This window comes from Actinomadura sp. 6K520 (assembly GCF_004349245.1).
Classification (GTDB): Bacteria; Actinomycetota; Actinomycetes; order Streptosporangiales; family Streptosporangiaceae; genus Spirillospora.
In genome coordinates, this window is sequence record NZ_SMLC01000035.1 from 1 (window position 1) to 55,722 (window position 55,722).

A 55,722-nucleotide genomic window follows, 5' to 3' on the forward strand; every position below is an offset into this window, starting at 1 on the left:
GGTGGGGAGGGCCTCGTTGAACTTGAGGCCGCGCAGGGCGCGTTCGTCAATGTCGGGGAGGCAGAGCCGGTCGGCGGCGTCGGCGGTTCCGGCCCTCCACATGTCGCGGGTGAGGTCGGGACGTAGGCGTACCCACTCGTCCTCGAACCGCTGCTTCTCGTCGGTCAGGCCGGAGAGGGTTGCGGTGAGGACGGCGTTGGCCTTGTAGCCGGCCCAGTTCCACCAGCGGACGTCGTCGCCGTCGCGGGCTATGACGGTGCCGCCGGGATGCACGGTGGAGGTGGCGGCATCCCGGGTCTTCGCGATGTAGCGGACGGCCCGTTCGGTCATGGCGACGGGCGGGTCGGCGCCGAGGAGGACGTCCCGGCAGGCGCGGGTGAGGGCGAAGCTGGAGCCGGTGAACGCAGTGCCGTACCAGCGGGCCTTGCCGGGGCGGTCGGACGGTTCGACGTAGCAGCGGCGGCGTTTCCAGTCGACCCAGGTGACCTGCCAGCTGCGCCCCGCCAGGAGCAGGACGCGGGGGCCTTCGACGCGTTCGGTCAGGAGCATCGGGTCGGTCCGGCCGATCTCCTGGCGGCCGGACAGGACGGTGAACTCCGGTGGCGCGGTGAAAACTGCGGTCATGTCCATGAAGTGGCGGCGGCCGAACTTCTCCTCGGCGGCGGGTCCGATGAACAGGTACTCGCCGTCCTGCTCGACGTATCCGTGTTGGACGAGGTGGCGGACGATCGGCTCGGCGCTGCGGTCGAACGGCGCCAGGCCGTTCCAGTGTTCGGCCCACAGGCGGTTCCCGACCTTGTGCTCTTGCAGGCAGAGGGCGAGGAACTGCTGGGCGACGATGTGACGCGGTTCCGGGGGCGCCTGCACCGGTTCGACGTATCCGCGGCTCCACAGCAGCGTCAGGGCGGCCGCTGAGAGTAGGGAGTCCTGGTTGAGGGCCAGGAAGAGGCAGTTGCGCGTGGTGCCCGGTCGTCGTCCGGTGCGGCCGAGGCGTTGCAGGAACGCGGCGACCGTGGGCGGGGCGTTGATCTGGATGACGCGGTCGAGGTCGCCGACGTCGATGCCGAGTTCGAGGGTGCTGGTCGAGACGATGACGCAGTCGCGGGCGTCGGCGAACGCCTCCTCGGCGCGGCGCCGCTCGTCGAGTGAGAGGGAGGCGTGCGACAGGAAGGTGGTGACGCCGCGGGCGTGCAGTGCGGCGCCGAGTTCCTCGACGAGCTGGCGGGAGTCGCAGAAGACGAGGCGTTTCTCGCCTCGGTGGAGGGCGGCGATGACGGTGGCGGCGTTGGGGACGGAGCCGACGTAGTCAAGTTCGACGACGTTGTCCTGGACGCTCGCGGTTTCTGGGGCGACTACTCGTGCCGGTCCGCGGTTGGTGCCCTGGAGCCATGCCAGGAGTTCGGCCGGGTTGCCGACCGTGGCGGACAGCCCGATGCGCTGGATGGGACGCCCCGCCAGGCGCGTCAGGCGTTCGAGGACGGCGAGGAGGTGCCATCCGCGGTCGTCTCCGGCGAAGGCGTGGACCTCGTCGACGACGATCGCGCGAAGGTCGGCGAAGAGCCGGTGCTGGTCGACCTTCACGCTGAGCAGCATCGCCTCCAGCGATTCGGGGGTGGTGAGCAGGATGTCCGGGGGGTCGGTGAGAATGCGGCGGCGGGCCGTCGCGGGGACGTCTCCGTGCCAGAGGGCGGCGCGGCGGCCGACCCAGCCCGCGTAGGTCTCCAAGCGCGGCAGCAGGTTGTTGAGCAGGGCCTTCAACGGGCACACGTACAGCACCGAAAGGCCGGTCCAGCCGCCTCCGTCCATCGCCGACAGCAGCGGGAACGCCGCGGCCTCGGTCTTGCCGCCCGCGGTGGGGGCGAGCAGGACGGCGTCGTCGCCGTCGAGAACCGGCCCGATGGCGTGTTCCTGCAGGGGACGCAGCGACCGCCAGCCGAGGGTGTTGACGATGTGGTGCGTCAGCACCGGTGAGAGCCGGTCGGCGGGCGCGGTCACGGCAGGTCCAGGGGCACGTCCCCGGCGGCATTGCGTTCGGTCTCGGTCAGCTCCGCCGCCGAGACGGTGAGGGCGTAGTCGCGGCGCGGGTCGAAGTCAGGGAACTCCGCGACGCGGTCGAGGACGTCGGCGACGAGCTTGCGCAGGAAGACGCGGGGCGCCACGCCGACCTTGCCGCCGAGCCCGCCGGTGACGGCGGTTGCGAGGTCGGCGATGTAGGCGTCGTCGACGCGGGCGGTGATCTCGGTGCTCCCGGCGGCGTACAGGTCGCGGACGCCCCGTCCCAGTTCCTCCAGCTTGGGCAGGTCGAAGCCGGTAAGGCGGAGCTGCACGGCGCGCGGCGAGTCGAACCGGGCGTCGGTGGTGAAGTCGGTCGCGAGACGCTGCGCAAGCGGCGCGAGCCGCTGGACGCCCTGGCGGCCGTCGAAGAACGCCGGGGTGCCGGTAATGACAAGGAACAGTCCGGGGAACCGGCCGCCGTCGATCTCGTCCAGCAGTTGCCGCAGCGCGTTCAGCCCTTTCTCGCGGACGTCGCTCCGCACACGCTGCAACGTCTCGATTTCGTCGAGGACGACCAGGAGCCCGGGGTGGCCGCAGTCGCGCAGCACGGTGAGCAGCCCTTGGAGGAAGCCGAGCGCGCCGTAGTGGTCGAGGTCGCCGCGGACGCCGGCGACGTGCCGCACCGCCGCGGCGGCCACCGACTTCTGCCCGCCGAGCCAGGCGATCAGCGCCTCGGCGGTGGCGGTGTCGCCGCTTTCGGACGCCTTGCGGTAGCCGCGCAGCGCGGCGGCGAACGCGGGTGTGGTGCGGGCGACGGCGGCGAGGCGCTGCTCCATCAGGGCGTCGACGGCGCGGGCGAGCCCTTCGGCGTCGTCCTCGGCGGCCTGACCGGCGTCGAGAACTTCCTCTTCAAGGGTGTAGAACCACAGGTCGATGACCGGACGCAGCGCCCCGGCGGGGTGGCTGGCGGTAGTGAGCCGCTCGGTGAGGCGCCGGTAGACGGTTTCGAGCCGGTGCAGCGGCGTCTCGGTCTCGGAGATCTGGATCTCGGCGACGGCCAGCCCCGCGCGTTTGGCGCGCTCGCCCAGCCAGCGGGCGAAGAACGTCTTACCGGAGCCGTACTCGCCGCGGATGGCGCGGAACGCCGAGCCGCCCTTGCCGACGGCGGCGATGTCCTCGTCCAGCGCGCCCGCGAACCGGTCCAGGCCGACGGCGAACAGGTCGAGCCCGGCGCGCGGGACGGTGCCGCGCCGCAGCGCGTCGATGACCTCCCGGCGGCGGACGGCGCTGACCTGTGCCCGGGTTCCAGGGGCCCGTGCGTCCTCTGCCCGTGCATCCGTTGCCCGTGCGTCCGTCACTCGTCGTCCACCCCGAACTGTTCGCGCAGCAGTGCCGTCTCCAGTGTGACGGTGGCGCCGGAGTCGATCAGCCCGAGGACGGGGTAGCCCTCGACGTTGAGCAGGCGTTGCAGGGCGGTGATGAACAGGTCGGCGTTGCGCGGGGCCCGTCCCCCGGCCGCGGCCGCGGCGGCCCCGACGGCGGCGGACGACAGGCGGCCCCCGGCGTCGGCGAGGGCGTCGAGCACACCGCGACGGTCACCGACCGGGCCCGCACCCAGATCAGACCGCCTAACCTGCTGCGATACCTGGACGAGCAGGCGCACGCGCTCGTATCGGCCATGCTGGAGGACGGGTGAACTGGCGGGACCTGTACGAGCGCGCACGGGCGCACGGCGACTCCGCGGCCGGGTACTACAACGACAACATCCGGGTCGACACCCCCGAGGGGCCGGTCATCGTCCGGATACCGATCCACGGCGCCGACACGATGGACCTGCGGCCATGGCGCGAAGACCGCGTCCTCGCCGCCATCGCCCCGCACGTGCGGGCCGCCCCGCGGCTGCTCCACACCTCCGCCGACCCGCCTTTCCAGGTCCACGAGTTCATCGCGGGTGACGTCCTCAACGACATGGCGCCGCGCGGCATCCCCGTCCCACCCCACGTCCTGGACGACGTCGCGGGGCTGTTCACCCAGCTCACTCGCGTTCCCCGGCTCCCGGACATGCCCGCCTCCTGGCCGACCGACCAGTACACCACCGCCTTCGCGCGGCGCCTGTCTGACCTGACGCAGCGCGTCTACGACACCTTCAGCACCCACTACGCCGACCTGTTCACCGCCCTTGCGATCCCCACCGACCCGCTCGCACAGGTGGACGACCTGTGGCGCGGCCTCACCCCGCGCCCTTCACCTGCGTCCACGCCGACGTCCACCGCCGCAACATGATCGTCGGCGACGGCACGACCACGTTCCTCGACTGGGAACTCGCCCTCTGGGGCGACCCCGTCTACGACCTGGCCGTCCACATCCACAAGATGGGCTACCTGCCGGAGGAGACGGACGCACTCATCACCCGCTGGCAGAGGGCCATGCCGTCCGACCACACCACCGGGCGGCGGCGGGACCTGGCCGCCTACCTGACCCACGAACGCATCAAGTCGGCGATCGTCGACTCCGTTCGCTACCGCCAGCTCTTCGCCCGCAACGGCCCCTACCCCTACCCCGAGCACCAGCTCGTCGAGTCGCTGGCCGCCAAACTGAACGCGGCCCGCCCCTACTGGCACATCCCCGAACCCAATCGACGACCGCACCGTCGAAACGGCCCTGCACCCCCGATGAACGTTGGTCGGGGCTACCGGAAGGAATAGCGCACCGGTCAGTGTCTCCGTCCCCGGCCGCTGACGGTGAGGGGACCGCTCCGCACGGGCTCCGGTTTGTCATGGGCGGACGGTGACTCGCCCAGGGGTACCCGTCCTTCGACGTCTCGGGACACCGAGGCTTCCCGGCAGGCCATGATGAACCATGTCGGCAGCGCGCCCGGCCATCAACATGGACGGCCGAGGACTCTCGATTGGTTCGGTCTCAACTCAAGTCGAGTTGCCCGCCCTTGACGCGGCCCGCGAACGCCTGCCACGCGCCGGGCCCGAAGACCAGCTTCGGCCCGTCCGGGTCCTTCGAATCCCGCACCGCCACCGCCGCCACCAAGTCCGCCACCTCGACGCAGGCACCGCCGGTATCGGTGCTGTAGCTGCTCTTCTGCCACTCAACCGGAACCGATGCGACCTGGACGCACTCCGCACCCGATGAGTCGCTGCGACTGCTCTTGCGCCAGATGCAGGACGACAGGTTAACCACGCTCATAGCCCCTCCATGACCGCACGAACGAACCGCACGGAGTCGCCAGTTGGTAGTGCAGCAGATCGCACTTGATCGAAGGCTACGGCACGCTCGTTCACGTCGCGAGGGCTCTCCAGTAGAGGGCCGTAACCACCACCGCTATCCATGTAACACATTTGGGAGCGTTCCTCGAACTCCAGGAGCACAAATCCGCTCGCTTGATAGACGGGAGCATCGTCTCGGACGATCTGGAGTGTGATGTGCGGTTCGCTTGCCATGGTCAAGAGGTGTTCGAGTTGCCCGCACATCACCTCGCGACTTCCTACAAGCCGCCGGACGACGTACTCACCCAGGACGAAGAGGAACAGCGGGGAATCGACCCGCGTCAACAACACCTGCCTCTCCAGCCGTACTGTGAGCAACTCCTCGAGTTTCTCGGCCCGCTGACCTACCTCCAGCACTGCCCGTGCATACTCAGGTGTCTGCAGTAGCCCAGGCACGAGCAACGGCGCGAACGCCTTGACGTAGGACGCGTCGCCTTCTGCCTCGGCATAGGGACGGAACCCAGGAGGGAGAACCTGAAGTTTGCCGAGTTCTTGGATCCACCCCCATAGGCGGTAGAACGTCCCGTTGGTCGCGAAGCACGTATCACAGTCTATGGCAAATTTGTCAGATGGTCCGTTTTGACCCGCCTCGACCTGACCGATCCACTGGGGCGTGTATCCGAGCTTTTGGGCAAGTTGTGGACGGGACATACCGGCCGCCTCGCGATAGGCACGCAACTCGACACCGAAGTACTCGACGGGAGAGGACGGGGTGCCGGGGTCACGAGGACGGCGAGGCATAAGGACCTCCAAGATCCGAAAGTGGGGCGACTTTCCAACCGCCCATCCAAGGCTTCTTTTGTTGGGCTTCTTTCCCTTCCAGACCATAACCCGATCACACAAAGATGGGGAGTCATTACGGAGAGAAATCCAGCAGGAAAGTTAAACGATCATGAACACGCCCGTCAACCCCGCTGACCAGGCGCTGGCCCAGCTCCGCCAAGACTTCCAGGGACATCGGATCTGGCGTGCGACGCGCTACGACGGAAAGCTCGGCGACTGGGTCGCCACTCTGCACGACCCCAAGGCCGGCATAGAGCCGACCGTTGTACGCGACAGCGCAGCAGAGCTACGTAAGGCACTGACCATCGAACTCAGTCGCGTAACCAAGCGCACTACGGGGCAGCGCAGTAGGTGGGACCGATGGTAAAGCGATGGAACGTATCGCAGGATCGCGCTGGGTCGTCCCCCACTTCCTCTATAACGACCCATCTCGACAGGCTCTCAACGGAAGTCATCCGCGAGGGCTGGCAAACCCTCCGCCGCTACGACGGGCCGCACCCGCTTCTCCGGGTATTCGATCCCGCTGTACCCCATTTCGGGGAAAGCGTCAGCCTCGTCCACGAATCGACGTCTCGTACGTGGTGGTACCAGTCGAGCACGGGCGAGAACCTCGCGCCATACAACCGGCCCGGCCTCGCCGCCGCGAGGATCACCCGCATCCTCATCCCATTCGTCACCGCCGTGCTCGCCGCCCGGACACACCGGGAGACAGCGATCGACGTGACGTGCCCTGACATCCCGAGCGCACCGGACCCAGCTCAAGCGGTGACCGTCGCCAAGCTGCAAGAGCGTTTCGCTGGCGTCATCTGCTGGTGGGGGCTCTCCACAAAGGAGTGGTGGGCACTGATCCCCGGCGGGACGCAATGGCAGATCGTCAACGCAGCCGACCCTGACGACCTCGTCCAGGCCGTCCTCAAGGCCCGCCCGGAGAGGTGACCGCAAGCCGCCGCGCGGCCGGGAGACGCCCCCGGCTCCCAGCCGCGCGGCTTCCACACGTCAGGGACTCGTCACGCCTTCTTACGTCCTCGCGTCTTAGCGGCCGGACGCCACTTGTTGAGATCCTGCTCCGACAGCTCGTATCGAGCGAGCTGCTCGTTGAGGAACGCCTCGAACTCCACGGCCGGGACGCCACCCCATTCGGGGTCTTCCTCGCCGTGCCACTGCTTCACCCACGGCAGCACCTCAAGCAGCCCGGCCAGCAACGGCGTGAGCTTCTCCGAACCCCAGGCCCCGACTTCGGCCCGGTCGTTGACGAGGTTGGCGAGGGCCTGCGCCTGGTCCTTGTGATCCCAGCCTGCCCACCCGAGGAGCAAGGTGTCATCCGCGTCCGGGCTCGCCCCGGGATACGAGATGAACCGCTCCTTCGGCACGTCCAGCTTCCCGCGCTGCGACCAATACGAGGTCTTCTGGAAGTCCTTCGGCGCGTACTTCGGCGGAACCGCGATGTCGAGCCGCTTCCCCGTCCGGCCCTCCTCGCGCTGGAGTTCCCAGACCTGCTCCCACTCCTCGCGCTTCCGCAGACCGGTGTCCTTGTACCGCAGCGCAGCGAGGTATGGCACGTGCTCGTCCGCGATGACCTCGGCCAGCACCTTCGCCAACGGCAGGTCGCGCTTCTTCATGTGGTCCGACGCATACAGGGCGGCCACGCTCTGCATGTCCGCGTCGTCCTTGAACTGGTCCGCAAGCTGGTTAACCGTCAGCGTGCGCGGCTGCTTAAGCCCGTCACGCAGCCGAAACCAGAGACTCTCACGCTCACACCGATCGAGAATCCAGTTGCGGAGCGCGGCCTTCTCCTCTCTCAAGGCTCGGTCGCCCACCGCCGCTTGTACTCCGGCCGCTCGATCAGCCCAACCCCCTTGGGCAGCTTCTCGATCAGATCAATGCGAGCCTGCACCACTCGCCGATACTCCTTCGGCCAGCTTTCAAAGTCTCCTATTTCCGGCGTCACCCCAGACCACAGGAACCGTCAGCCCACCTTGCAAATCAACCTCGAAAAACGACATCTGCATGCCATTCGAGAAATTTAGCGTTGGGACGATCTGCCCGGCGATCCGGAAGGCGAATCTGCTTACCAGCTTGACGGTAATACTGTTCGCCATTGCCGAACTCGTCACGGAGGCGTGAACTAACAAGAAGTCGGTGCTTACTATCCAAGCCGAGATAACCTCGATCAAACAAGGTATGTACATCGGACCGTAGCAGGATGCCGTTGTCGAGCCGGTGTTCCCCACCCGCGGGGAGAGGCTTCACATGAGCTGCCTGAAGGACCGGACGAATCTTACTTCCGGTGATGGCGCAATGCCCCTCATACGCCGTGAGCACTACTGCCTTAAAGGCCGTCTGCCCCAGCCTCTGAGGAGTTAGCCGCCTGTCACCGTATACCGCCCCCGGACGGTGCCATGTCCGAGAATCGTCTACATTGACCTCTTGCCCGAGCAACTGTGAAATCAAACCTTGAAAATAATAGATATCTGCAACCGAACCGAGATCATAGGACTTGCCTTGCACAATATTGGAAGCAAAATCGACCGGCGGGCGCATCCGCTGGTGCACCGAAAAAAAGCGCACGTCGCGAAGCAGCACACAGCCAATAACCGGATCTTCCCTCGGCGATATTCCTTCTCGTCGATAGTGATTTATACGAGCCCGCATTAGCTCCAGACTTGAGGCCCCATTCCCCTCTCCGTACAGCGCCCAAGCCTCAGAGGCACGAAGGCGAGCAAATCCACTGTAGACACCTCCTCCCACAATGCGATTTTCGGGATAATGCGACTTGAAAAAGAAAGGCTCTCCAGGTGAGAGTACACGAAAAGCATTGGCGCTAGAAGGGCGCCAGAAGTTCACTTCATTTATTTCCGGACGCTCAGCAAGAAAACGAGACCACTCGCCGTCAGTGACACCCACATAGACCTTCACGCACCTATCATGGCGCAGACGTCAACGGTGATGGAAGGCCTACGCGAGAACAACGGGCCATACGTGCCACGAAGCCTCGAAAGCAGCCCCCCTGTCAACAACTTGCTGTATCCGAACTGCAACTGAGAGTAGTCGTATGAGTCGGTGCTTACACTGAAATACCGATACCGGTGGAATCGCGAAAAGAACGCGGACGCCTCCGCCCGAGGCCACCACACCCATCTGACAGGCGCCGTTCGGCCACTGGTACACCCACCTCCATGTGCCAAACGCCGGTCCCAGCGTCTGGGATCGAATGGCATGGCGCCATGAACCGCAGGGTAGGCACGGAGGTGCCAATGACGACGCGAGAGCAGGTCCCATCTCGTGGAACCGGATGATGTTCTTACGGAACTCGTACTTCACGAACGAGTTGGCGGTGGTGTGGCTGGTGCCCTGCGGCGGCCCGGACGGCGCAACCATCCGAGTGCCCAACTCAAACGGGCGCTACGCGAAGACAATGAAACGCTCGTCCGCGCGGAGCACCTGACCCCAGTCGGCGCCGTGCTCCTCGGCCAGCGCGCGGAACTCGGCGAGGAACACGTCCGCGAAGTTCACCGGCACCACCGGGTACGCGTCCGCGACGCCCGCGGCCCGCTTCAGGTGGACCGTCAGCGCGAGGAACCCGCCCTGGCGGGCGGCCTCGGCGAGCCTGGCGTCCGCGATGTCGGCCGGGCCCTCGCCGGGGGCGCCGAGCCCGGCGCCAAGGCGGGTCGCGGTGGTGCTGCTGGACGGTGTCCGGAGCCTGACCGGCGCCGGAGGGAAGAACCGCTCGGCGGTCTGGTCGTACACCAGCGGGAACCCCGCCTCCGCCAGCGCGTCCTCAACGTCCACATACGTGGGCGGGGGCGTGTAGGCGTCCAGGTCGGGGAACCGGGCGCTGACCTTCGTCATCAGATCGCGCAGCGCGACGCCCTGCGGGTGGCGGACGCCCGCGCCGGCCTGCGACAGCCGCAGCGCCCGCGCCAGGTCCAGGCCGCGCGGGTAGAGCTGGAGCGTCGGGGAGGCCAGCGCGTCCTCGGCGACACCGGAGGCGAGGCGGACCAGGCGGGTGTCCGACAGCGGCGCCATGCCGTCCGGCGGCTCGACGTCGCGCAGGGCCCGGATCACCTCGGCGCCGCCGGGCAGCGGGTCCTGCCGCGCCAGCTCGTCCGCGCGGGCGCCGAGCGCGGCGGCGTAGTCGGACAGCTCGGCGGGCGTCGGGTCCTCGGTGCCCGGCAGCGACTCCAGCGCGACCAGGACGTGCCGCTCCCGCCGGACCCGGTCCAGGCGGGGTTCGCGGCCGTCGTCGCCGTCCCCGCCGGTGAACGCCTCAGCCTCCACGGCGGCGCGGACGACGGCCAGCGACCGGGCCGCGGTCACCTCCGGCGGCGCGTCGGCCGCACCGTGCCGGACGCGCAGCAGGTCCGCCAGCTCGGCGGCGGTCGCGACGCCGCCGAGGTTGCGCACCAGGTTCACCACCTCGTCGCGGACGGGCGCCAGCCGCTCGGCCGCCACCCACCGCTCGATGGCTTCCTTGTGGTGCCGCGACACCGTCGCCTGCGTGATGCCAGCCGCCTTGGCGACGGTGCTCTGCGTCGGCCACGGCTCGTCCGGGACTGAACCGTCCGCGCCGGGGAGGCCGAGCAGCAGGCGCAGCGTCTCCCCCTTGCGGGAGCCGCGGCGCTCGTCGGCGGGGACGAGCATCGCCGCGAGGTCGTCCACGCGCGTCCCGGCGCGCTGCTCCCCCGCCGGTGCCGCGGCCGACGGGCCGGCGACCGCCTCGTCCCCCGGTTCCCGCCCCGGGCGGGAGTGCGGGCGCAGCGCCGCGGTCCACTGCCGGTGCCGCCGGTTCAGCTCCTTCTTCGCGATCGCGCCCGCACCGCGCGCCTTGGCGATCTGGTACTGCGGGACGTCCAGGAGCTGCCCGACCGTCGTGGCGTTGAAGCCCGCCGCGACCGCCACCGCGCGCGGCGACAGCCCAGCCGCGATCAGCGGGGTCTCGGTGGTCGCCGCGTCCGCCGCGATGTCCCGGGCGGCCTTCAGCTCCTCCGGCCCGAGCCCCGGCTCGACGTCGCCGCCGGCGAGGGTCTCCTGCGTCGTCGCCGGGGCCGTCGCGTCCGCCCTGCGGAAGACGTCCTGCCAGGCGGCCTCCATCTGCGCGAACGTGTCGAAGCGCTCCGACACGTCCCGGTGCAGGGCGCGCCGGAAGAACGCGGTGAGCCCGTCGCGCAGCGCCGGCTCGAACAGCTCCGCCGACAGGTACGGGTACGGGTCGTCGCCCGTGCGGGGGTCGGAGCGCTCGTCGCCCCACCTCGGCCGCTCCCCCGACGCCATCTCGTGCAGCGTCACCGCCGCCGCGTACCGCTCGGCGTGGTCGTCGAAGTCGGGGCGGCTCGGCGTGCCGAGGAACGGGTCGAGGTAGCCGCGGGTGCCGGCCGTCGGGTCGCGGTCAGACACGTCGGTGAGGGAGAAGTCGAGCAGCTTCAGCTCCCACGTGCGGTCCGCGCGCCGCAGCACCCCGAAGTTCTCCGGCTTCAGGTCGCGGTGCCGCACCCCCTTGGCGACGAGCTGGTCCAGCGCGCGGAACAGGTCCCGGCCGAAGCGTTCGAGCTGGTGGTAGGTGAGCTTGCCGTCGTCGTGCAGGACGGCGGCGAGGGTGCGGTCACCGGCGAACTCCAGGTCCAGGACGGTGCGTCCGGCGAGCTGCCGGGGGCCGCCCAGCAGCCGCACGATCGCGCCGCCGCCGACCTTGGCGAGGGCCTCCGCCTCCGCGGCCAGCCGGCCCGCCTTCGCCTCGTCCAGGGCCACCTTGAGGACCCGCTCCGGGGCCTGGCCGTGACCGTTCTGGGCGCCGTCCTCGTCGTCGGTGTCGCGGCGCACCAGCAGCGCCCGTGACGTCGCGCCGGAGCCGAGGACCCGCTCGGCGCGCCACAGCCCCTCGGGGTCACCGTCCACGATCTGGCCCGGCATCGCGGTCAGCGGGTCGGTGCTCTCCCAGCCGCCGGTGAGGGCGTCCTCGGGGACCGCGGCGTCCTGCTCGGCGGCGTCCAGCTCCGCCAGGAAGCGGTCCGCCGACTCCAGCCGGTTCGCCGGGACGCCCTGCGTGGCCTCGAAGACGAGGCGGTCGAGCCGGTCGCCGAGACCGTCCGCGACCGCGTACGGATGCAGCCCGCCCGCGTCACGGAGCGAATCGATCAGGGTGGCGCGGTCGGGGGCGGGCGGCCGCCCGGTGAGGATCAAGTATGCGATGGCGCCGACGCCGAATACGTCCAGGTCCACCGGGTCGGGGTAGGGCTGGTCGAACTCGGGCGCCAGGTAGACCAGTGCCGCCTCGTCGACCAGCTCGGCGTCCAGGGTGGACTGGCCGATCGTCATCGGGGTGGCGGTGTCGAAGTCGCGCGCCGCCGTCTGCCAGTCGATGATGCGCAGCACCGGGCGGGACCCGTCGTCCCGCGCCGACACGTACACCGACCGCGCCGACAGCGCCCGATGGTACAGCGACCGGTTGTGCGCGTACCGGACCGCCTCGGCGAGCTGCCGCACCAGCGCCAGCCGCGTCTCCGGCGTCAGCGACGCCCCGTGCACGTCCAGGTAGGAGTCCAGGCGCAGGTCGCGGTGGTCGTGGCGGAACAGGATCGCCGAGCCGCCCTGGTGCTCGCGGATCTGCACGGCCTGCGCGATGCCCGGATGGTTGATGCCCTGCAGCACCTGGTACTCGCGGCGCGCCGCCCGGTCGACCGTCCGGCGCGCCTCGTCGGTCGCCTGCCGGTTCACCAGGTAGATCCGGACGCGGCCCTCCTCGTGCACCATGTCGTGCCGCTCGGCCAACCGGTCCTCCCACCTCGGCCCGGCCTCCAGCACGCTCGGCTGCATGCGCCACTCGTCCCCGAACCGCAGATGCGCCGTGGAGTGGGTGATGCCGATCCGGTCCAGCATCTGCGGCAGCCGCTTGGAGAAGTCCTCGGCGACCCTCCGGTGCTCCCGTTCCGGCGGGCGACCCAGCAGGGCGGCCCAGATGCGGGCGAGGCCCGTCTCCCGGTCGTCGCGGCCGTACACCCGCGTGCGCTGGACCTCGTCCAGCTCCGACACGAGGTCGGGGGCGGACAGGAACACCGCGGGCTCGATCCGCGGGACCCGGACGCTGAAGAACCCGAGGTCCTTGGCGGCCCAGATCAGCCGCTCCTTCAGTTCCTTGGACTTCCAGTCGGTCAGCGGGAGCGGGTTGCGGAGCGTCCTCGGCCGGTCGGGGCCCTGGAACCTCCACGTCGCCCCGTTGTTGGCGACACGTCCCGGATGGCCCTTCAGCTCGACGAGGTACAGCCCGCCGGGCGCCGCCACGAACAGGTCGCACTCGTGCACCCGGCCCGACGGGGCGACGAACGAGAACAGCGCCCACGCCCGGTACGGCTCCACGTTCGGCATCAGCGCCTTGACGTGGTCGAGCCCCTCCTGCTCCCAGGCGTAGTCGGAGGGCCGCTCCTGGAACCACCGCTGGACGGGCCTCGGCGGCCTCGGAACCGGCCTGGAGGACCCCGCCATCACCTCTCCGTTCCCCGTATCGCCCAAGCCCGCCACGCCAAGACGGGCCTAGATCCTACCGACGCCCCACCCCTCCTCCGGGTCGCTTTACAACCCGGTTCCGTGTCAGGAAGCGGCCACCGCCCCTCCGTCAACCCCTACGCAGCCTTATGCGTCTCCTTGGGCCACGTCAGCCCGCGAAGGGCACCGCCATCACGCTCCGTCCGCTGTGAACGGCGGGGGCCAGTGAGGCGGGAACGCCTCCCGGAGCCGGTCCTTGACGTGCTCGCGGATCTCCGCCGGCCCGTGCTCGGTGATCGGCTTGACGCAGTACTCGAGGACGGCCGGGTGACGGCGCGGTTCCCTGCACATCAGCACGGCCAGGAGGCGAACCGGCCAGACCAGGGAAGACACGTCAGTGGCGGGGAGACCCCCGGTTGCAAGGGACGGCAGGTACTCGAAGACCAGCTCTACCGCCCGTTTGATCACGTCAGCCTCCTGGAGCAGGACGGTCCAGCCGTCCGGACGCTTCTCGGCCAGGCCGGTGAGCGCGCTTACGACCGCTTGCTGTGCCCGGTCGTACTGATCTCCGTACTCCCTCAGGGCATCGGCGGTCTGTGCGAGGAGTTCACACCAGAAGTGCCCCGCTGCGACAGTGAGAGCTACCTCGCCGGCAGCGGCGGCTGCGTCCACTATCTGGGGCATTCCGCCATCCCGATCTACAATATCGATTACAATGGCGACTACGCCGAGGTCGCCAGAAATGCGCTGTACGGAATGACCGTCGGAGATCCCGTATACCATTACGGAAACATCCAGTACGGCAACCCACTGACCCGCGAGGCCAATTACCTAGCCGGCGAGAACCGCGCCTCTATCTGCACCAGCACGATCAGAAGTAAGGCGTCCGCGCTAGGGTTGTCTTGTGACGAGTACCCCTACGCCTCCACCGAGCAGGGCGGCAGTAGCAATCCGCGGTTCTCCTGTGCATTCGTCCCACTAGACCAGAACACCAACCAAGGCAACCACATGAACACCACGTTCTTTATGCCTCAACGCATCCTGCAGGCCGACAAAGACGATGGGTCACCTGTCATCCATGGCGACCCCTTCTGGGTGTGGGTGACGGGAGCGCCGACGAATCCGCCGCCGGTCAAACAATGCAGCACGTACTGATGTGCTGCGCCCCCGCCTTTGGCGGTAAGTGCGACGGTCAGGGAACTTGTTCTCTTTGGTTCCCTGACCGTCTTGGCGCGTTTTAGGAAGGATTCTTGAATGCCTATCCCCGAACAGCTTTGGACTGCGATCCTGACCATATCCCAGGCCGATAATATCGGTATGGAGAGTTCGGAAGAGGCCGTACTGGCGGCTAGAACAGGAGACCCTCGCAACATCACCGACGATTGCATGGCGATCAGCCAGGCCATCAGATCACAACGTTCTGACGAGAGCGACCAGTTCGAGGTCGCCTTAACTGCTCAGCAGTGGGACCTCGCCATCGCGATCCTCGACAAGTCCATCCTCAAGTGTCTCCGTAACGATGAAACCGACCTTGCCGACTCCTTCATCCAGACCCGCGACACCGTGCTTGCTCAGGTTGAAGAGTACCTGCCCAGCCGTTCCGGACAACAAGCCGCTAAGCGGCTTTCTCTCGTTCTCGAGGACATCCCCGCGTATCTCCTCTTTCAGCCTGGGCGTCGCGGCCGCTACAGCTGGGCGGGTTCCGCGCCAGCCCCCGACGACTCCGCTGCTCCGAGCATCAGCACGTTCGGTCGCGGCAGAGGGGTCATGGTGCAAGTGCGTGCCGACGAGGTGAACCTCGAAGTCCAGGTCCTACCCGTAGCACCCGACCTCGACCGTGCCGCATGGGAGTCGATCGCCGAGATCACCCATCACTGGACCAGTCTTCTCTACCCCGAACTCGTTCTGGCCGTTCCGGGCCAGGAGGGGACGGTATTGTGGGACCTGACGACCGATGTGTGGCCGCACGTCACCTATCGCATGCGGCTGAGCCTGAAACCCTCCGGCCGCACCGCAGAAGACCATTTGCTGCAGATGTGGCCGGACCACACCGCGCCGCCCACCGTGCACAAGCCGGGCCATTAGGCCCGGGTTCCCGCAGTATCGGCATGCCCGGGTATGCCGGCAAGGCTGGACAGCGCGATCATTATGACGGCAACGGTAGCGTCGCCATGCGCTTCGCACTAGGAGCTCCCATCTGCTGAATTGGAATGCCGTCCCCGATGGGCAGGATCAGTGTGTGGATTCAACCGTGGGCCCGGCATATCACTGTCCGGTCATGGTTATCGACAGGCTTTATGACCGCCCATGCACCGCAATTCGTCCAGACATATGACGCTGCGGAGCCTCGCGATGACCGGCGCGGAAATCATTTGCGCCCGCTCGCCCGCCGTGATCGCTCAGCCGACCCGGAAGGTCTTGCCTGGAGCGGCGTAGCCGGTGGGACCGTCGAAGCGGATCGAGGCAGTTGTCATCGCCTGCCGAGGAGGTGAGGGAGCGTCCGATGTGGGTGACGATCAAGCGGCTCGCCTGGGCCGCGCGGGGTGTCACCGGTTTTCTCCGGCGTGTGGTGGACCTGCTCCCCGTAGTCGGAATTTCGGCGCTGTCTGCCTCGCCCAGCAGCACGTCGCACCCCTCGGCCAGGCTCGCCAGCGCCGGTCGGGGGCGGTCTCCCCTGAGTACACCAGGGACCTGCCCCCGACCTCAACGCGCAATGCGAAGGCTGACATGCCGTGCGATACCGCCCGGCTGGTCAGCGTGAGCGCGCCGACCCGCGCCGAATGCCCGTCCTGCAGCTCCTTGATGGCGAACGCGGATTCGACCGGGCTGCCAACGGTGGTGTTGGTGAGGAAGTGCGCCGGCCGATCAGCCGTGCCCGGCGGGCCGTACAGGGCAATCGGGGTGGCGAGCCGGGTGTCGGCGTAGAACGCTTTCAAGTCGTTGTTCGGCGGGGGATCCGGCGAAGTTGTTCTTGGTGCTGGCGGACGTCATCAACGGCGCAGCCCATCCGCCGAGTGCACCCGCGCTGCCCCCTGGAGGAGCGTGTCGTTGGCCTGCGGTGGGCTGTAGAGCCAGATACGGCTTGCTCTGCGTGCTGGCGCAGAGCAAGAAATGGAAAACCTAAGGATTTCGTCGTAGCAATGACGCGGTCGCGGTCAGTGACCGGATCGAGCGCGATCCAGAACCGGGGGTCGTAGTACCCGATTCAGCAGCCGGTGGCGCGGGTTGCCTTTGGCGGGCAGTGTCGCGACCCCAGCCTGGCTTCCGGCCCCACGAGCGGTTCCAATCCGCCACCCAGGCGACTCGGGTCCTTAGGCGACCTCCTCCACCAGGCAGCCCGGCCCTCGTCTCGTGCCCGGGAGAGTCCTTGTTCCTCGTCGCCGTGCAGGCCCACGGAGCACCCCTGTTGGACGGCGCCGTCCGCCGCTCGGCGGACGGTCGTCCACATGACTGCACGCGTCCGTCCGCACCGGCGCGGACCGTCCAGGTAGCGGACGGGGCGCAGAGTTGTCCCGCCTTTCCGGCCACGTCGGTGCCAGATGCATGTGGCCTCTCGGTTGTCGGCGCATCAGGTCCGCCATGCCGCCGTCCGATCCGCCGAGGCCGTCCGCCGTAGCCGTACCGATCCTTGAGGCGGCAGGCGGCACACATCGGAGGCATCGCTTCGCAACACTTCGGGCTTCGTCGTGAAGGTGGAGGGCACTGATGTGGCTGTGCTCGTCGGGGGCCCTACGGCGAACCAGCGGAAGCAAGCGCCCCCGCGGACAGCAGCCGGAGCCGACCAAACCGCTCCATGATCTCGGCGGTGACACCCAGATCCCGTTGGCCCTCGACGTCCTGCCCCAAGAGATCCGCCCACGAGCCCCCAGACCTGAGCCTTCACGCCCCTTCAGCGTCACCTGATCCTTTCATCGCCTGACCAGTAGGCCTGCGGACGCAGCTTCGGACCGCGCTCGGTCCGAAGCTCGTAAGTGTCACTTACGCCATTACTTGCCCCCGCGCCGCCTCAGCCCACGGCAAGCCGGGCGGCGACGGCCTCCTGGGCGGTCCGTCCATCGCATGGGGGCGGTTTCGCATTGGATCTCATCAGCATGCGGACCTGCGCCCGAACAGGGCGACGCTGAACGGTCGGCGCGTGGCTGACGTTGATCAACCGACACGCGTTCGACAGTAGCGTTCCAACTACTCTCTGTGTAAAGTCCTGGGCAAGGTCGTCAAACTCTCGCGAAAGGGCGCTGTCCGGCCCACGAAGAGAGCTGCACGGGCGAGCCTGCATGGCGGCGCGTCCGGCGGCACGTTGACGAGGCGAGGTATGCCCTTGCGGAACGACCGGGTCCCACGTCGTAGTGAGCGCAGAGCCGAAAACGTCCGGCTGTACACGCCCGCCGAGGCGGCGGCCATGCTGCAGGTCCGGGAATCCTGGCTGAGGAAGAAGGCCAGCGCGCGGGCCGTCCCGTGCACGTTCATCGGCAAGCACCTGCGGTTCAGCGAGCAGGACATCGACGCGATCATCGCGGCCGGCGCCAAGCGGCCGATCGTCCAGCGGCGGCGCGGCCGGGCCTGAGCGCCCGATTACCGAGAAGGAGTGTGTCATGGCGTATGCCGAAAAGCGCGGCAACAAGTGGCGGGTCCGGTACGTGCGGCCGGACGGGAGCACCGCGTCGCAGTCGGGCTTCGACACCAAGCAGGCAGCCCTGCACTGGGGAGAAGAACAGGAAGCCGGTATCCGGCGACATAGGTGGAACGATCCCCGTGACGGAGCGGCGTTATTGGCCGACTGGGTCGAGCTGTGGTGGGCCGGGCAGGACCTGGAGGCCACCACCGAAGCCAAGTACCGGTACCTGATCGACCACCACATCGTCCCCGCCTTCGGGAACCGGCCGGTCAGCACCTTCACCAGTCCCGAGGAGGTCGTCGCCTGGGAGAAGCGCACCCGCACCAACGGGTTCTCCCACCGCACGGCGGCCGACGCCCGATCACTGCTGGGCACGATCCTGGGCGATGCCAAAGAACGGGGCATGGTCGCGTCCAACGTCGCGGTGAAGCGGCGGGGGCGCGGACGTAAGCGAACCCGGCGGACCATCGCGGTGCGCGGGCCGGAGAAAGTGTGGGCTACATCCCTGCAGGCACTGCTGCTCGCCGAGCGGTGCGCGTTGCTATCGGGACGCGATGACGACTTCGTCCTGATCGTCCTCGCCGCCTACACCGGCATGCGTTGGGGCGAGGTCCATGGGCTGGAGCGGCCCGCGTGCCGACTGGATCGCATCCAGATCGACTGGCAGTTGCGCGAGTTGGCCGGGCGGCTGGAGATGGTGCCGCCCAAGGACGACTCGCACCGGCCCGTGGACCTGCCGCCCTTCCTGGCGGCCCTGGTGTCCGACCAGAGCACGCGGACACGGGGCCGCTGCGCCTGCCAAGGGCGGACGCCTGAGTGCGGGGGTCGCGGGCAGTTCCTGTTCCTCAGCCCCGACGGCGGGCACCATCGGCGGTCCAACTACGCCCGCCGGATCTTCCAGCCGGCGGCCGACGGACGCTACCCCGGCGGAACCCGGCAGGCCGGCAAGCGCCTCCTGGTCGAAGCGACCGGATGGCCTGGGGTGCCGATCCCACCCTGGCCCGACGCCGTGGCCGGGCAGCCGTTCCTCCCGCCTCGCGGCAAAGGAATCCGGGTCGTGGACGAGGACGCCTCGACTGCGGTATGGCTGCCGCTGGTCGAAGGGCTCACCCCGCACGGTCTGCGGCATAGCCATAAGACCTGGATGCTCGAAGACGGCATCCCGGAAGTGCTTCAGGCCGAACGGCTCGGGCACACGGTTCCGGGCATCCGGGGTGTGTACTCCCACGTCTCCGACGGTATGCGGGACGAACTCAAGACCAAGCTCCAGCGGCGGTGGGAGCAATCGCTGGCACAGCGGCTCCGCTTCGGAGCCGCCTCGCCGGTGCCATTACTGAACCGGCTGCTGGAGGCCGCCCAGACGAAGGGCACTGCCCGCGGGCACCTAGCCAGCGCATAGAACGGAAGCATCGATACGGGGGTGGGCGGTCGCCGTCCATCCCCGTTTCCGCGACTACGGACTGTGACAGTGACCGGGAGGCTTCCGGTGACCTCGTTCGGGTGGGAGGGAGATGATCTCCCAGAATCCTCCCAGTTGATCACTCAGGCCCTGCCGCCGATGTGTGGGAGGGCCTGTGTAGTAAGGGTGGGCGATACTGGGTTCGAACCAGTGACCTCTTCGGTGTGAACGAAGCGCTCTCCCACTGAGCTAATCGCCCGGGCGGGCCGGGGCCCGACGTCGGAAACTCTAGCGCATGTTGGGGGTTGCGCGTGCATCGCAGAGGTCAGGTCCAGAAGGCGGGGTCTTCTATGTGCCAGGGGACCTTGAGGCCGTAGATGGCGAGGTAGGCGGTTGCGGCGGCGGCTACGAGGATGGTGGTCACCGTGCCGAGGATGAGGTTGCGGCGGCGCCGGCGGGGGTCGAAGGCCTGTTCCTTGGCTCGGTCGGCGGCGGCCTTGGCGCGGTGGAGGGCGCGCTGGGCCCAGGCGAACTCGGTGGAGAGGATCGCCAGGCCGACGACGATGCCGACGAGGCCGGGGCCGGGGGTGACCATCATGATCAGGCCGCCGATGAGGACGGCGGAGCCGATGGTGAAGACGCCCGCGCGCCAGGCGGTGTACAGGAGGGCGTTGCGCCGGATCCGCTCGCGGAACCTGTGGTGGCGCCCCCGCGCCGGCGGACGGGCTTCTTTTTCCTGTTTGATCGTCACGGTTTTACCCCAAGCCAGTGGATCGGCCGCCCGGGACGTTAGATTACCGCGCCGATCCTCCCACGTGACGGTGGCCCCGTGGGGGAAAGATCCGCTTTTGCGCAGGTCAGACGGCGGTTTTGCTACGGTGAGATGGATCACAGTCGCCGGGGACGCAGGAATGTTCCGCCGAGATCAGGCAGTTAGGCGTCATAGATCGCGGGGATGTCCGGGTAGAGGGAGAAGCACCCACCGGCCTCCCCGCGAGGCAGCGGGACCGACGTAAGAGGGAATGGCCATGAACAGCAGTACCACCGTCTCAGCAGAGCTGGGCCTTCGTCTCGTCGTCCCCGACCGCACGACCGTGCCCCTGCTCGCCGGGCTGGAGTACGCGGCCGACGACCCGTACGCGATCCGGATGGCCTTCTACGTGGGCGATGACGAGCCGGTGGAGTGGATCTTCGCTCGGGAGCTTCTGACGGTCGGCATCGTGCGCAGGGTCGGGGAAGGGGACGTGGAGGTCTGGCCAGGTGCCGATGACGGCACGCTCCACATCGCGCTCTCGTCCCCGTTCGGGGACGCGTTGTTCGAGGTGCCGCTGCCGGCGCTCGCGGACTTCCTGCACCGGACCTACCAGGCGGTGCCCGCGGGTGAGGAGAGCGAGTTCATCGACATCGACGCCGAGCTGGAGAACCTGCTCTGGCCGTCGTAGGTCACTCGGTCAGGCGCGCGATGTGGCGCATCTTGTTCGTCGCGTCCAGGGCGGCGACCTTGTAGGACTCGGCCAGGGTGGGGTAGTTGAAGACCGCGTTGACCAGGTAGTCGACGGTGCCGCCGCAGCCCATGACGGTCTGGCCGATGTGCACGAGCTCGGTGGCGCCCGTGCCGAAGACGTGGACGCCCAGGAGGCGGCGGTCCTCCGGTGAGACGAGGAGTTTCAGCATCCCGTAGGAGTCGCCGATGATCTGGCCGCGGGCGAGTTCGCGGTAGCGGGAGACGCCCACCTCGAAGGGGATCTTTTCCTCGGTGAGGGCGTCCTCGGTGCGGCCCACGAAGCTGATCTCGGGGATCGTGTAGATGCCGATGGGCTGGGTCTCGTGCATCTCCGAGACGGGCTCGCCGCAGGCGTGGTGGGCGGCGAGGCGGCCCTGTTCCATGGACGTCGCGGCGAGGGACGGGAAGCCGATCACGTCGCCGACGGCGTAGATGTGCGGGACCTCGGTGCGGTAGTCGTCGTCCACCTTGATGCGCCCGCGGGGGTCGGCGGACAGGCCGGCGGCGTCCAGGCACAGGTCGTCGGTCATGCCGTGCCGGCCGGCGGAGTACATGACGGTGTCGGCGGGGATGCGCTTGCCGCTCTCCAGGACGGTGATCGTGCCGCGGGGCATCCGCTCGACGGACGCGACGCTCTCCCGGAACCGGAACGTCACGGCCAGGTCGCGCAGGTGGTACTTCAGGGCCTCCACGATCTCCAGGTCGCAGAAGTCGAGCATGCGCTCCCGGCGCTCCACGACGGTGATCTTGGTGCCGAGGGCGGCGAACATCGAGGCGTACTCGATGCCGATGACGCCGGCGCCGACGACGACCATCGTCTCGGGGATGCGGTCCATGTTGATGATGCCGTCGGAGTCGATGATCGTCCGGTCGTCGAAGTCGACGGTGTCGGGGCGGGCCGGCCGGGTGCCGGTGGCGATCACGATGCGGTCCGCGGTGACCTTGTGCTCGCGGTCGCCGGCGCTGGTGATCCCGACGGTGTTGGGCTCCAGGAACCGGCCGCGGCCGGGCAGGACCGTGACGCGGTTGCGGGCGAGCTGGCTGCGGACGGTGTCGATCTCGCGGCCGATGACGTGCTGGGTCCGCATGCCGAGGTCGGCGACCGTGATGTCGTCCTTGACCCGGTAGCTCTGGCCGTACAGCTCGCGCTGGTTCAGGCCGGTGAGGTAGAGGACGGCCTCGCGGAGCGTCTTCGAGGGGATCGTCCCGGTGTTGATGCAGACGCCGCCGAGCATGTCGCGGCGGTCCGCGATGGCGACCTTGCGGCCCAGCTTGGCGGCGGCGATCGCCGCGCGCTGCCCGCCCGGGCCGGAGCCGAGGACGAGAAGATCGAAGTCGTTCACCCGGCCAGTCTGACGGCAGGGACACCGTCCGGATAAGGGCTTGTGGGGATAAATCCCCGTTTGATCAGCGGGTCAGGCCCTCGGCGAGCGTTTCCAGGCCGGCCTTGACGCGGTCGAGCCCCATGCCGCGCGTGCGCCGCTGGTGGAGGAACAGGTTCGCCGCGAGGGGGGCGAGGAGGGCGTCGGCGAGGTAGGCGGTGTCGGCGTCCGGGCGGATCTGGCCGAGGAGCATCGCCACGTGCCGGCGGTAGAGCCGGTACGAGCCGTCCCTGAAACGGGCCTCGGGCGGGTCGGATTCGGCCATCAGCAGCAGGTCCGCCTGCTCCTCGGTGCGGTCGGCGAGGGCGCGCAGGAAGGCGCGGAGCCGGTCGCGGGGGTCGGCGCCGGGGCCGAGCGGCGGCGGGCCCTTGATGAAGGCGTTCTGGAACTCGCGCTCGCGGTCGTCGATCACGGCGTAGACGAGCCGGGCCCGGTCGCCGAACCGCCGGTAGACGGTGCCGACGCCCACTCCGGCGGCGCGGGCGACCTCGTCCATGGTGACGGCCTCGGGACCGCGGGCGGCGATCATCTCGGCGGCGGCGCGCAGGATGCGGCGGCGGTTGTGCGCGGCGTCGGCGCGCTCGGCCGGGGCACGGCCCGCGACCGGCAGTTCCCGCATCCCGTCCCCTCTCGGCACGGCAGCACAGCCTAGCGGACTTGTATCCGGAGGACTCTCCGGATAATCTCCGGAATAAGTGGAAATTTCTCCGGTTAACCTGGGAGTCGGGATGACGCTTCAATCGACGGCGGGCGCGCCGGCGGGCCAGGGCGCGCTCGCGGGCCGCGCCGCGCTGGTCACCGGCGGCGGGCGCGGCATCGGCGCGGAGATCGCGCTGACGCTCGCCCGGGACGGCGCCGACGTGGCCGTCACCTACGTGCGGGCCGCGGACCGGGCCGCCGCGGTCGTCCGCGGCATCGAGGCGGCGGGCGGCCGCGGCCTCGCGATCGCCGCGGACGCCGCCGACCCCGCGGCCGTCGCCGCCGCGGTGGACCGGGCGGCCGCCGCGTTCGGGCGCCTGGACATCCTGGTCAACAACGCCGGGATCGCGCCGTTCGGGCCGCTGGAGGAGGTGGGGGCCGAGGAACTGGACCGGACGCTGGCGATCCACGTCCGGGCGGCGTTCGTCGCGGCGCAGGCCGCAGCCCGCCATCTCGGGCCGGGCGGGCGTGTCGTCAACATCGGCAGCAGCCTCGCCGAGCGCGTCCCCTACCCCGGGTGGACGCTGTACGCGATGAGCAAGTCCGCGCTCATCGGGCTCACCCGCGGCCTGGCCCGCGATCTCGGTCCGCGCGGGATCACCGCGAACGTGGTGCATCCGGGCTCGACCGACACCGAGATGAATCCCGCCGACTCCCCCGACGCCGAGTTCGAACGCGGGTTCACCGCGCTCGGCCGGTACGGGCACCCCGGCGAGGTCGCCGCGATGGTCGCGCATCTGGCTGGTCCGGGGGGCGACTACGTGACCGGCGCGTCGATCCCGGTCGACGGGGGATACACGGCGTGATGGCCTGGATCTATCTGCTGGTCGCCTCGCTGATGGAGATGGTGTGGGCGACGGCCCTGAAGCAGTCGGACAGCTTCACGAGGCTCTGGCCCACCGTGATCGGGCTGACGGTGGCGCTGCTGAGCGTCGTCATCCTGACGCTGTCGCTGCGCGACCTGCCGATCGGCACGGCCTACGCGGTGTTCACCGGCCTGGGCGCGCTCGGCGTGGCGCTGGTGGGCATCCTCGCGCTGAACGAGAGCACGTCGCCGGCCCGTCTGCTCTGCCTGGCGCTCATCCTCGTCGGCGTGGTCGGCCTCCAGCTCGGCGAGAGCTGAGTCCGCGCCGCCCGGCCCCGGTTGGGGCAGAGTAGGGGCATGACCAAGGAGATGCTGGGGATCGACATCGGCGGGTCGGGGATCAAAGGTGCCCCGGTCGACCTTTCGGACGGTTCGTTCGTCCGGGAGCGCTACCGGGTCGCCACGCCGCAGCCGGCCAGGCCGAAGGCGGTCGCGAAGGTCGTCGCCGAGGTCGTGGAGCATTTCGGGTGGGACGGCCCGGTCGGCGTCACCTATCCCGGGGTGGTGATGGACGGTGTGACGATGTCGGCGGCGAACGTGTCCAAGCAGTGGATCGGGCTGGACGCGGCGTCGCTGCTCGCCGACGCCACCGGGCGGGAGGTCACCCTGCTCAACGACGCCGACGCGGCAGGGGTGGCGGAGATGCGCCTCGGCCGGGGCCGCGGCCGGCGCGGCACCGTGCTCCTGCTCACGCTCGGGACGGGCATCGGCAGCGCGCTGTTCACCGACGGCGTCCTGGTGCCGAACACCGAGTTCGGGCACATCGAGATCGACGGGGAGGACGCCGAGCTGCGCGCGTCGGCGAAGGCCCGCGAGGAGGAGGGGCTCGGCTGGGCGGAGTGGGCCGGCCGGCTCGGCACGTACATGGCCCGCCTGGAGGCACTGCTCTCCCCGTCGCTGATCATCGTGAGCGGCGGGGTGAGCAAGCGGTCCGAGCGCTTCCTCCCGCTGATCGAGGGCGTGCGGGCGGAGATCGTCGCGGCGCGGCTGGTGAACCACGCGGGCATCGTGGGCGCGGCGATGGCGGCGGCCGCCGCGCACGAGGCCGCCCGCAAGAAGCGCTAGGCCGTTCCCAGGCGCACGGTCGCGATCTCCCATGGACGCAGCGCCAGGGTGGCCGTGCCGTCGTGCACGTCGAGCGGTTCTCCGGGGCGGCCGCGCAGGTCGGCGCGGGCCGCCTCGGTGAACGGGCCGCGCAGGACGGCCGTGGCCGGCTCGTCCCGCAGGGCGACGACCCGGGTCTCGAGCCGGCCGTCGCGGGCGCGCAGCGACGTCATGGCGACACCGTCGCCGGTGATCGCGACGCCCTCCCGGGACGGCGGGGCGGGCACGGTGGCGTGCCCGTATCCGGGGGCGGTGAGCAGGTCGTGCCGGTACGCCTCGGCGGCCCGCAGGACGGCGGAGCCGGGCCGCCCGCCGGCGTAGGGCATGATCGCGAACCCGGCCGTGCGCTCGCCGCGGCACTGGGCGCGCGGCGTCGGCAGCTGCGGCCCGGCGGGCTGGTCGCGGTAGGCGTTGCGGTCCCGCGACAGGTAGCCGACGGACCGCAGCAGCGTCAGCGCCATCTCCCGCCCGCCGCCCGCGACCTCGTACTCGGTGACGTGCTCCAGCAGGACCGCGAGCCCGCCGGCGGCGGCGAACCCCGACGCCGGGAACGTCGGGACGGGACGCTCCCCGAAGCCGCCCTCCGCCGTCAGCCCCCGCTCGGTGATCGCGAACTGCCCCTCGGCGAACGACATGTCCGCCTGGCGCGGCAGCGGCAGGTGCAGCCGGACGCGGTGGTCCTCGCACCGGTTGTCGAACGTGACGCGCAGCCGCAGGAACGGTTCGCCGGCGCGGAGTTCGGCGCGGGTGGTGACGGTCACGTCCTCCTCGGCCGCGGACCGGGCGCCGGCCTCCGCGTCCCCGGACGCGGGCCACCGGTAGGTCCGGACGATGTCGCAGGCGGCGACGAGGGGGCCGCTCCAGACGGGCCGCACGTCGACCGAGAGGGGGTCCTCGATGAGCCGGTCGGCGGCGGGCGGGGCATGGTTGTAGGTGTCGCCGAGGTCGCCGCCGTCCACGATCCGCCCGATGCCCTCGACGACCTGGCCGGACGGGGTGCGCATGCCGAGCGTCCCGTCGGCGGTCGCCTCGACGCGCAGAAGACCGTTGTCCAGTACGTTCCCGTCCGCCACGACCGGTGCGCCCGGCGCGCCCGGCGAGGCATTCGCCGAGGGGACGGGGCGGACGGTGGTCAGGCCCAGCGCGGGCACGTCCACCAGCGCGGCGACGGTGCGGCGCGGGTCGGCCAGGATCCGGACCCGCCAGTCCCCGTCCGCGCCGCGCAGCGCCTCCCGCAGCTCACCGAGGTCGAACGGCACGCCGGAGCGGGCCGTCACGCGGAAGGTGAGCGTCCGGTCCTCCCTGGACACCGTCCAGTCGCGGATCTCCTGCCCGAACAGCACCCTCCCGTAGACCCGCTCCAGCAGGATCGGCAGGCGGGACGCCGGATGGACGGCGTCGTCCAGCACGGTCGGCGCGACCTCCAGGGTCTGCACGGGCACCGGGCGCCCGTCGCCGGTCACCAGGCCGGGCTCGCCGTCCGACGGGACGTCCAGCGTCACCAGGCCGGTGCGGGCGGCCGGGGTCGGGTTGAAGACCAGATGCGAGCCGAGCGGCACCGTGGCGGCGCGTTCGGCGGTGACGAGGTCGCAGACGGCGCGTCCGAGCTGCTCGGCCTCCGCCATACGGGCCGCGACCTGCTCGGCGGTCTCGTCGCTGCCGCAGCCGGTGACCGAGTCGTGGCAGCTCACCTCGATCAGCCGCCGCCACGCCAGGTCGAGGAACCGGCGCGCGTCCCCCGCGTACCAGAGCGCGGCCAGCGGCTCGGCGTACCGTTCGACCAGCCGCTCGGCGCGTCCCATCGCCTCCTTGAGGTGGACGCGCGCGGAGATCACGCCGGGCAGGATGTTGGCCCTCGCGTGCGACCGCAGCTCGCCGCGGACGCGCGGGAGGCCCTCCGCCGACGGGTCCAGCCCCGCGAAGTAGCCGGCGAGGGTGTCCAGGCGCATGCCCGGGGCGTCGGCGATCCGGTCGGCGAGGTCGGGGGCGGGCGCGGTGTGGTCGGCGCCGTACATGGCCAGCAGCGGGCCGCCGCGCGGATACCAGCGGCCCATCGACTCCGCGAACCCGGCGACGCGGCCGGGCAGCGCCGGCGCGGCGCCCGGGAACTCCTCGAACATCGACGCGGCGTTGCCGTAGCCGCCCTCGGGGAGGTACTGGGTGCGGATCGCCGTCCCGTCCGGCGCCTCCCACGCGAACGCACTGGCCCGGACCGCACCGGGGACGCCGCGCCACACGCACGCGTGCTCGATGCCCGCGCCCCTGAGTATCTGCGGTGTCTGCGCGCAGTGCCCGAACTGGTCGGGCAGGTAGCCGACCATCATCACCGCGCCCATCTCCTCGGCGCGGCGCATACCCGTCTCCAGGTTCCGGACGATGTTCTCCCCGGAGCACAGGAACTCGTCGTGCAGGATCTGCCAGGGGCCGATGGCGAGCCGCCCCTCCCGGACGAGCGCGGCCAGCCGCTCGCGCCGTTCGGGACGGATCTCCAGGTAGTCGTCGACCGCCGCCATCTGCCCGTCCAGCGTGAAGCGCCAGCGCCGGTCGGCCTCCATGCCGCCGATGACGCCGTCGAGCAGCGACACCAGCCGGAGCCGGAAGCGCTGGAACGGCAGGTACCACTCGCGGTCCCAGTGGGTGTGGGGAACGACGACGATCTCCGGGGCCCGTTCCGCGTTCACCGGCACAGCGCGATCACCTCGTCCTCGTGGCTCACCGTGTACCGGCTACGTGCCCCACGGGACGCGGCGCGGAAACATCCGCGTCAGGGGTCCATGAGCTCGGCGGAGCGGGCCGCGAACGCCTCCATCGCCTTCGCGGTGACCGGGCCCGGCGCCGCCGGCAGGGCCGTCCCGTCCACGGCCCGGATCGGCTGGACGTCCCGCGTCGTGGACGTCAGGAACGCCTCGTCGGCCCGGTACAGGTCGTCCAGCGCGAGGTCCTCCTCCTCGCCGCCGAACCACTCCAGGGTCAGCGCGCGCGTCACCCCGGCCAGGCAGCCGGACGACAGCGGCGGCGTGACCAGGCGCCCGCCGAGGACGACGAAGATGTTGCTGCCCGTCCCCTCGCACAGGTTCCCGGCGAGGTTGCCGAAGATCGCCTCGCCGCCGCCGCGCTCCTTCGCGTAGGCGAGGGCCAGCGCGTTCTCCGCGTACGAGGTGGTCTTGAGGCCGGACAGCGCGCCGCGCTCGTTGCGCGGCCACGGCACGACCGTCACGTCCGCCGTCGCGGGGAACGGGTCCTGCGGCCCCGCGATGATCGACAGGGTCGGCCCGGCGTCGCCGCGGTTCGAGCCGAGCGGGCCGGGGCCGCTCGTGTAGGTGATGCGGATGCGGGCCAGCGGCCACTTCGGCGCCGCCGCCAGCACCTCCAGGGTCCCCTGGGCCACCGTGTCGTGGTCGGGTTCGGGCAGGCCGAGGCCGGCCGCCGAACGGGCCAGCCGCCGCAGGTGCCGGGTCAGCGCGAACGGCTCCCCGTTCGTCGCCTTCACCGTCTCGAAGATTCCGTCACCGACGAGCATGCCGTGGTCGAAGACCGACACCACCGCCCGCCCGGGTTCGAGCAGTTCCCCGTTCAGCCAGATCCTGGCCTGCTCCGTCACCGGAAGCCACCTCCCATACCGGGCCGCCTCCGGCCCGGTTCCGTTGCCGCTCGCCGAGCGGCTCGAACGCGCCCTTGCGTTGCCTGGCCGCTGCGGGCCGTCCCCCGTCCGGTGCGGCGGGGGTCCGCGTCCACCCGGCCGTTTACCCACAGTACGGTTCCCGGGGGACGGGTTCGAGTTCTTCGGGCAGGTTCACACCAGCACGCAGCCGAACAAGTCCGCGAGCCCCCGGTGGCCCGCCTCGGTCACCACGAGCGCCCGGCGCGTCGTCCCGCGCTCGAACCAGCCCAGCTCGATCATGCGTCCCGTGAGCGCCGCCCCCAGCGCCCCGTTCAGGTGCGGGCGCCGCTCCGTCCAGTCGAGGCACTCCCATGCGAACCTGCGCCGCGCCCTGCGCAGCGCCGCCAGGTCCAGGCCGAGCGCGGTCAGCCGCTCCTCCCCCTTCACGGTCACCTCGTACGCGTCCGGCCCGGCCGGCTCGATGAGGCCCCCGCCGATCAGGGCCGCGAAGAGCGCCGTCCCCGCCGCGCCGGCCAGGTGGTCGTAGCACGTCCGCGCCTCGTGCAGCCGCCGCGCGTCCCGCGACTGCCGCAGGCTGCGCACCTCCACCGGCGGGCCGATCCGCGACAGCGCCTCGATGACCTGCGCGACCTCACTCCCCCGCAGCCGGTAGTACCGGTGCCGCCCCTGCCGGACCACCGTGACGAGGCCGCCGTCCAGCAGCCGCCCGAGATGCGCGCTCGCCGTCTGCGCGCTCACCCCCGCCGCCCGCGCCAGCTCCCCCGCGGCGAGCGGACGCCCGTCCAGCAGCGCCGTCAGCATCGCCGCCCGCGCCCGGTCGCCCAGCAGAGCCGCGACCGGTGCGATGTCCACACCCCGGACATACTCCATGCGACCGACCCTAAGCGCCCCATCCTTCGACCGCCGTCGAAGCATCCGGCACGCCCCGCCGCAAACCGGTTTGGGGAACCGCCCCGGACGCGCTAAAGTTTTCCCGTCGCCGCAGGGCGCACGCGGACGTGGCTCAGTGGTAGAGCATCACCTTGCCAAGGTGAGGGTCGCGGGTTCGAATCCCGTCGTCCGCTCTGAGGGGTCTTTCAGGCTGCCAACCAGAAGGCCTCGCTCTGGTGGAGTGGCCGAGAGGCGAGGCAACGGCCTGCAAAGCCGTGTACACGGGTTCAAATCCCGTCTCCACCTCACGCAGGGCCTCCCCCGAGGCTACGCAAGGGCGATTAGCTCAGTGGGAGAGCGCTACCTTGACACGGTAGAGGCCACTGGTTCAATCCCAGTATCGCCCACGTCGGAGTGGGGAAGTGTGCCCGCGGAAAGCGCGGGCCGTTCCTCCTCCTTTCTGCTTGCCCGGGGGGCGACCCCCGGACCCCCGATGTGGGGGCTCCGCCCCCACGCCCCCTCCCGGCTCAGGTTCGTGCGGACCTTGGTGTCGGTGCGTGGCGGGGCACGGACGTGGGGCTCCGCCCCTACACCCCCTCCCAGTTCCAGGTTTGTGCGGACCTTGCTGTCAGTGCGTGGCCGGGCTCGGGTGTGGGGCTCCGCCCCTACACCCGCTCCCGGTTTGCGCGGACCTTGCTTTCGGCGCGCTCTGGTCAACCCTCGACGTGGTACCCGGCCCTCGCCAGCGCTTCTCGTGGGGCTGCACCTTTGGTCTCCCGGCTCAGGGGGTGGGTGGGGATTCGTCGAAGATCAGCCAGGTGCGGGTGGAGCGGACGCCTTCCACCGCGTGTACGCGGGAGAGGACGACGTCGCGTAGGGACGCGTTGTCGGGGGTGCGGACCAGCATGACCAGGTCGACGTCGCCGCCTACGAAGGCCAGGTGCTCTACGCAGGGGACCTCGCGGAGCCGGGCCGAGACGGTGCGCCAGGAGTTCTGCTCGATGTTGACCAGGACGTAGGCCGCCGTGCCCAGGCCCGCGCGGACGGGGTCGACACGGGCGGTGAAGCCGGCGATGACCCCTTCCGCGATGAGGCGCTCCACGCGCGTGTAGGCGTTGGAGCGCGAGACGTTCACCCGTTCGGCCAGGGCGCGCATCGAGAGGCGGCCGTCGGCCTGGAGCTCGCGGACGATCGCGCGGTCGACGTCGTCGAGAGGGGCGGCCGATTGTCCGAGGGGATCTGGTGGGGGCGGTCTTCCGGGAGACAGATGGTCCATGGTGGTTCCAGATTCTTGCTGTTTGTCTTGGGTTTGGGTCGTCTATTGAGACTTATGGCTGATCCGGTTCATATTTCTAGCACCGATTGAGTGCGGAGGTGGGATCGGATGACCGGTCGGGTTGCGGAGCTGCTCCCCTCGGCGGAGCCCGTGCGGTTTCTGACCGATGACGGTGCGGCCGTGCGCCGGCCCCGCCTTCCGGTGCCGGAGCCGGAGCTGCTGCGGCGGGCGTACCGGGCGATGGTGATCGGACGGCGGTTCGACGCGCAGGCGACCGCGCTCACCAAGCAGGGGCGCCTGGCGGTGTACCCGTCCAGCCACGGGCAGGAGGCGTGCCAGGTCGGCGCGGTGCTCGCCCTTGAGGACGGCGACTGGTTCTTCCCCACCTACCGGGAGTCGGTGGCGCTGGTGACGCGCGGCATCGATCCGGTGGAGGTGCTCGCTTTGCTGCGGGGCAGCGAGCACTGCGGCTACGACCCGGAGCGGCATCACGTGGCGCCGCAGTGCACGCCGCTCGCGACCCAGACCGTCCACGCGGCGGGGCTCGCGTACGCGGAGCGGCGCAAGGGGACGGGCCGGGTCGCGCTGGCCTGCGCCGGCGATGGCGCGACCAGCGAGGGCGATTTCCACGAGGCGCTCAACTTCGCGGCCGTGTTCAAGGCGCCCGTGGTGTTCTTCGTGCAGAACAACCAGTACGCCATTTCGGTGCCGCTGGAACGGCAGACCGCCGCGCCCTCCCTCGCGTACAAGGGGATCGGGTACGGGGTGCGCTCCGAGCGGGTGGACGGGAACGACCCGATCGCGGTGCTGGCGGTGCTGGGCGCGGCCGTCGAGCACGCCCGGTCGGGTGCGGGGCCGTTCCTGGTGGAGGCCCACACGTACCGGCTGGAATCGCACACGAACGCGGATGACGCGTCCCGCTACCGCACGGATGCCGAGGCCGAAGAATGGCGGCGCCGCGATCCGGTCACCCGGCTGGAAAGGTACCTGCGGCGGCGCGGCCACCTTTCGGCGGCCGACATCTCCGCGTGGTCCGCCGAGGCCGAGGAGTTCGCCGGGCGGCTGCGGGACCGGATGAACACCGACCCCGAACTCGCCCCGCTGGCGCTGTTCGACCACGTCTACGGCACCCCGACCCCGCAACTGGAGGAGCAGCGGGCCCTGCTGCGGGCCGAACTCGAAGCCGAGGAGGCGCTGTCGTGATCACAATGGCGCAGGCGCTCAACACGGCGCTCCGCGAGGCCATGGACGAGGACGAGCGGGTCGTGGTCTTCGGGGAGGACGTCGGCGCGCTCGGCGGCGTCTTCCGCATCACCGACGGCCTGGCCGCGAAGTTCGGCGACGACCGGTGCTTCGACACTCCGCTCGCCGAAGCGGGCATCGCCGGATTCGCCGTCGGCATGGCGATGGGCGGTTTCCGGCCGGTCATCGAAATGCAGTTCGACGCGTTCGCCTACCCCGCGTTCGAGCAGATCGCCTCGCATGTCGCGAAGATGCGCAACCGCACGCGCGGGCGAATCGGGCTGCCGATCGTCATCCGCATTCCGTACGCGGGCGGGATCGGCGGCGTTGAGCACCACTGCGATTCCAGCGAAAGCTACTACGCCCACACCCCCGGGTTGAAGGTCGTCACCCCGGCGACGGTCGAGGACGCCTACTCGCTGCTGCGGGAGGCGATCGACGACCCCGACCCGGTCGTCTTCCTGGAGCCGAAGAAGCTGTACTGGTCGAAGTCGGACCTCCCGGATGGCGCCGGGCTCGCGCGCACGGAACCGTTCGGCCGCGCCGCCGTCCGGCGCCCCGGGCGCGACGTCACGCTCGTCGCGTACGGGCCGAGCGTCCCGGTCGCGCTGGACGCCGCCGAGGCCGCCAGGGAGGAGGGCTGGGACGCGGAGGTCGTCGACCTGAGGACGATCGTCCCGTTCGACGACGCGACCGTCGCCGCGTCCGTCCGCCGGACGGGACGCTGCGTCGTGGTCAGCGAGGCCGCCGGGTTCGCCGGTGTCGGCGCGGAGGTCGCCGCGCGGGTCCAGGAGCGCTGCTTCCACAGCCTGCACGCGCCGGTGCTGCGGGTGTCCGGCCTCGACATCCCCTATCCGCCGCCGATGCTGGAGCACCACCATCTTCCGGACGTCGACCGCGTCCTCGACACACTCGACCGCCTCCAGCGCGACGACCGGCCCGACACGCGGCATCTCACGGTGGGCGGTGCGGCATGAGCGAAGGCAACCGGGGGGTCGTCCCCCCACAGGGAACGGGCATGACGGTCTTCCGCCTGCCGGATCTGGGTGAGGGGCTCACCGAGGCCGAGATCGTCGAGTGGAAGGTGGCGGTCGGCGACGTCGTCACGGTCGATCAGGCCGTCGTGGAGGTCGAGACGGCCAAGGCCGCCGTCGAGGTCCCCTCCCCCGTCGCCGGCACCGTGACGATGCTGTACGCCGAGGCCGGGGGCGTGGTGGACGTGGGCGCGCCGCTCCTCGCGGTGAACGGGGGCGAGGCGGGCGCCGCCCAGGACGCGGCGACGGCGCGGAGGCAGGAGCGGTACCGGGAGGAGGAGCGGGCCGGGTCCGGGAACGTCCTCGTCGGATACGGGACGGGCACCGCCCGCCGGTCCCGCCGGGCGGCCCGGCGTGCGTCGCGGCCCGCGGCGTCCGCGCCCGACGAGGCGCCCCGGCACGAAGTGCCGCGGGTCATCTCCCCCGTGGTGCGGCGGCTGGCGGGCGACAACGGCATCGACGTCGGCGAGCTGACGCCCAGCGGGCCGGGCGGTGTGGTGCTGCGGCGGGACGTCGAGGCCGCGATCACCGCCGCGGCACCGCCGCGGGAGCCGAGCCCGGTTCAGGAATCCTCGTCGGACGGCGGCGAGGTGCGCGTGCCGCTCCGCGGCGTGCGGCGCACGATCGCCGACAAGCTGTCGCGCAGCCGGCGCGAGATCCCGGACGCGACGACCTGGGTCGACGTGGACGCCACGGCACTGCTGCGGCTCAAGCGGGACATCGGCCGCGCCGACTCCGGCGCGGGGGTCGGGACGCTGGCGCTGATCGCCCGGGCCTGCGTGGCGGGGCTCCGCAGGTTCCCCGAGCTCAACGCCTACGTCGACACCGAGCGGCAGGAGATCGTGCAGGTGCCGCGGGTGCACCTCGGGTTCGCGGCGCAGACGGACCGGGGCCTCGTCGTGCCGGTGGTCCGCGACGCGCAGCGGATGACGCTGGCCGAGCTCGCCGCGGCGCTGAAGGAGCGGACGGACGAGGCGCGCGAGGGACGGATCGCCCCCGACCGCCTCACCGGCGGCACGTTCACCGTCAACAACTACGGCGTCTTCGGCGTGGACGGCTCGACCCCGATCATCAACCACCCCGAGGCGGCCATGCTCGGTGTCGGGCGGATCACCGAACGGCCGTGGGCGCACAAGGGGAAGGTCCGGCTGCGCAAGGTGACGCAGCTTTCCCTCACCTTCGACCACCGGGTCTGCGACGGAAGCGCCGCCGGAGGTTTCCTGCGGTTCGTCGCCGACTGCGTGGAGCGTCCCGAGGTCCTGGTCACCCACATGTGAGCATCCCGGCTTCCTTAAGTCCGCTTTCGCCCCCGCTTGTTGTGATCGTCGTGTGCCGCCCGGACGACGGGCGGCCCCGGCAGCACGATCACGACGGAGCAGGGGGAAGCGGGGCATGGCACTCGGTCGACGCACGAAGATGCTCATGGTGGCGGCGGGACTGGCCGGAGCGGGCACGGTCGCCGGCGCCGGCGCGGCGCTCGCCGCCGGGCCGGAACCCGGTCCGGTCCATACGAGACTGCAGATCGTCGAGCACAAGGTCACCCACGCCGGCACTCCGGGCCGGGACTGCGCCGACAAGGGCGGCGCGGCCGTGGCGGAGGGCACGCGGTGAGCGGCGGACTCGACGCCGCCCGTGCCCGGCCGCCGGCCAGCGCGCTCGCGGAGCGGGCACTGTTCGAGGTCAAGCGGGTCATCGTCGGGCAGGACGCGATGCTGGAGCGGATGCTCGTGGCGGTCCTGGCGGGCGGCCACTGCCTGCTGGAGGGCGTGCCGGGCGTCGCCAAGACCCTCGCCGCGCGGACGCTCGCCACGGTCGTCGGCGGGACGTTCACCCGGCTGCAGTTCACCCCGGACCTGGTGCCCGCCGACATCGTCGGCACCCGCGTCTACCGGCCCTCCACGGAGAGCTTCGACGTCGAGCCCGGTCCGGTGATGGCGAACGTGGTGCTGGCGGACGAGATCAACCGCGCCCCGGCGAAGGTGCAGTCGGCGCTGCTGGAGGTGATGGCGGAGGGCCAGGTCAGCATCGGCGGCCGCACGTTCGAGATGCCGTCGCCGTTCCTGGTGATGGCCACCCAGAACCCGATCGAGTCCGAGGGCGTGTACCAGCTGCCCGAAGCGCAGCGCGACCGGTTCCTGCTGAAGATCGACGTCGGGTACCCGACCGAGGAGCAGGAGCTCGCGGTCGTCTACCGGATGGGGGCGCGGCCGCCCGAGGCGGGCCGCGTCCTCGGCACCGGCGAGGTGGCCGCGCTGCGGGACGCGGCCGCGGAGGTCTTCGTCCACGACGAGGTGGCGCGGTACGCGGTGCGGCTGGTGGCGGCGACCCGTGACCCGGTGCGGCACGGCGTCCCCCAGGTGGCGGGGATGCTCGCGTACGGGGCCGGGCCGCGCGCCTCGCTCGGGCTGATCGCGGCCGGGCGGGCGCTGGCCCTGCTGCGCGGGCGCGAGTACGTGCTCCCGGGCGACGTGCGGGACCTGGCCGGGGACGTGCTCGCGCACCGGCTGGTGCCGTCGTTCGACGCGCTCGCCGACGGTGTCGGGACGCGGTCGATGGTCGACGGGATCGTGGCCGCCGTCCCGGCACCGCTGGTCGCGCCGATCGAGGCGGCCGTCGAGGGAGACGGCCGGGAAGACGGGCCGGGAGCAGCGGGCGGCGCGAACGGCAGGGCGGCGTGAACGGGCCCGGCCTGCGCGACCTGGCGCCCGAACACGCCCTGCGGCGGCTGGAGCTGACGGTCACGCGCCGCCTGGACGGGCTGCTTCAGGGAGACCATCTCGGCCTCCTGCCGGGGCCGGGGTCGGAGCCCGCGGAGGGCCGCGAGTACGTCGCGGGCGACGACGTGCGCACCATGGACTGGAACCTCACCGCCCGCATGACGGCGCCGCACGTGCGCGACCGCGTCGCCGACCGGGAGCTGGAGACGTGGGTCCTGGTGGACGCCACCGCCAGCATGGACTTCGGCACCGGGCGGCTGGAGAAGCGCGACCTGGCCGTGTTCGCCGTCGCGGCGGTCGGGTTCCTCACCGCGCGGACCGGCAACCGCCTGGGCGCGCAGATCGTCCACGACACCGGAGTCCAGCGGGTCCCGGCCCGCGCGGGGCGGGCGCACCTGCTCGCCCTGCTGGGCACGCTGCTGTCGGCGCCGCGCGGCGCGGGCGGGCACGGCGACGCCCCCCTCGACGCGCCGTTCGGCGCGGCGGCCGAGCTGCTGGGGCGCACCGCTGCCAAGGGCCGCGGCCTGGCCGTGGTGGTCTCCGACTTCCTTGAGCCGGTGGAGGCGTGGCAGCGTCCGCTCCGGCTGCTGGGGGCGCGGCACCAGCTCCTCGCCGTCGAGGTCGTCGACCCCCGGGAGCTGACGCTTCCGGACGTGGGCATGCTCACGCTCGTCGACCCGGAGACGGGGCGCAGGCGCGAGGTGCCCACGGCCGGGCGGCGGCTGCGCGAGCGGTACGCGGCCGCCGCCGCGGGGCAGCGCCGGGAGATCGCGGCCGGGCTGCGGCGGGCGGGCGCGGCGCACCTGCGGCTGCGCACGGACGGGGACTGGGTGCGCGACCTCGTCCGGCACGTCCTGGCGCAGCGCCGGGTCGCCGCGGCGGGCGCCGCGCGGCCTCCGGCGGCCGCTCCGGGAGGTGCGCCGTGAGCTTCCTCGAACCGGTCCGCCTGCTGCTGTTGCTGGGGCTGCCCGTCCTGGTCGCCGCGTACGTGGTGATGCAGGTGCGGCGCGGCAGGTACGCGGTGCGGTTCACGAACCTGGCGCTGCTCGACAGGGTCGCCCCCGCCCGGCCCGGCTGGCGCCGCCACCTGCCGGCGGCGGCGTTCCTGCTGATGGTCGGCCTCTTCGTCACCGGCTTCGCGCGCCCGGCCGCGGACGTGCGGGTGCCGCGCGAACAGGCGACGATCATGCTCGCGCTCGACGTGTCGCACTCCATGCGGGCCACGGACGTCGAGCCGAACCGGCTGGAGGGGGCGAAGCGGGCCGCCAGGACGTTCCTGGAGCGGGTACCGGACCGCTTCAACGTGGGCCTCGTGTCGTTCTCCGGAACCGCGGCGGTGGTGGTCCCGCCGACCACGGACCGCCGGGCGCTGGGCGCCGGCATCGACGGGCTGCGGCTCGGCCCCCGCACGGCGATCGGCGAGGGGGTGCTCGCCTCGCTGGACGCCATCGCCGGGTTCGGGGCGCAGTTCGGGGAGGCGGCCCCGCCGGCGCGGATCGTGCTGCTGTCCGACGGCACCAACACCGCCGGGCGGGAACCCGGGGAGGCGGCCCGGCGCGCCACCGAGACCGGCGTCCCGGTGTCGACGATCGCCTACGGCACCCCCGAGGGCTTCATGGTGCAGAACGGGCAGCCGATCCCGGTGCCGGTCGACGGTCCCGCGCTGGAGCGGCTGGCGCAGGACACCGGCGGCCGGTTCTACGAGGCGGCCTCCGGCGACGAGCTGCGCGGAGTGTACGAGGACATCGGCGGCAGCATCGGCTACCGCACGGAGCGGCGGGAGGTCTGGGCATGGTTCGTCGGGGCCGGTCTGCTGCTGTCGTGCGCGGTCGCGGCGGCGTCCCTGCTGTGGTTCTCGCGCCTGCCGTGAACCGCGGCGGAAACGCGGCCTTCCCGGCAGCCGCGTTCCCTGAACGAAACGCATCGGAGCGGAGTACTCACTAGTGGGAAATGAACGTGAGGAGCCTCATGAGTTATCCACCGCAGGCGGACTCCCGGTACGGCATGGGCCAGAGCACGACGCAATACGATCTCCGGGACGAGGTCAGGTACGGTCTGGGCGACCCGCGCGGCCCGGACTTCCTGTCCCCTCCGCCCACTCGTACGTGGCCGCAGGACGATCCGTTCAGGCGTCCGCCGCCGGCCGACCCGTGGGCGCTCCCGGACCGCGGCCGGCCGGACTACGGCGCCCCCGACTACGGGGACCCGCGCCGCGGGCGCGGCGGCGGTCCCGGCCGGGCGGTCGTCGCGGCCGTCATCGCGGCGCTGCTCGCCGGCGGTGTGGCCGGGGGCGTCACCGGGCGGCTGACCGCGACCGTGCCGGAGTCCACGGCGCTGCAGCAGTCCGACGCCGGGCCGGTGCAGGGCGGCCTCAGCGACGTCGCGGCGCGGGTGCAGGCGAGCGTGGTGTCGATCGAGGTGCGGGCCGCGGGCGCGCAGGGCACCGGCTCCGGGTTCGTCATCGACCGGCGGGGCCACGTGCTGACGAACGCGCACGTCGTCGACGGCGGCGGGCAGGTCACCGTGGTGCTGGCCGACCAGCGGCGGGTCCGGGCGCGCCTGGTGGGCACCGACCCCGCCCTCGACCTGGCGGTGCTGGCGATCCCGGCCGCGCAGGCCCCGGCGCCGCTGACGTTCAGCCGCTTCTCGGACGTGCGCGTCGGCGACCCGGTCATCGCGCTCGGCTCTCCCCTCGGCCTGCAGGGCACCGTCACCAGCGGCATCGTCAGCGCGCTGAACAGGCAGGTGCGGCTGGGCGAGGGCGGCGACGCGAGCACCGCCGTGCAGACCGACGCGTCCATCAACCCCGGCAACTCCGGCGGGCCGCTGGTCAACGCGCGCGGCGAGGTCATCGGGGTGAACACCGCGATCGCGACGCTGATGCGCGGCGGGGGCGGCTCGATCGGCATCGGGTTCGCGATCCCCGCGGACCGCGCGCGGGAGGGGGCCCTGCGGCTGGTGCGCTGACCGACGGCCCAGCGCAGGCCGAGGCCACCGTCCCCTCCGCGGGAGGCCCACGCCGCCGGGTGTGATTTGCGTACTTTCGTTAGTGACGGCTGGGCCCGGCGAGGCGGAGAGGTGGCGGCCCGGATGCGGGTGCTGGTGGTGGAGGACGAGGAGGACCTGGTCGAGGCGCTGCGGTACGGGCTCGTCCGCGCCGACTACGCGGTCGACGTCGCCTACGACGTGGAGGAGGCGACGCAGAAGCTCTACGCCTCCGCCTACGACCTGATGGTCCTGGACCTCGCGCTGCCCGACGGTGACGGGTTCGACCTGTGCCGCGCGATCCGCAGCGGCCGGCTGGCCGGGGAGAGCGCCGCCGACCTGCGGATCCTCATGCTCACCGCGCGGGACCGGCTCGCCGACCGGGTGCGCGGCCTGGACGAGGGCGCGGACGACTACCTGGTCAAGCCGTTCGCGTTCCCCGAGCTGCTGGCGCGCGTCCGGGCGCTGCTGCGCCGCGACAGCGGCGGCGGGTCGGCGGTGTGGACGGTCGGCGAGCTGCGGCTGGACACCGCGCGCCGCGAGGCGTTCCGCGGGGAGCGGCCGCTGCGGCTCACGCCCAAGGAGTTCGCCGTCCTGCGGTACCTGATGAGCCGCCCCGGGCAGGTCGTCTCCGCGGAGGAGCTGCTGGAGCACGTGTGGGACGAGAACGCCGACCCCTTCACCAACACGGTCCGCGTCACGGTCGGGACCCTGCGCCGCAAGCTCGCCGCGCCGGACGGGACGCAGGTCATCGAGACCGTCGTGCGGCACGGCTACCGGCTGCGCGAGACCGGGGCGGCCGGGGTGCCCGCCGGGGACGCGGGGGCGTCGTGACCGGCCGCGGGGACCGCCCAGGCGGCCGGATGGCGCGGGCCGGGCGGAGGCTCGGCCTGGTCCATTCGATCCGGTTCCGGCTCACGGTCATGTACTCGACCCTGCTGTTCTTCCTCACGGCGGTGGTGCTGGGCACCGTCTACCTGGCGGTGGCGCGCAGCACCGAGGCGCAGCCGATCACCAAGACGTTCCGTGCGGAGAAGGTCGTCCAGATGCCGGACGGCAGCCAGGAGAGCCTCGGAGAGGTCCAGGTCGTCAAGGTCCAGCAGGTCGAGAAGGCCGTCAACTACGAGACGCAGCAGACCCTCCGGCGCTACTCGATGATCATGCTGGGCGGGCTCTTCGTGGCGAGCCTCGGCATCGGGTGGGTGCTGTCGGGGCGGGCGCTCAAGCCGGTCGCCGAGATCGCGCGCGCCGCCGAGGAGATCCAGGCGACCGACCTGTCGCGCCGGATCCGGCTGGCGGGCCCCCGGGACGAGCTGCGCGAGCTGTCCGACACCATCGACTCCATGCTCGACCGGCTCGATACCGCGTTCCGCGCGCAGCGGCGGCTCATCGACGACGCCTCCCACGAGCTGCGCAGCCCGCTCGCGATCATCCGCGCCAACGTCGACACCGTGCTCAGCGAGCCCGACGCGAGCGACGCGGACCGCCGCCGCGCCGTCCAGGTCGTCGACCGCGCCACCACCCGGATGACGCGGCTGGTGGAGGACCTGCTCGCCACCGCGCGCCGCTCCGCCCCGGCGTTCGAGGACGCCGACGTCGATCTCGGCTCCGTGGCGGGCGAGGCCGCCGAGGAGTTCGGCGCGCTCGCGGCGGCGCGGGAGGTCGGCATCGAGCGGCGGCTGCCGCCCGGGCTCTCGGTGATCGGCGATCATGACGCGCTGCGCCGCGCCGTGGCGAACCTGCTGTCCAACGCGGTCCGGCTGGCGCCCGCCGGAACCGCGATCACCGTCGCGGCCGGGCGGGCCGGCGGCTGGCAGTGGATCGCGGTACGGGACGCCGGGCCCGGCATCCACCCCGACGACCAGGACCGCGTGTTCGACCGCTTCTGGCGCGGCTCGGAGGCGCGCCGCTCCCGGGACCGCCGCACCGGGCTCGGGCTGGCGATCGTCCGGAGCATCGTCGAGGCGCACAACGGCCACGTGCGGCTGTTCTCCGCCCCGGACGCCGGGAGCACGTTCGTCCTGTGGTTCCCGCCGCCCTCGTCCGCGGGCGGCACGTCCGCCGGCACGTCCGGCAGCACGTCCGGCGGGCGCGCTTCCGGGTCCCCGCCCGGCCTCGATCCCCTCGCCGCGGACGGCCCCGCCCGCTGATCGGCGGCCGTCCGCGGCGGCGGTCAGAGGCCGAGACGGCCGGCGTGGCGGGCGAGGAAGGCGGCGACCTCGTCCGCGGGCTTGTCCGGGAGGCCCCACATGATCTCGGTGACGCCCGCGTCCTCCCAGGCCGCGATGTCCTCGGCGGTGGGGCGCATGGCGGCCAGGACGGAGATCTCCGGGCGTCCGGCGCGGCCCGCCTCCTCCCACGCGGCCTGCAGCGCGGCGGTCTTCGGCAGGATGTCGCGCTCGGTGGGGGTGGTGATCCAGCCGTCGGCGTGGGCGGCGATCCACGCGAACGTCTTCGGCCCGCCGCCGGCGCCGATCAGCAGCGGAACGTGCGGCTGGACCGGCTTCGGCCAGGCCCAGGACGGGCCGAACGAGACGAACTCCCCGGCGTAGGACGCCTGCTCCTGCGTCCACAGCGCCCGCATCGCCTCCACGTACTCCCGCAGCACCGTCCGCCGCTTCCCGGCGGGGACGTGGTGGTCCGCGAGCTCGTCGGTGTTCCAGCCGAACCCCGCGCCGACCGTCACCCGCCCGCCCGACAGGTGGTCGAGTGTGGCGATGGTCTTGGCGAGGGTGATCGGGTCGGACTCCACGGGCAGCGCCACGGCCGTGGCGAGCCGGATCGTCGAGGTGACGGTGACCGCGGACGCCAGCGAGACCCAGGGGTCCAGCGTGCGCAGGTAGCGGTCGTCCGGGAGCGACGCGCCGCCCGTGCCGGGATGCGCGGCCTCGCGCTTGACCGGGATGTGCGTGTGCTCGGGGACGTAGAACGTGTGGAACCCGTTCTCCTCTGCGGCCTTCGCGGCGGCGGCGGGCGTGATGCCCCTGTCACTTGTGAAGAGCACGATGCCATGGCGCATGCGTCCGATACTAGAACGTGTTCTAGGTTGCCGGACAGGGGCCCGCGCTACCGGCCGCGGCCGCCGCGCAGCGCCCTGGGGAGGGCGGTCACCGCCCGGCCGACCCGGAAGCTCACCGAGCCGCGGACGGAGGCGAGCAGGTGCCGCGACTCGGCGAGGCTCTCCTCCGCCACCGCGAGGCGCTCTTCCAGCCTGCGCACCTCCTCCCTGTGCTTGTCGGGCTTCTTCGCCCGCTTCCTCTTGACCCGGATGAGGCGGCGTCCGGCGACCTGCTGGACCTCGTGCCACACGCCCTCCTGCTTCTCCAGCCAGTTCAGGAGGTCGTCCTGCACGGGACCGATGTCGCCCCACGTCCCGTAGAGCTTCATCGGGGTGACGCAGACCGGCCGGAGGCCGCCGGTGATCACCGCCTCCCAGACGGCGGCCGAGACGCCCGGCGTGTGCTCGGACCGGTAGTCGTCGCAGACGATGACACCGCCGGAGGCGAGCATGACCTGCGCGGCCCGGATGTCTCCGCGCACGTGCTCGTACAGGTGGGACGCGTCCACGTGCACGAACCGGCACGACTCGGGCCGGACGTGGTCCAGGATCAGCGAGGTCGGGCCCTGGACGATCTCCGGCAGCCGGTCGTGGAACGCCCGGTAGTTCTCCTCGAAGGCCGCGCGGGTCAGCGCGGAGTAGGACCTGGCCATCTCCTCCCGGTTCGGGTCGTCCGACGCCTCGGAGTCGAACAGGTCGCACACCGTGAAGGTCTCGCCGTCCCGCAGGTGGCGTCCCAGCAGGATGGCGCTCTTGCCGAGGTAGGAGCCGAGCTCCACCAGGTCACCGGACTCCCCGAGCTGATCCTGGCGTTCCAGGAACCAGGTGAACAGCCGCTGGTCGATCCCGGGGAACCATCCCTCGACGTCGTCGAGGGAGGAGGGCCGGCCGGGCTCCTGACTCGTCATGGGGGACTCCAACCTCACCGTGCTCGGGGCAGCGAAGACAAAAGTCCTACCCACGGCACCGCAAATATTCGCCCCGGCGCCGCACGATTCCGGCATGTCCGCCGGGGGGCGTGGTCGGTGGCCCCGCGGTGCGGGATGCCGCGGCCGGTGGCGCCCGGCCTCCACCTGCCGTTATTCTCGTTACTGGCTAGTCAACAATATGACTACAAGGTGAGAAGAGTTCATGCATCCCTTCCGAGCGGCGGCGGAGGCCGGTGATCGCGACGCGATCGAGGCCATGCTGGCGGACGACGTCGTCTTCACCAGTCCCGTCGTCTTCAAGCCGTACTCCGGCAAGCCGGTCACCGCGGCGATCCTGCGCGCCGTGCTGCGGGTCTTCACCGGCATCCGCTACATCCGGGAGATCAGCGACGGCCGCGACCACGCCCTGCTGTTCGAGGCGAAGGTCGGCGACCTCACGATCACCGGCTGCGACTTCCTGCGGATGAACGACGCCGGCCTGGTCGAGGAGCTCACGGTCATGGTCCGGCCGCTGTCGGCCGCCAAGGCGCTCGCCGAGGCGATGGCCGCGGAGTTCGAGCGGGTCGAGCGGGAGGCGCGCGAGGTGACGGCCGCGCGGGCCGCCGCGGACTGACGGGGCGGGGGCCGCGCGCCGCTCCGGGCCGGCGCGCGCTGGCTGAGGTCGGACGCATCTTCGGCAAATGATTGATCGCAGTCGCGGCAGTGCCTAGATTGGAGCGTCCGAGTCACCCCCGCAGAAGGAGCAAGCCTTGTCCGTGCGAACCAAGCCGCCGTTTCGGGCCGACCACGTCGGCAGCCTGCTGCGCCCGCCCGAGCTGCTGGCCGCGCGGGACGATCATGCGCAGGGGCGCATCGACGCCGCCCGGCTCGCCGAGATCGAGGACGCCGCCATCCGCGACGTGGTCCGGATGCAGGGCGAGGTCGGGCTGCGGTCGGCCACCGACGGCGAGTTCCGCCGCACCTCCTGGCACATGGACTTCATCTACCAGCTCGGCGGGATCAGCCCCGCGGACGAGAAGATCAAGGTGCAGTTCCACAACGAGGCCGGGGACATCGAGTTCACGACGGCCGCGCTGAGCGTGCACGACAAGGTCCGGCTGGAGCACACGATCTTCGCCGACCACTTCGCGTTCCTGCGGGACACCGCCGGCGACGGGGTGACGCCGAAGCTGACGATCCCGTCGCCGAACATGGTCCACTACCGCGGCGGGCCCGCGTCGATCGACCCGAAGGTGTACCCCGACATCGAGGAGTTCTGGGCCGACCTGGCCGCCGCCTACGCCGAGCAGGTGAAGCGGCTCGGCGAGCTGGGCTGCCGGTACCTGCAGCTCGACGACACGAGCCTCGCCTACCTCAACGACCCGGCGCAGCGGGCCATGATCAAGGAGCGCGGCGACGACGCCGAGCACCTCCACCTGCGCTACATCCGGCAGATCAACGCCTCGCTGGCCGGGCGGCCCGAGGGCATGAACGTCACCACCCACATGTGCCGGGGCAACTTCCGCTCGTCCTGGACGGCGGAGGGCGGCTACGACTTCGTCGCCGAGGCGCTGTTCGGCGAGCTGGACGTGGACGGGTTCTTCCTGGAGTTCGACGACGAGCGGTCGGGCGGCTTCGAGCCGCTGCGGTTCGTCCCGCCGGGCAAGATGGTCGTGCTCGGCCTGGTGACGACCAAGCGCGGCGAGCTGGAGTCCAAGGACGACCTGAAGCGCCGCATCGACGAGGCTTCGCGGCACGTCCCGCTCGACCAGATCTGCCTGTCGCCGCAGTGCGGCTTCTCCTCCACGGTGGAGGGCAACGTGCTGAGCGCCGAGCAGCAGGCGGCGAAGCTGCGCCTCATCGCCGAGACCGCCGAAGAGGTCTGGGGCTGACCCGCTCCCCCGGTCCCGCGGTGCTGAGCCGCCGGCCCCGCGGCATCCCCTCCGAAGCCGCGGAGCCGGCGGCGGAATCCCCCCGGGGTCCGGGTCAGCGCGTGCGGGTCGAGGCGCTGCGGTAGTCGGTGTAGGTGTACGGGTTGTCGAGGATCTTGGTCTCCGGGACGTCGGGGTTCATGCCGTCCGCCCATGCCTGCTCGCCCATCGACGAGCGCAGGTACTCGACCGTCGCCTCGACCTCGCGGCGGGCGGCGGCGAGGTCGGCGCCGACCAGGCGGTGGTCGTGCTTGACGACGCGTCCGTTCACCAGGACGGTGTGCACGTCGCCGCGCTGAGCCTGGAACGCGACGTGCCCGAAGGGGTTGAGCACGGGGAACGACACCGGTGAGTCGTCGTTCTTGATCAGAACGACGTCGGCCTTCCTGCCCGGTTCGAGGGCGCCGAGGTCGTCGCGGCCGATCGCGCGGGCGCCGCCGCGGGTGGCCCACTCGACGACCTGGTCGGCGCGCAGGGTGCAGTGCGTGACGGTGTCGCCCCTGTTGTGCGCCTCCAGGTGCATGCGGCAGCGGTCGGCGCCGAGCGTGGTCCGCATGGCGGAGAACAGGTCGCCGCTCCACCAGACGCTCGTGTCCATCGACAGCGACACCGGGATGCCGTGCTCGCGCAGGACCCAGGTGGGCGGGTAGCCCTGGCCCGCGCTCTGCTCGCTCTCGGTGGAGACGGAGATCGAGCCGCCGGTGGCCGCGATCCGGTGGTAGGAGTCGGCGGAAAGCGACGCGGCGTGCACGTACACGGTCTCGGGCGTCATGAACCCGTGGTCGTGCATCTGCTTGATGCCCTCGTCGCTGGTCGCGCCCCACACCCCGGCGTGGGTGGTGACGGGGACGCCCAGCTCGCGGGCGACCTCGAAGGCGGGCTTCTCCGGGAAGGACGGGTCGCCGACCACGTCGAACGCGAGCTGGAAGCCGAGCATGTCGCCGCCGATCAGCCTGGTGGCGAAGTCGCGGAACTCCGGGGTGCCGGTCCACTCGGCGGGCGGCGCCTGGATGTTGCCGTAGGCGAGGACGAACCGTCCGGGGACCGAGCGCAGCGCGTCCACGGCGGCGTCGGCGTGGTCGAGGGTCTGCAGGCCGTGCGACCAGTCGACGACCGTGGTGACGCCGGCGTCGATGGCCTCCAGGGCCGCGAGCACGTTGCCCGCGTGGACGTCGTCGGGCCGGAACCGCTTGCCGTGCTCCAGGTAGTACCAGACGAAGTACTGGGTGAGCGTCCAGTCGGCGCCGTAGCCGCGCATGGCGGTCTGCCACATGTGCCGGTGGGTGTCGATCATCCCGGGCATCACGATGCCGCCGGACGCGTCGATCTCGGCGGTGCCCTCCGGTACCTGGAGATCCGGGCCGACCGCGGTGACGGTGTCCCCGGTGATGAGGACGTCGGCGCGGTCGAGGACCTCGCGCCCTTCGGTCATCGGCAGGACCATGCCGCCGCGCAGCACCACGGGGCGGCCCGGCTCGAACTCGCTCGTCGTGTTCGGCATCGCTTGCACTCCTCGTCCTTCGGGACACGCACCCCGGAGCAGTCACGGACTGTTGTCCGCTGTACGGTCAAAGCTGCATGTGGTCACTCTTTCGAGCGGTAGTCAAAGTGTCAACCACTTGACCAGGTTCGATATCGCCATGGCACAATCGGGAGTGCGGACGAGCGTCCGCCCAACGGACGAGTGGCCTACCGAGAAGGAGCCGGATGACGGACGACACCGCGCGCGAAGGGCCGGGCGGCCCCCTGGCGGGGGTGCTGGTGGCGGACTTCTCCCGGGTCCTCGCCGGGCCCTACGCCACGATGCTGCTGGCCGACCTGGGCGCCGAAGTGGTCAAGGTGGAGGCCCCGCAGGGCGACGACACCCGGTCCTGGACGCCACCCGCCCGCGGCGACGTGTCGACGTACTATCTCGGCATCAACCGGGGCAAGCGCTCGATCGCCCTCGACCTGCGGGACGAGGACGACGCCGCGGCCGCGCGGGAGCTGGCCCGCCGCGCGGACGTGCTGATCGAGAACTTCAAGCCGGGCGGCCTCGGCAGGTTCGGCCTCGACTACGACTCGGTGCGCGCCGCCAATCCGGGCATCGTCTACAGCTCGATCACCGGGTTCGGGGCCGGGGCGGGCCGCGACGTCCCGGGCTACGACCTGATGGTGCAGGCGATCTCCGGGCTGATGAGCCTGACCGGCGACCCGGACGGCCCGCCGTACCGGGCCGGGATCTCGGTGTTCGACGTGATGGCCGGCAACCACGCCGCGATCGGCATCCTCGCGGCGCTGCGGCACCGCGACGCGACCGGCGAAGGGCAGCTCGTCGAGGTGAACCTGCTGTCGTCCGCGCTGGCCGGGCTGGTCAACCACAGCTCGGCGTACGTCGCCGGCGACACCGTCCCGTACCGGATGGGCAACGCGCACCCGAGCGTGTTCCCCTACGAGCCGCTCCCGACCGCCGACAACGACCTCATCGTCGCGGCGGCCAACGACCGCCAGTTCCGCAGGCTGTGCGAGGTCCTCGGCGTCCCGGAGGTACCCGGCGACCCGCGCTTCGCGACCAACGCCGACCGGACCGCCAACCGCGCCGAACTCCGCCCGATCCTCGTGGAGCGGCTGCGCCTGCGGGGTGCCGTCGAGTGGTTCGACCTGCTCGTGGCGGCCGGCGTGCCGAGCGGGCCGATCAACACGATCGACGGCGGGTTCGCGATGGCCGAGCGGTTCGGGCTGGACCCGGTCGTCGTGGTCGGCGAGGGCGACCACGCCGTGCCGACCACCCGGCACCCCGTCCGCTTCTCCCGCACGCCCGTGGCGTACCGGCTGCCGCCGCCCGGGCTGGACGAGCACGGCGCGGAGCTGCGCAAGTGGCTCGCCGAGCCGCAGGAGGGCGACGACCGTGGCTGAGCGGCCCGAGTACCCGACCGCGCTGGGCGCGTCCAGCCGGGAGAGGATCACCCTGCTGGGGCACGACCTCGCCGCGGACGTGATGGGCGAGGTCGGGTTCGGCGAGCTGGCGTTCTGGCTCGCCGCGCAGCGCCGTCCCGGGCCGGGCGAGACCCGCGTGTTCGAGGCGGTCCTCGCCGCGCTCGCCGACCACGGCTTCACCCCGACCGCGATCGTCACCCGGCTCACGTACCTGTCGGCGCCGGACTCGGTACAGGGCGCCCTCGCCGCCGGGCTGCTCGGCGGCGGCTCCCGGTTCCTCGGCGTCACCGAGGACACCGGCCGGTTCCTGCACGGCGTGCTGGACTCGGTCGACGGCGACCCCCCGGCCACCGACGCGGAGTGGGACGCGCTGGCGCTGCGGACCGTCCGCGCGGAACGCGAGGCGAAGCGGTTCGTCCCCGGCCTCGGCCACCACGTCCACAAGGACGGCGACCCGCGGACCCCCAGGCTGATGCGGATCGCCGCCGAGGAGGGGCTGTTCGGGCCGCACCTGGCGCTGTTCGCCGCGATCGGCCGCGTCCACCCCGAGGTGCTCGGCCGGCGGCTGCCGCTGAACGGCGCCGGGGTGTGCGGCGCCGCGCTCGCCGACCTCGGGCTGCCGCTGGAGCTGCTGCGCGGGTTCGCGCTGCTGGCCCGCACCGCCGGGCTGATCGGGCAGCTCGCCGAGGAGCTGCGCCGCCCGGTCGGCAACGAGATCTTCCTGTCGGTGGACCTCAACAACCGGTCCGTCGCCCCCGATCCCTACTCCCCCGGAGACCGGCATGGCTGAACTGGTCGCTGTGATCGCTTCGACCCACCATCCCTTCTACCACCGAGCGAGCACGGCGACCGGGGAGGACCGGCCCGGGTTCGCCGACGAATGGGTCCGCAAGGTCGAGGCGTTCCGCGAGACGCTCACCAGGGCGCGGCCCGACGTGCTGGTGATGGTCGGGTCCGACCACTTCCACCAGCTGTGGCTGGACAACATGCCGCAGTTCCTCATCGGCAAGGCGCCGTTCTACGACGCGAACTGGTACAACGAGGAGCGCGAGTTCGGGCTGCCCAGGATGCTGATGAAGGGGCAGGAGGACCTGTCGGCGTACCTGCTGCGCGAGGGCATCGACGCGGGTTTCGACCTGGCGTTCTCCAACGAGCTGCGGATCGACCACTCGATCACGTGCCCGATCATCACGCTGCGCCCGCAGAACGACCTCCCGATCGTCCCCGTCTACACCAACATCTTCGCGCCGCCGCTGCCGCGGCCGAAGCGGTTCGTCCAGCTCGGGAAGACGATCCGGGAGCTGGTCGAGTCGTGGCCGGGGAACCGGCGGGTCGCGGTGATCGGCACGGGGCACCTGTCGCTGGAGCTGGGCGGCCCGCGCCAGTTCGGCCCGCACGGACCCGACCCCGAGTTCGACGCGAAGGCCGTCGAGTGGATCTCCACCGGCGACATCGAGGGCTGCCTGTCGGAGGTGACGCTCGACAGCCTGCACGCCCCCGGCAACGCCACCCACGGGTTCATGGACTTCATGCTGATGATGGGCGTCGCGGGCGAGGGCCGGAAGGCCGACTACGTCGACACCTACGACCTGTTCCACACGATGGAGGCGTACTTCACCTGGTACCCGAACGGAGCGGGCAAGTGAGCAAGTACCTGCTGAACAAGTTCCTCTTCACCGTCGACCGCGACCCCGGCCTGGTCGAACGCTACCGGGACGAGCCCGAGGCGACGGTGGCGTGGTGGGAGGAGGAGCAGGCCAATCGCCTTCTCAACTGCCACGGCGCCGAGTCCAGCACCTGGCTGCGCTTCGACGACGCCGAACGGGCCGCCCTCGCCGCGCACGACTACCCGAAGCTGTTCGAGCTGGGCGCGCACCCGTTCCTCACGCTGACGCTGTTCATCGCGATGTTCGAGCGCGACCACGACGAGCCGCTGGGGTTTCAGCTGGAGTACGCGCGGAGGCTCTCGCACATGACGCTTCCCTACCCCGAGATCGCGACCTGACCGTGCGCGCCGCCGAGATCCGCGAGTGCGGCCGCCCGCCGGTGGTGGCGGAGCGGGAGGTGCCGGTGCCCGGGGACGGCGAGGTGCTCGTGGACGTCCTCGCCGCGCCCGTCACGCCGCTCGACCTGCTGTGCGCCACGGGCACGTCCTACTTCGGGAGGCCCGCGACGCCGTACGTGCCGGGCGTCCAGGGCGTGGGGACCGCGGGCGGCCGGACGGTGTGGTTCCCGTCCCCGGCCGGGATGTCGGCCGGGGACGGGAGCATGGCCGAGGTCGCGGCCGTCCCGGAGCGGGCGCTCGTCGAGCTGCCGGACGGCACCGACCCGGTGGCGCTGGCCGCGCTCGGGCTCTCCGCGGTCGCCGCGCACATGGCGCTGGGCATGCGCGGCGAGCTGGTCCCCGGCGAGCAGGTCATCGTGCTCGGCGCGGGCGGCGTCGTCGGGCAGGCCGCGGTGCGGCTCGCCCGGTCGGCGGGCGCGCGGCGGGTCGTGGCGGGCGCGCGCTCCCCCGCCGCGCTGGAGCGCGCGGAGCGGGCCGGGGCGGACGCGGTCGTCGCGCTCGACACCGGCGACGTCGGCGAGCTGGCCCGCCGGTTCGCCGGCGCCGCGGACGGTCCCGTCGACCTGGTGCTCGACCCGCTGTTCGGCGCCCCGGCCGCGGCCGCCGCGCTGACGCTGCGCCCCGGCGGGCGGCTCGTCAACCTGGGCGGCTCGGCGGGCGAGACGTGCCCGATCGAGTCCGCCACCATCCGCGGCCGGTCGCTGCGGCTGCTCGGCTACACCAACAACGAGCTGACGGCGGAGCAGCGGGCCGGGGCGATCGCGTTCGTCGCCGCGCGGGCCGCGTCCGGGGAGCTGTCGGTCGCGTACGAGACCGTCCCGCTCGCCGACGCGGCGGCGGCGTGGCGGCGGCAGGCGGCGGGCGCGGCCGGGGGCCGGATCGTGCTCATCCCGCGGCCGGCCGGGTGACCTGCGGGACGGTCTCCAGCCGCGCGAAGTCGGCGCTGATCTCCCCCGCCGTGTGCAGCAGCAGCGGCAGGTGCTCCTCCAGGAGCCGCTCGACGGGCGTCTCGGCGGCGTGGGTGTTGACGTTGATGCCCGCGATGACCTTCCCGGAGCCGTCCCGCAGCGGCGCCGCCACCGAGCGGATGCCGCGGGCGAGCTGCTCGTCGGTCATCGCCCACCCGCGCGCCCGGACCTCGCGCAGCTCCGCGTCGCGCTCGGCCCGGGACGGCCGGACGCGCGGCTCCAGGCCGGAGCGGGTCGGCTCGGCCAGGATCCGGTCGACCTCCGCGGCGTCCAGCGCCGCGAGCTGGACCTTGCCGAGCGAGGTCTGCAGGGCCGGGAAGCGCGTGCCGATCTGCACCGTCAGCGCGACGATCTTCGGGACGGCGACGCGGGCGACGTACACGATGTCGGACCCGTCGAGCTGCGCGATCGAGCACGACTCGCCGGTCCGTTCCACGAGGCGCTCCATGTGCGGGCGGGCGACGTCCCAAAGCCCCATCGACCGGACGTAGGAGACACCGAGGTCGAGCACGCGGGGGGTGAGGGCGTATCCTCCGTCCTCGACGCGCACGTAGCCGAGTTCGCGGAGGGTCAGCAGGATGCGGCGGGCGGTCGGCCGGGCCAGGCCGGCGGCCTCGGCGACCTGCGCCAGCGACATCACGGGCCGCCGCGCCTCGAAGGCGGTGATGACGTCGAGACCCCGGGCCAGTGCCTCGATGAAATCCGGTCCGGTGCCTTCCCGTGGCATCGATCATCCCCTCGCCGTTCACACCCGTCGGATGTCCATCATACGGACACCTGACCGGCACGTGGGCGACGCCCCGCACGGCAAACATTTGATTGAAAACTGTCGCGCGTCAATATTTCATCTAATAATCTGGCCCGAGGACGACGAGAGGACGACGGATGACCGCCGAGCAGGACGCGTCCCCGAACCCGCGGCCGCGCGTCCGCGCTCCGCAGCAACTGCTGTTCAGCTTCCTCGGCTCGCTCGTCCTCGACCGCGGGTATCCGCCGATCAGCTCCCGGGTGTTCCTGCACCTGCTCGGCGACCTCGGGGTGGCGGAGGCGGCCGCGCGCGCCACCCTCGCGCGGATGACGCGCAAGGGCCTGCTCGCCCGCGTCCGGGAGGGCCGCACCGCCCGGTTCTCCCTCACCCCGTGGGCCGAGGACCTGCTCCGCGAGGCCAAGCCCCGGGTCGACTCCCCCGCGCCGTTCACCCACCCGGACGGCGAGTGGACGCTGCTCAGCTACTCGATGCCGGAGAGCCGCCGCGACCTGCGCCACCAGATCCGCGCCCGGCTGACCTGGGCGGGGTTCGGCGGGCTGCGCGACGGGCTGTGGATCGCGCCCGGCCGCGCCGACATCGCCGCCATCTTCCAGGGCCCCGAGTTCGCCGGGCTGGCCGAACTGGCCGACGGGTTCTACTCCGTCCCGGTGGAGGGCACCGACGTGCCGAGGCTCCTGCACCGCGCCTGGGACGTCGGCGCCATCCGCGCCGAGCACGAGTCGTTCATCGCCGCCTGGACGCCCGACCGCGCGCAGGCGGGGCATGCGCTGACCCGCCTCACCCTCCTCGGCGCCGACTGGCTGCAGGTGCTGCGCACCGACCCCGGCCTGCCCGCCGAGCACCTCCCGGACGGCTGGCCCTCCGCCGAGTCCACCGCCCTGTACCGGGAGCGGTTCGCCGCGCTCGCGCCGGACGCGGCCGGCGAACTGCGCAGGCTGCTGGAGGCCGACGCCGGCCGGCGCTGACGGCCTCGCGGGAACGCCGGGCGGGCACCGCGCGCTGAACCCGGGCGGCGGTGCGGCCGTACCTCTGGCGGGCGGGCACCAACCGGACCCGGCCAGCGGACGACACCGGTCGGACGCCGCCTCCCGGCCACGGCGGACGTCCCCTGCGCGCGAGGAGCACCTTCCGTGTCAACGGACTCGATCGATCCGAGCCTGCTGCGCAAGAACGCGCACAGCCCGTCCTTCTTCGCCCTCCGGCGGGCGTCGTCGGGGCGGCAGGACCTGGTCGACTTCTGCATCCCCTGCAACCCCTACTTTCCGACGCCCGGGATGTTCTCCCAGCTCGCGGGGGCCATGGAGCAGATCCTCAAGTACTACCCGAGCGACGCCGACACGATCACCGCCGAGCTGTGCTCGGTGCTCGGGCACAACCCGCAGACGGTGGTGATGGGCAACGGGTCCACGGAGCTGATCACCTGGCTCGACCACCTGCTGGTCCGGGAGAGCCTCGCCACGCCGATCCCGACGTTCGGGCGCTGGACGGACCAGCCGCTGGAGACCGGCAAGCGCGTCGACATGTTCCAGCTCCACGAGATGCGCGGTTTCGAGTTCGACGTGGACGCGTTCGTGCACTTCGTCCGCACCCGCGGGTCGCGGGCCGCGGTCGTCTGCAACCCGAACAACCCCGACGGCGGCTACGTCCCGCGGCGCGAGGTCGTCCGGCTGCTGGACCTGCTGATCGACCTGGACCTGGTCGTGGTGGACGAGTCGTTCCTGGACTTCGTGGACGCCGAGCCGCACACCAGCGTCGCCGACGAGGCGCGCATCCGGCCCAACGTGGTCGTGCTGAAGAGCCTCGGCAAGAACTTCGGCCTGCACGGCATCCGGTTCGGCTACATGGTGGCGAACCCCGCGCTGGCGCAGCTGGTCCGGACGGCGCTGCCGAAATGGAACCTGAACTCCTTCGCTGAGGTCGTGGTGTTCCTGCTGCGCGAGCACGGCGCGGAGTACCGCGAGAGCCTGCGGCTGCTGTCCCGGGACCGGATGATGATGGCGCAGCAGCTCGCGGCGCTGCCGGGGCTGAAGGTCTTCCCGTCGCAGGGCAACTTCATCATGATCAAGCTCCCGGACGGCCGGGACGGCGTCGCGCTCCGCGACCACCTCATCTCCCATCACGGCGTGTTCATCCGCGAGTGCGGCAACAAGCTGGGGTCCACGAGCCAGTTCGTGCGGCTGGTCGTCCGGCCGCAGCAGGACGTGCAGCGCCTGCTGATCGGCCTCGGCTCCTACCTGTACGGCACCGCCGCCGAGGCGCCGCCCGACAACGTGGTGTCCCCCGGGCACGGCTGGGGCGAGCCGGCGCGGCCCGGCGGGGCCGGCGCGCCCGGGGAGCCGGACATCCCGGCGGCGAGCCGATTCACCGAGCACGCGCACTCCGAGCCCCTCGCCCACGAGGATTTCCGAGCCGCCATTTAGGTAATGGCCGAAATGAAATCGGCGGGCAATTACCCAAGTTGATCTAGCCGGACGGACGGGCCGCGCCCTACGTTGGCAGCGTCGCCTTTCACACGCCGCCATTCACGGCGCGTTCCGACCCGACCTCTGGAGAGATCCGATGGAGAATCCGTACGTCCTCGACCCCACGGGCGCCGATGTGATGGGGGAGGCCGCGAAACTGCGGGAAAGGGGGCCGGTGACGCCGGTGGAACTCCCCGGCGGCGTGGCCGCGTGGGCGGTGACGGGGCAGGAGGAGCTCAGGGGCCTGCTGGCCGATCCGATGGTGTCGAAGAACCCGAACCTGCACTGGACCGCCTGGATCGACGGCGAGATCCCGCCGGACTGGCCGCTGGCCCTGTGGGTGTCGGTGCAGAACATGTTCACCGCCTACGGCGACGACCACCGCCGGCTCCGCACGATCATCTCCCGGGCGTTCACACCGCGGCGCACCGAGGCGCTGCGGCCGGCCGTGGCGGAGATCACCCGCGACCTCGTGGAAGCGCTGGCCGCGGCACCGGGCGGGCGGGCCGACCTGCGCGAGGAGTTCGCCTACCCGCTGCCGATCGAGGTGATCTGCCGGCTGTTCGGCGTCCCGGACGAGACCCGGCCGACCCTGCGCCGCTGCGTCGACGGCGTGTTCAACACGGCGCTGACGGCCGAGCAGTCCCTCGCCAACCAGCAGGAGATGTACGGCATCCTGCAGGACCTCGTCGAGTTCCGGCGCCGCGAGCCCGCCGACGACCTGGCGGGCGTGCTGATCTCCACGCGGGACGAGGAGGGCTCGCGGCTCAGCGAGAACGAGCTGGTGGACACGCTGATCCTGATGATCTCCGCCGGTCACGAGACCACCGTGAACCTGCTCGACCAGGCGATCCTCGCGATGCTGACGCACCCGGAGCAGTACGCGCGGGTCCGGTCCGGCGAGGTGCCGTGGGACGAGGTGATCGAGGAGACGCTGCGCTGGCAGGCGCCCGTGGCGAACCTGCCGCTGCGCTACGCCGTCGAGGACATCGAGGTCGGCGGCGTGACGATCCGGAAGGGCGAGGCGATCCTCGCCGGCTACGCCGCGGCCGGCCGCGACCGCGCCCTGCACGGTGACGACGCCGACGCGTTCGACATCACCCGCGCCGACAAGGAGCACCTCTCGTTCGGCTACGGGGTGCACTTCTGCGTGGGCAAGCACCTCGCGCGGATGGAGGCCGAGATCTCCCTTCCGGCGCTGTTCGGCCGCTTCCCCGATATGACGCTCGCCGTCGACCCGGGCGAACTGCGCCAGGTGGAATCGTTCATCACCAATGGCCACCGGGAACTGCCGGTCGACCTGAATTCCTGAGGCCGGGAACCGCCGTCTCGTTCGTTTTCCCGGCCGCCCGGCGCGAAAGGCCGGGGAAACGGCGGGATCGGCGCGGTTTTCGTCCGCCTCGCCGTTTCGGACGGGCCGTTTCTCAGGTGGCCCGGCGGGCGCGGGCCCGGCGCTTTCCCTCGTGCATGGCCTGCACCCGCGCGACCGGGATGGTGTGGCCCTCCTCGATCAGCCCGGGCGGGAGCTCCTGCGGGGGCGGCATGAGGTCGGCCCACGGGTCCCGCCCGGCGAGCAGGCCCGCGGCGTTCCGGAGGGTGAGGCCGGCGGGGGCGACGCCGTCGAGGTCGTCCCACGGCACGGGGAACGAGACCGGCGTGCCGGGGCGGATCCGCGGGCTGTAGGCGGCCACCACGGTCGCCCCGCCGGCGCGCGTGGAGTCGAGGAACACCTTGCCGCCGCGGTCCTCGCGGATGAAGGCCGTGGTGGCGAAGTCGGGGTCGAGGCGCTCGGCGCGGGC

The 55,722-nt window shown here is 71.4% G+C and carries 52 protein-coding genes, 4 tRNA genes and 1 pseudogene (1 of these 57 only partly in view); 35 read left to right on the forward strand and 22 right to left on the reverse strand.

Features of this window, described 5'->3' with window-relative positions:
• The 3 genes from E1289_RS12135 to E1289_RS12145 all read right to left on the reverse strand — a co-directional run.
• Window positions 1-1,995 (reverse strand): DEAD/DEAH box helicase (locus E1289_RS12135; protein WP_131979139.1); only part of this gene is annotated, 1,995 nt, incomplete at its 3' end.
• On the reverse strand, window positions 1,992-3,353 hold the full coding sequence (brxD, locus tag E1289_RS12140) for a BREX system ATP-binding protein BrxD (protein WP_131979142.1): 1,362 nt from the start codon (window positions 3,351-3,353) through the stop codon (window positions 1,992-1,994). The genes E1289_RS12135 and brxD, both read right to left, overlap by 4 nt.
• Window positions 3,350-3,580 (reverse strand): hypothetical protein, encoded by a 231-nt coding sequence (locus E1289_RS12145; protein ID WP_131979145.1) that lies wholly within the window; start codon window positions 3,578-3,580, stop codon window positions 3,350-3,352. Before E1289_RS12145 ends, brxD begins: the two co-directional genes overlap by 4 nt.
• A gap of 107 nt (window positions 3,581-3,687) precedes the next feature.
• Between E1289_RS12145 and E1289_RS40105 the strand changes: the two genes are divergently transcribed.
• Together E1289_RS40105 and E1289_RS40110 are read left to right on the forward strand one after the other, a co-directional pair.
• Entirely contained in the window at window positions 3,688-4,278 is a 591-nt protein-coding gene (locus E1289_RS40105) for a phosphotransferase (RefSeq protein ID WP_131979148.1), read from the forward strand.
• Window positions 4,209-4,700, forward strand: a pseudogene (locus tag E1289_RS40110) (phosphotransferase); the annotation flags it as partial. The gene E1289_RS40105 and the pseudogene E1289_RS40110, both read left to right, overlap by 70 nt.
• A 214-nt stretch (window positions 4,701-4,914) precedes the next feature.
• On the opposite strand, the gene E1289_RS40115 reads toward E1289_RS40110, so the two are convergent.
• Together E1289_RS40115 and E1289_RS12165 are read right to left on the reverse strand one after the other, a co-directional pair.
• On the reverse strand, window positions 4,915-5,193 hold the full coding sequence (locus E1289_RS40115) for a DUF397 domain-containing protein (protein ID WP_131979154.1): 279 nt from the start codon (window positions 5,191-5,193) through the stop codon (window positions 4,915-4,917).
• A complete protein-coding gene (locus E1289_RS12165; RefSeq protein ID WP_131979157.1) occupies window positions 5,190-6,101 on the reverse strand; it encodes a helix-turn-helix transcriptional regulator in 912 nt (303 codons plus the stop codon). The genes E1289_RS40115 and E1289_RS12165 overlap by 4 nt, the downstream gene beginning before the upstream one ends.
• 64 nt (window positions 6,102-6,165) lie before the next feature.
• On the opposite strand from E1289_RS12165, the gene E1289_RS12170 reads away from it, so the two are divergent.
• Together E1289_RS12170 and E1289_RS12175 are read left to right on the forward strand one after the other, a co-directional pair.
• Window positions 6,166-6,423, forward strand: coding sequence for a hypothetical protein (locus tag E1289_RS12170; protein WP_131979160.1), 258 nt, complete (start codon window positions 6,166-6,168; stop codon window positions 6,421-6,423).
• Entirely contained in the window at window positions 6,417-6,992 is a 576-nt protein-coding gene (locus E1289_RS12175) for a hypothetical protein (protein WP_131979163.1), read from the forward strand. Before E1289_RS12170 ends, E1289_RS12175 begins: the two co-directional genes overlap by 7 nt.
• A gap of 71 nt (window positions 6,993-7,063) precedes the next feature.
• On the opposite strand, the gene E1289_RS12180 is transcribed toward E1289_RS12175, so the two are convergent.
• The 4 genes from E1289_RS12180 to E1289_RS12195 form a co-directional block, all read right to left on the reverse strand.
• Entirely contained in the window at window positions 7,064-7,711 is a 648-nt protein-coding gene (locus E1289_RS12180) for a hypothetical protein (protein WP_207928926.1), read from the reverse strand.
• A gap of 328 nt (window positions 7,712-8,039) precedes the next feature.
• Entirely contained in the window at window positions 8,040-8,972 is a 933-nt protein-coding gene (locus E1289_RS12185) for an HNH endonuclease (RefSeq protein WP_131979166.1), read from the reverse strand.
• Between the two features lie 486 nt (window positions 8,973-9,458).
• Entirely contained in the window at window positions 9,459-13,532 is a 4,074-nt protein-coding gene (pglW, locus tag E1289_RS12190; protein WP_131979169.1) for a BREX system serine/threonine kinase PglW, read from the reverse strand.
• 192 nt (window positions 13,533-13,724) lie between these two features.
• A complete protein-coding gene (locus E1289_RS12195; RefSeq protein WP_131979172.1) occupies window positions 13,725-14,216 on the reverse strand; it encodes a hypothetical protein in 492 nt (163 codons plus the stop codon).
• Between the two features lie 72 nt (window positions 14,217-14,288).
• Here E1289_RS12195 and E1289_RS12200 point away from each other — a divergent pair, with 72 nt between their 5' ends.
• From E1289_RS12200 to E1289_RS12220, 4 genes are all read left to right on the forward strand, one after another.
• On the forward strand, window positions 14,289-14,687 hold the full coding sequence (locus E1289_RS12200; protein WP_131979175.1) for a NucA/NucB deoxyribonuclease domain-containing protein: 399 nt from the start codon (window positions 14,289-14,291) through the stop codon (window positions 14,685-14,687).
• Between the two features lie 99 nt (window positions 14,688-14,786).
• Window positions 14,787-15,617, forward strand: coding sequence for a hypothetical protein (locus E1289_RS12205; protein WP_131979178.1), 831 nt, complete (start codon window positions 14,787-14,789; stop codon window positions 15,615-15,617).
• A gap of 2,227 nt (window positions 15,618-17,844) precedes the next feature.
• The gene (locus tag E1289_RS12215; RefSeq protein ID WP_243712770.1) at window positions 17,845-18,096 is read left to right on the forward strand and encodes a helix-turn-helix domain-containing protein; all 252 of its coding nucleotides are present in this window, start codon (window positions 17,845-17,847) and stop codon (window positions 18,094-18,096) included.
• A gap of 28 nt (window positions 18,097-18,124) precedes the next feature.
• On the forward strand, window positions 18,125-19,546 hold the full coding sequence (locus E1289_RS12220) for a site-specific integrase (RefSeq protein WP_131979181.1): 1,422 nt from the start codon (window positions 18,125-18,127) through the stop codon (window positions 19,544-19,546).
• 187 nt (window positions 19,547-19,733) lie between these two features.
• Here the strand turns inward: E1289_RS12220 and E1289_RS12225 are convergent.
• A tRNA-Val gene (locus E1289_RS12225) sits at window positions 19,734-19,805 on the reverse strand.
• Between the two features lie 66 nt (window positions 19,806-19,871).
• Window positions 19,872-20,297, reverse strand: coding sequence for a TIGR02611 family protein (locus E1289_RS12230; RefSeq protein WP_243712771.1), 426 nt, complete (start codon window positions 20,295-20,297; stop codon window positions 19,872-19,874).
• A gap of 277 nt (window positions 20,298-20,574) precedes the next feature.
• Here E1289_RS12230 and E1289_RS12235 point away from each other — a divergent pair, with 277 nt between their 5' ends.
• Complete coding sequence (locus E1289_RS12235; protein WP_131979184.1) at window positions 20,575-20,988, forward strand: SsgA family sporulation/cell division regulator; 414 nt, start codon at window positions 20,575-20,577, stop codon at window positions 20,986-20,988.
• Between the two features lies 1 nt (window position 20,989).
• Here E1289_RS12235 and sthA read toward each other — a convergent pair whose 3' ends face one another.
• Window positions 20,990-22,393 (reverse strand): Si-specific NAD(P)(+) transhydrogenase, encoded by a 1,404-nt coding sequence (gene sthA / locus E1289_RS12240; protein ID WP_131979187.1) that lies wholly within the window; start codon window positions 22,391-22,393, stop codon window positions 20,990-20,992.
• 64 nt (window positions 22,394-22,457) lie between these two features.
• On the reverse strand, window positions 22,458-23,069 hold the full coding sequence (locus E1289_RS12245; RefSeq protein ID WP_243712772.1) for a TetR/AcrR family transcriptional regulator: 612 nt from the start codon (window positions 23,067-23,069) through the stop codon (window positions 22,458-22,460).
• Between the two features lie 91 nt (window positions 23,070-23,160).
• Between E1289_RS12245 and E1289_RS12250 the strand changes: the two genes are divergently transcribed.
• From E1289_RS12250 to ppgK, 3 genes are read left to right on the forward strand one after another with little or no spacing between them, the layout of a single operon-like run.
• The gene (locus E1289_RS12250) at window positions 23,161-23,937 is read left to right on the forward strand and encodes an SDR family oxidoreductase (RefSeq protein WP_131979190.1); all 777 of its coding nucleotides are present in this window, start codon (window positions 23,161-23,163) and stop codon (window positions 23,935-23,937) included.
• Complete coding sequence (locus E1289_RS12255; protein WP_131979193.1) at window positions 23,937-24,254, forward strand: multidrug efflux SMR transporter; 318 nt, start codon at window positions 23,937-23,939, stop codon at window positions 24,252-24,254. Before E1289_RS12250 ends, E1289_RS12255 begins: the two co-directional genes overlap by 1 nt.
• A gap of 39 nt (window positions 24,255-24,293) precedes the next feature.
• Window positions 24,294-25,061 carry a polyphosphate--glucose phosphotransferase gene (ppgK, locus tag E1289_RS12260; protein ID WP_131979196.1) on the forward strand — a complete coding sequence of 256 codons (768 nt, stop codon included), beginning with the start codon at window positions 24,294-24,296 and terminating at the stop codon, window positions 25,059-25,061.
• On the opposite strand, the gene E1289_RS12265 is transcribed toward ppgK, so the two are convergent.
• From E1289_RS12265 to E1289_RS12275, 3 genes are all read right to left on the reverse strand, one after another.
• Window positions 25,058-27,787 (reverse strand): alpha-mannosidase, encoded by a 2,730-nt coding sequence (locus E1289_RS12265; RefSeq protein ID WP_243712773.1) that lies wholly within the window; start codon window positions 27,785-27,787, stop codon window positions 25,058-25,060. The two genes, ppgK and E1289_RS12265, sit on opposite strands and share 4 nt — an antisense overlap.
• Before the next feature lie 77 nt (window positions 27,788-27,864).
• Window positions 27,865-28,701, reverse strand: a complete 837-nt coding sequence (locus tag E1289_RS12270) for an aminodeoxychorismate lyase (RefSeq protein ID WP_243712774.1) — start codon at window positions 28,699-28,701, stop codon at window positions 27,865-27,867.
• A 192-nt stretch (window positions 28,702-28,893) separates the two neighbouring features.
• Window positions 28,894-29,592 (reverse strand): winged helix-turn-helix domain-containing protein, encoded by a 699-nt coding sequence (locus tag E1289_RS12275; RefSeq protein WP_131979199.1) that lies wholly within the window; start codon window positions 29,590-29,592, stop codon window positions 28,894-28,896.
• A gap of 122 nt (window positions 29,593-29,714) precedes the next feature.
• Here E1289_RS12275 and E1289_RS12280 point away from each other — a divergent pair.
• The 3 genes from E1289_RS12280 (at window position 29,715) to E1289_RS12290 (ending at window position 29,999) form a co-directional block, all read left to right on the forward strand.
• Window positions 29,715-29,786 (forward strand) — tRNA-Gly (locus E1289_RS12280).
• 41 nt (window positions 29,787-29,827) lie between these two features.
• Window positions 29,828-29,898 (forward strand) — tRNA-Cys (locus E1289_RS12285).
• Between the two features lie 29 nt (window positions 29,899-29,927).
• Window positions 29,928-29,999: transfer RNA gene (locus tag E1289_RS12290), tRNA-Val, on the forward strand.
• A 374-nt stretch (window positions 30,000-30,373) separates the two neighbouring features.
• On the opposite strand, the gene E1289_RS12295 is transcribed toward E1289_RS12290, so the two are convergent.
• The gene (locus E1289_RS12295) at window positions 30,374-30,868 is read right to left on the reverse strand and encodes an Lrp/AsnC family transcriptional regulator (RefSeq protein ID WP_131979202.1); all 495 of its coding nucleotides are present in this window, start codon (window positions 30,866-30,868) and stop codon (window positions 30,374-30,376) included.
• 108 nt (window positions 30,869-30,976) lie between these two features.
• Between E1289_RS12295 and pdhA the strand changes: the two genes are divergently transcribed.
• The 10 genes from pdhA to E1289_RS12345 all read left to right on the forward strand — a co-directional run bounded on the left by pdhA (window position 30,977) and on the right by E1289_RS12345 (window position 40,996).
• A complete protein-coding gene (gene pdhA, locus E1289_RS12300) occupies window positions 30,977-32,071 on the forward strand; it encodes a pyruvate dehydrogenase (acetyl-transferring) E1 component subunit alpha (RefSeq protein ID WP_131979205.1) in 1,095 nt (364 codons plus the stop codon).
• Between the two features lie 5 nt (window positions 32,072-32,076).
• Window positions 32,077-33,087 carry an alpha-ketoacid dehydrogenase subunit beta gene (locus E1289_RS12305; RefSeq protein WP_131979281.1) on the forward strand — a complete coding sequence of 337 codons (1,011 nt, stop codon included), beginning with the start codon at window positions 32,077-32,079 and terminating at the stop codon, window positions 33,085-33,087.
• Between the two features lie 41 nt (window positions 33,088-33,128).
• Window positions 33,129-34,421: a dihydrolipoamide acetyltransferase family protein gene (locus tag E1289_RS12310; RefSeq protein WP_131979208.1), complete on the forward strand. Its 1,293-nt coding sequence runs from the start codon at window positions 33,129-33,131 to the stop codon at window positions 34,419-34,421.
• Between the two features lie 115 nt (window positions 34,422-34,536).
• Complete coding sequence (locus E1289_RS12315) at window positions 34,537-34,755, forward strand: hypothetical protein (RefSeq protein ID WP_131979212.1); 219 nt, start codon at window positions 34,537-34,539, stop codon at window positions 34,753-34,755.
• A complete protein-coding gene (locus tag E1289_RS12320; protein ID WP_243712775.1) occupies window positions 34,752-35,822 on the forward strand; it encodes a MoxR family ATPase in 1,071 nt (356 codons plus the stop codon). Before E1289_RS12315 ends, E1289_RS12320 begins: the two co-directional genes overlap by 4 nt.
• Window positions 35,819-36,787 (forward strand): DUF58 domain-containing protein, encoded by a 969-nt coding sequence (locus E1289_RS12325; protein WP_131979215.1) that lies wholly within the window; start codon window positions 35,819-35,821, stop codon window positions 36,785-36,787. Before E1289_RS12320 ends, E1289_RS12325 begins: the two co-directional genes overlap by 4 nt.
• A complete protein-coding gene (locus E1289_RS12330; protein WP_131979218.1) occupies window positions 36,784-37,731 on the forward strand; it encodes a VWA domain-containing protein in 948 nt (315 codons plus the stop codon). The genes E1289_RS12325 and E1289_RS12330 overlap by 4 nt, the downstream gene beginning before the upstream one ends.
• Window positions 37,732-37,829: 98 nt before the next feature.
• The gene (locus E1289_RS12335) at window positions 37,830-38,828 is read left to right on the forward strand and encodes a trypsin-like peptidase domain-containing protein (RefSeq protein WP_207928927.1); all 999 of its coding nucleotides are present in this window, start codon (window positions 37,830-37,832) and stop codon (window positions 38,826-38,828) included.
• A gap of 123 nt (window positions 38,829-38,951) precedes the next feature.
• Window positions 38,952-39,680 carry a response regulator transcription factor gene (locus tag E1289_RS12340; RefSeq protein ID WP_165970449.1) on the forward strand — a complete coding sequence of 243 codons (729 nt, stop codon included), beginning with the start codon at window positions 38,952-38,954 and terminating at the stop codon, window positions 39,678-39,680.
• Window positions 39,677-40,996, forward strand: coding sequence for a HAMP domain-containing sensor histidine kinase (locus E1289_RS12345; RefSeq protein WP_207928928.1), 1,320 nt, complete (start codon window positions 39,677-39,679; stop codon window positions 40,994-40,996). The genes E1289_RS12340 and E1289_RS12345 overlap by 4 nt, the downstream gene beginning before the upstream one ends.
• A gap of 23 nt (window positions 40,997-41,019) precedes the next feature.
• Here the strand turns inward: E1289_RS12345 and E1289_RS12350 are convergent, their stop codons facing one another.
• On the reverse strand, window positions 41,020-41,865 hold the full coding sequence (locus E1289_RS12350; protein ID WP_131979221.1) for an LLM class F420-dependent oxidoreductase: 846 nt from the start codon (window positions 41,863-41,865) through the stop codon (window positions 41,020-41,022).
• A gap of 47 nt (window positions 41,866-41,912) precedes the next feature.
• Window positions 41,913-42,812 (reverse strand): class I SAM-dependent methyltransferase, encoded by a 900-nt coding sequence (locus E1289_RS12355; protein ID WP_131979224.1) that lies wholly within the window; start codon window positions 42,810-42,812, stop codon window positions 41,913-41,915.
• Between the two features lie 223 nt (window positions 42,813-43,035).
• Here E1289_RS12355 and E1289_RS12360 point away from each other — a divergent pair, with 223 nt between their 5' ends.
• Entirely contained in the window at window positions 43,036-43,446 is a 411-nt protein-coding gene (locus tag E1289_RS12360) for a nuclear transport factor 2 family protein (protein ID WP_131979227.1), read from the forward strand.
• Between the two features lie 142 nt (window positions 43,447-43,588).
• Complete coding sequence (locus E1289_RS12365) at window positions 43,589-44,704, forward strand: 5-methyltetrahydropteroyltriglutamate--homocysteine S-methyltransferase (protein WP_243712776.1); 1,116 nt, start codon at window positions 43,589-43,591, stop codon at window positions 44,702-44,704.
• A gap of 94 nt (window positions 44,705-44,798) precedes the next feature.
• On the opposite strand, the gene E1289_RS12370 is transcribed toward E1289_RS12365, so the two are convergent.
• The gene (locus tag E1289_RS12370; RefSeq protein ID WP_131979233.1) at window positions 44,799-46,244 is read right to left on the reverse strand and encodes an amidohydrolase family protein; all 1,446 of its coding nucleotides are present in this window, start codon (window positions 46,242-46,244) and stop codon (window positions 44,799-44,801) included.
• Between the two features lie 206 nt (window positions 46,245-46,450).
• On the opposite strand from E1289_RS12370, the gene E1289_RS12375 reads away from it, so the two are divergent.
• From E1289_RS12375 to E1289_RS12395, 5 genes are read left to right on the forward strand one after another with little or no spacing between them, the layout of a single operon-like run.
• A complete protein-coding gene (locus E1289_RS12375) occupies window positions 46,451-47,638 on the forward strand; it encodes a CoA transferase (protein WP_131979236.1) in 1,188 nt (395 codons plus the stop codon).
• The gene (locus tag E1289_RS12380) at window positions 47,631-48,449 is read left to right on the forward strand and encodes a citryl-CoA lyase (protein ID WP_131979239.1); all 819 of its coding nucleotides are present in this window, start codon (window positions 47,631-47,633) and stop codon (window positions 48,447-48,449) included. Before E1289_RS12375 ends, E1289_RS12380 begins: the two co-directional genes overlap by 8 nt.
• The gene (locus E1289_RS12385; protein ID WP_131979242.1) at window positions 48,442-49,305 is read left to right on the forward strand and encodes an extradiol ring-cleavage dioxygenase; all 864 of its coding nucleotides are present in this window, start codon (window positions 48,442-48,444) and stop codon (window positions 49,303-49,305) included. Before E1289_RS12380 ends, E1289_RS12385 begins: the two co-directional genes overlap by 8 nt.
• Window positions 49,302-49,664 (forward strand): hypothetical protein, encoded by a 363-nt coding sequence (locus E1289_RS12390; RefSeq protein WP_131979245.1) that lies wholly within the window; start codon window positions 49,302-49,304, stop codon window positions 49,662-49,664. The genes E1289_RS12385 and E1289_RS12390 overlap by 4 nt, the downstream gene beginning before the upstream one ends.
• Before the next feature lie 2 nt (window positions 49,665-49,666).
• Window positions 49,667-50,632 carry a zinc-binding alcohol dehydrogenase family protein gene (locus E1289_RS12395; RefSeq protein ID WP_131979248.1) on the forward strand — a complete coding sequence of 322 codons (966 nt, stop codon included), beginning with the start codon at window positions 49,667-49,669 and terminating at the stop codon, window positions 50,630-50,632.
• Here E1289_RS12395 and E1289_RS12400 read toward each other — a convergent pair.
• On the reverse strand, window positions 50,610-51,419 hold the full coding sequence (locus E1289_RS12400; protein ID WP_131979251.1) for an IclR family transcriptional regulator C-terminal domain-containing protein: 810 nt from the start codon (window positions 51,417-51,419) through the stop codon (window positions 50,610-50,612). The two genes, E1289_RS12395 and E1289_RS12400, sit on opposite strands and share 23 nt — an antisense overlap.
• A gap of 158 nt (window positions 51,420-51,577) precedes the next feature.
• Between E1289_RS12400 and E1289_RS12405 the strand changes: the two genes are divergently transcribed.
• From E1289_RS12405 to E1289_RS12415, 3 genes are all read left to right on the forward strand, one after another.
• Window positions 51,578-52,426 (forward strand): PaaX family transcriptional regulator C-terminal domain-containing protein, encoded by an 849-nt coding sequence (locus E1289_RS12405; RefSeq protein ID WP_131979254.1) that lies wholly within the window; start codon window positions 51,578-51,580, stop codon window positions 52,424-52,426.
• Between the two features lie 165 nt (window positions 52,427-52,591).
• Window positions 52,592-53,881, forward strand: a complete 1,290-nt coding sequence (locus tag E1289_RS12410) for a histidinol-phosphate transaminase (RefSeq protein ID WP_131979257.1) — start codon at window positions 52,592-52,594, stop codon at window positions 53,879-53,881.
• A 139-nt stretch (window positions 53,882-54,020) separates the two neighbouring features.
• The gene (locus E1289_RS12415; RefSeq protein ID WP_131979260.1) at window positions 54,021-55,235 is read left to right on the forward strand and encodes a cytochrome P450; all 1,215 of its coding nucleotides are present in this window, start codon (window positions 54,021-54,023) and stop codon (window positions 55,233-55,235) included.
• Between the two features lie 112 nt (window positions 55,236-55,347).
• Here E1289_RS12415 and E1289_RS12420 read toward each other — a convergent pair whose 3' ends face one another.
• On the reverse strand, window positions 55,348-55,722 hold the 3' end of the coding sequence (locus E1289_RS12420; protein ID WP_131979263.1) for an ATP-dependent DNA ligase. Its footprint extends 579 nt past the window's final position; only the last 375 of its 954 coding nucleotides appear in the window; the start codon falls outside the window, past its right edge; its stop codon occupies window positions 55,348-55,350.

What these genes read in the sequence shown, in the direction of transcription:
- E1289_RS40115 (WP_131979154.1), bottom strand. Translation starts at nt 5,193, where the DNA reads ATGAGCGTGGTTAACCTGTCGTCCTGCATCTGGCGCAAGAGCAGTCGC.
- E1289_RS12165 (WP_131979157.1), bottom strand. Translation starts at nt 6,101, where the DNA reads ATGGTCTGGAAGGGAAAGAAGCCCAACAAAAGAAGCCTTGGATGGGCG.
- E1289_RS12170 (WP_131979160.1), top strand. Translation starts at nt 6,166, where the DNA reads ATGAACACGCCCGTCAACCCCGCTGACCAGGCGCTGGCCCAGCTCCGC.
- E1289_RS12175 (WP_131979163.1), top strand. Translation starts at nt 6,417, where the DNA reads ATGGTAAAGCGATGGAACGTATCGCAGGATCGCGCTGGGTCGTCCCCC.
- E1289_RS12180 (WP_207928926.1), bottom strand. Translation starts at nt 7,711, where the DNA reads ATGCAGAGCGTGGCCGCCCTGTATGCGTCGGACCACATGAAGAAGCGC.
- pglW (WP_131979169.1), bottom strand. Translation starts at nt 13,532, where the DNA reads ATGGCGGGGTCCTCCAGGCCGGTTCCGAGGCCGCCGAGGCCCGTCCAG.
- E1289_RS12195 (WP_131979172.1), bottom strand. Translation starts at nt 14,216, where the DNA reads ATGCCCCAGATAGTGGACGCAGCCGCCGCTGCCGGCGAGGTAGCTCTC.
- E1289_RS12200 (WP_131979175.1), top strand. Translation starts at nt 14,289, where the DNA reads ATGACCGTCGGAGATCCCGTATACCATTACGGAAACATCCAGTACGGC.
- E1289_RS12205 (WP_131979178.1), top strand. Translation starts at nt 14,787, where the DNA reads ATGCCTATCCCCGAACAGCTTTGGACTGCGATCCTGACCATATCCCAG.
- E1289_RS12215 (WP_243712770.1), top strand. Translation starts at nt 17,845, where the DNA reads ATGCCCTTGCGGAACGACCGGGTCCCACGTCGTAGTGAGCGCAGAGCC.
- E1289_RS12220 (WP_131979181.1), top strand. Translation starts at nt 18,125, where the DNA reads ATGGCGTATGCCGAAAAGCGCGGCAACAAGTGGCGGGTCCGGTACGTG.
- E1289_RS12235 (WP_131979184.1), top strand. Translation starts at nt 20,575, where the DNA reads ATGAACAGCAGTACCACCGTCTCAGCAGAGCTGGGCCTTCGTCTCGTC.
- E1289_RS12250 (WP_131979190.1), top strand. Translation starts at nt 23,161, where the DNA reads ATGACGCTTCAATCGACGGCGGGCGCGCCGGCGGGCCAGGGCGCGCTC.
- E1289_RS12255 (WP_131979193.1), top strand. Translation starts at nt 23,937, where the DNA reads ATGGCCTGGATCTATCTGCTGGTCGCCTCGCTGATGGAGATGGTGTGG.
- ppgK (WP_131979196.1), top strand. Translation starts at nt 24,294, where the DNA reads ATGACCAAGGAGATGCTGGGGATCGACATCGGCGGGTCGGGGATCAAA.
- E1289_RS12275 (WP_131979199.1), bottom strand. Translation starts at nt 29,592, where the DNA reads ATGGAGTATGTCCGGGGTGTGGACATCGCACCGGTCGCGGCTCTGCTG.
- E1289_RS12295 (WP_131979202.1), bottom strand. Translation starts at nt 30,868, where the DNA reads ATGGACCATCTGTCTCCCGGAAGACCGCCCCCACCAGATCCCCTCGGA.
- pdhA (WP_131979205.1), top strand. Translation starts at nt 30,977, where the DNA reads ATGACCGGTCGGGTTGCGGAGCTGCTCCCCTCGGCGGAGCCCGTGCGG.
- E1289_RS12305 (WP_131979281.1), top strand. Translation starts at nt 32,077, where the DNA reads ATGGCGCAGGCGCTCAACACGGCGCTCCGCGAGGCCATGGACGAGGAC.
- E1289_RS12310 (WP_131979208.1), top strand. Translation starts at nt 33,129, where the DNA reads ATGACGGTCTTCCGCCTGCCGGATCTGGGTGAGGGGCTCACCGAGGCC.
- E1289_RS12315 (WP_131979212.1), top strand. Translation starts at nt 34,537, where the DNA reads ATGGCACTCGGTCGACGCACGAAGATGCTCATGGTGGCGGCGGGACTG.
- E1289_RS12335 (WP_207928927.1), top strand. Translation starts at nt 37,830, where the DNA reads ATGAGTTATCCACCGCAGGCGGACTCCCGGTACGGCATGGGCCAGAGC.
- E1289_RS12340 (WP_165970449.1), top strand. Translation starts at nt 38,952, where the DNA reads ATGCGGGTGCTGGTGGTGGAGGACGAGGAGGACCTGGTCGAGGCGCTG.
- E1289_RS12350 (WP_131979221.1), bottom strand. Translation starts at nt 41,865, where the DNA reads ATGCGCCATGGCATCGTGCTCTTCACAAGTGACAGGGGCATCACGCCC.
- E1289_RS12355 (WP_131979224.1), bottom strand. Translation starts at nt 42,812, where the DNA reads ATGACGAGTCAGGAGCCCGGCCGGCCCTCCTCCCTCGACGACGTCGAG.
- E1289_RS12360 (WP_131979227.1), top strand. Translation starts at nt 43,036, where the DNA reads ATGCATCCCTTCCGAGCGGCGGCGGAGGCCGGTGATCGCGACGCGATC.
- E1289_RS12370 (WP_131979233.1), bottom strand. Translation starts at nt 46,244, where the DNA reads ATGCCGAACACGACGAGCGAGTTCGAGCCGGGCCGCCCCGTGGTGCTG.
- E1289_RS12375 (WP_131979236.1), top strand. Translation starts at nt 46,451, where the DNA reads ATGACGGACGACACCGCGCGCGAAGGGCCGGGCGGCCCCCTGGCGGGG.
- E1289_RS12385 (WP_131979242.1), top strand. Translation starts at nt 48,442, where the DNA reads ATGGCTGAACTGGTCGCTGTGATCGCTTCGACCCACCATCCCTTCTAC.
- E1289_RS12400 (WP_131979251.1), bottom strand. Translation starts at nt 51,419, where the DNA reads ATGCCACGGGAAGGCACCGGACCGGATTTCATCGAGGCACTGGCCCGG.
- E1289_RS12405 (WP_131979254.1), top strand. Translation starts at nt 51,578, where the DNA reads ATGACCGCCGAGCAGGACGCGTCCCCGAACCCGCGGCCGCGCGTCCGC.
- E1289_RS12415 (WP_131979260.1), top strand. Translation starts at nt 54,021, where the DNA reads ATGGAGAATCCGTACGTCCTCGACCCCACGGGCGCCGATGTGATGGGG.